Source organism: Nitrospira sp. (assembly GCA_030653545.1).
In the GTDB taxonomy this organism is placed as follows: Bacteria; Nitrospirota; Nitrospiria; order Nitrospirales; family Nitrospiraceae; genus Nitrospira_D.
Map to the genome: position 1 here is coordinate 1 of JAURZE010000005.1, position 54,381 is coordinate 54,381.

Here is a 54,381-nt window from a genome sequence, read left to right on the forward strand (position 1 = left end):
GAAAGGCACCGACCTGTCACGCTACTCGCAGACAGACTTGAACAAGATCGCGTTACGATTGAATCAACGGCCGCGGAAGACCTTGGGATTTCAGACGCCAGCGGCTATATTGGACGCAGGTGTTGCGCTCACCGGTTGAACCCACCCTGGGCGGTTTCAAGTTCCAAGTGCAACGGGTGAATGATGGCGCAATTGCGCATAGACTTCCAGGGGCGTGGCAAAGTCGAGACATTTCCTCGGGCGCGTGTTCAACCGATGGGCGATGGCGTTCAACTCGCGCTGGGTGTAGCCCGACAGGTCCGTGCCCTTGGGCAGGTACTGGCGCAGCAGCCCATTCGTGTTTTCATTCGTGCCGCGTTGCCACGGGCTGTACGGATCGGCAAAGAACACTTGGATCGCGAGCCGCTGGGCCAATTGCTCATGCTCGGCCATCTCTTTCCCCCGATCGTAGGTCAGGGTTTTCCGCAGCGGAGCCGGCACATGCCGGAGTTTTTTCGTGAAGCCCTCACGGGCACTCCGCGCATCCGTCCCCTCCATCCGGGCCAGGATGACCAGGCGTGTCGTCCGCTCCACCAGGGTTCCGACGGCCGAGCCATTCCGAGCCCCCTTGATCAGGTCGCCCTCCCAGTGGCCGGGCACCGTGCGGGTGGCCACGTCGGCCGGGCGCTCGGCAATCGGCGTCATGTTGGGGATTTGGCCCCGCCGATCCGTCCCCCGCGCCCGAGGCCGGCGCGCCTTGCGCGCCTGACGCAACGCCGCCAGCAGTGCGCTCCGCAGGGTGCCGCGGGGCAGCACATACAGCGCCGCATAGATCGTCTCGGCCGAGAGCTGTTTGCGCATGTCGTCAGGATACGCGCGTCGGAGGCGTCCGGCAATCTGTTCGGGCGAGCAGCCCTGAGTCAGATGCGTCCGCACATACTGCCACAGCCAGGGATCCAGCAGTTTGCGGGGTCGCCGTGGCTGACCGGCTCTGGCAGCCGCCTGGACCTGTGCCGTACAGGCGCGATAGGGGCGGCCTCGCGTCGTGTTGCGGGCCGACTCACGGCTCACGGTGCTGGGCGCGCGACCCAATACCGTGGCCATCATCCGCAACGAATGGCCGCGGGCCAGCCCCAGACTCAAGGTTTCACGTTCTTCGGCACTCATGTGTCTATAAGATCTCGTTCGCATGGCAACACCGTAGCCCTTCAGGGCCTGCAGTGTTGCACTTGGAGTTAGAACTCAAGCATTCTATTTCAGCATTTACCAGATTGAGGGGCCGACAAACGCCAGAGCTTTCAAGGTCCAAGATAGTGCGTGGATCAAGGATATGCAGAACGAGGGTGTAATGGGATTCGTTCTGCCCCAGTGCCAGCACTTTGTGATTGCGACGGACCACAAGATCATAGAAGTGCTTGCTACCGACGAACCCGAAATCAAGGCATGCTAGTCGCTCGCAAGTGTGGCTGAGCTGTTCCCTGGTCTGCCTGACCTATAAATGTGAGTCTCTTGGTGTCGATAAGGGAGATCTGTGAAATGAGACTAAAGCAATATATTGCGATGAGAATGAGCTTTGCGCTTGCGGTGTTGATAATGATCTGGCCTTGCCCGGCTTCTGCTGATCAATGGCCGGCTCCGGCTCCACAGCACGGCATAAGCGAGAATGGTCAATATCTCGTCCGGGTTGTTCCAGGTGAGAGTCTGGGCGATACATTGGGTTTTTCAGGGTCGAAGAAGGGGGCCTACGCACGCGGGGAGTTTTATGAGAGGCAGCCGGATAGATCTTATCAGTTGATCGCAGATGTGGCTTTGCTGAATCCTGTAGCTCCGGCAAACATCTTGATTAGCAACCTCGGCTATATGGTGACGTTCGACAATTGGCAGAATGCGGGCTATGGAAAAGTGGTTGCGATCTACAAGTCAAACGGCCAACTGGTTCGTGCGTATGAGCTGGAAGGGCTGTATTCCTCCGAGCAGATTGAGTCGATTCCGCGGAGCCTATCGTCTCGTGGCTGGTTATCTCCTAATTACGGGTTCTTAAAGTCGGGAAATCAGGAGGAAGTATACGCCTACGATTTCTCTGGCGGTTTATGGCTGATCGAGCTTACTACGGGGAGTCGTGAGTACTGTGAGCGTAGCAAGGTTATGTCCTGCCTACGTCAGCACACCAAATAAACTGCGGTGTCTTTTCCCGATGGCTCGTTCTGGCGGTGCTATGACTATTCCATTAGACTGCCTGGGATATGAAGAATGTCTTGTTCATATGCAGCCAGAATAAGCTTCGTAGTCCTACTGCTGAGCAGGTATTTGCTTCGTGGCCAGGGATAGCGGTGGCTTCGGCGGGCCTGAATAACGATGCAGTGAGTCCTGTGACGCCTGAGTTGCTTGAGTGGGCCGATATCATCTTTGTGATGGAAAAAGCGCATCGCAATAGGCTCTCGAATAAATTCCGAGCGTTTATCAAGTCCATAGGCATTATCTGTCTCGATATTCCGGATGAATTTGAGTACATGGATCCAGAGCTTGTAAAGATATTGCGGGAGCGTGTTCCTCGTCATTTGCCGAGCTACAAGTAAGAATCAAGGGGAAAGGGCATCCAATCCTAAGCTCTTATGGATGGCGCGGCTGGGGGGCGTTGCATCACCGTTGACTCTGCTCATTCAAAGAACTCGTGAGGGTTTGTCGTGATTCCACCTGATACGCAGGGATATGCGCTCAAGCGCGGCGAGGGTTGGTCGATCGACTTCTGTGGGACGAAGATGACGGTGAAGGTGCTTGGCGCGCAGGTGGGCGAGTCTTACTCGCGGAACGCGCGCTCTCAAAAGGGCCTCGTCCGACGCGCGCACTCGAAGAGCGCTCAGGCCGCACTAGTGAAGAGAGCGCGAGTTTGGAAGGGCTGGTAGAGTGTTATTTGACTTGTGCTACGGCGAGAAAAGACTCCCGACACCTTTTCTCGCTTTGACATGCGTCTGGGTGGCATTTGTATCTGCGGCGCTTCCTTCTGCCATCAGTTAGAATCGAACGCCCAACGAGAAGAGAGCGAAATTGTACCAGCCGAAGGCGTACCGGTCGTTATCGACTCCCCCTTCGAACACGCGATATCCGGCCGTCATGTACCAGGCATCAGTGAGATCGTAGCGAATCTTCACCGCTGCATCGATGGCCCGCCCCTGCGTGCCCACGAGCCCATCGAAATCCAGCAACGCCGTCCAGCGCGGACCAAAGTCATATTCCATGCTGGCGCTGAGCAGCGGGATGACCCCGACGTTACTGTCGGACGCCGTGACGCCTTGTTGACGTAACTCCACCCGGGTGTCCCGGACGAATGCCGTAGCGCCGATGCGCCAGCGCCAGCGATCCGATTCGTGGAGGAGATAGCGATAGGTCAGCCGGTAGGAATCGAACTTGTACTCGGAATCCACTGCGGCGCCCGGCGTGAAAGAGCCGCCGGCAAAGTTCACCGGCGTGCCGAATGCGCCCGTGCCGGAAAAAGCCAGCGGGGCGTAGACGAACCGGAGTGAATGCCGGTGAGTGATGTTCCACGTCAACTCGACCCGTCGATGCGCTTCGGGGCCGTTCCCCTGGATATCGGTCAGAGCAAAGCGGGTTCCTGCGCTGCTGTCGGGAATCTGAATCTGATTGCGCGATTGCCAGACGGCTCCCGTTTCAAACTCCAATGAGAATCGATGATCGGGGAGGGAGGCTCCTGCGACCGGCGATACGGCGCTCACGGTCATGGCCGCGACGGCTCCGATCAGGACTGTGATGTCCCGCAGGTGGCCATGCAGTTGACGCATTAAAGACCGACAAGCCATGATGCGGCATTATACCGAACAAGTCCCTTATCGTCATTGGCGGAGGGTTTGTCATGAGCATTATGGAAGGCGGAAATGCTGATACGCCGGCGATGTGACGTATTTGGCTGGGTGGTCTGCCTCGTGGCGCTGCTTGCCCTGGCCGGCTGCGCGACGCCCTCGCTTGATATGTCAGGTGGACGGATCGAGCCTGCCGGACCGGATGGGGGAGTGGTGATCGGCTCGGTCCTTGTGCAGGCGGAGCAGGAACCGCCCAACTCCTGGTTCAATCGGCTGTTCGGCCGCAAGGCTGCCGGATTTGTCTATGACTTTGAAATCGTCAAAATCGGCGGACATGATCCCGAAGGGGTACCGCCGTATGCAGATCGGTATGAATTGGATGCGAAGCCAGGGGAGGAGCGGATCTTTGTGGCACGCTTACCGATCGGCACCTATCTCTTCAAGACCTTTCGCCACGAAGGATTGTCGGCCATGGGCGGCGACCTGGGGCTGACCTTTTCAGTCGCTCCAGATGCCACCTGGTATATCGGCCGGCTGTTTCTGGAGGTGCCTCGGCGGGTGACAATGGGAGTTCCCTTCACCTATACAGTGCAAGATGCCCGTGACGCCACACTCGCTGCCGTCCACAAGCAGCATCCTGACGTTGGGCAACAGGCCGTGGACGCACCGATGCAGGCCAGATAAGACCGGGGGTAATTCCTTCTCCGCAACGGCAATGCGGGATGTACGAGTCCCAGGCGAGAGATGCTCAACGTTATGGCTCAGCGATACGACGAACTTTCTGACACGCATATCCAATTCATCGCCAAGCAGAAGATCTTCTTTGTCGGAACCGCGACGGCAGAGAGCCGGGTGAATGTGTCGCCCAAGGGGATGGATTCCTTGCGCGTGCTCAGTTCCCGGCGTGTGGTGTGGCTCAATGTGACCGGGAGCGGGAATGAAACGTCGGCCCATGTGCAGCAGGATCCGCGCATGACGCTGATGTTCTGCGCCTTCGACGGACCGCCGGTCATTCTGCGGCTCTACGGTGCCGCGACCGTTGTCCACCAGGGCGATGCGGCATGGCGCGAGCTGGCTTCGCTGTTCCCTCCGCTGCCCGGCGCACGGCAGATTTTCGACGTGACGCTCGATCTCGTGCAAACCTCCTGCGGGATGGCCGTGCCCTATCTCTCCTACACCGGCGACCGCGAGTTGCTGAACGAGTGGGCCGAGAAGAAAGGTGAGGAGGGGTTGCAGCAATATTGGAAGGAGAAGAATCAGCTCAGCCTCGACGGTCTTCCCACGAACATCCTCGAACAAAAAGGGAATAATTCGTGAACGAAAACCTGTGGGCAAGATATAGAGGCCGGACTGCTGCCTCTTCTCCGCCGTATCAAGTGTTGCAAAGTGTGCAGTTTGGGTCAGTCCCCATCCATGCGAAGGTGCAACATCGATACATAGCTCAGGGGAGAGGGTCGATCGTCGGTTGGTATGCGAACGGCTGGACCAGTGGTCAGATCACTGATCGGATCAGCGATACAAAGCTGGGTTATCCCAGTGAGCGGGCCGAGAAAGGAATCGCGATGAGAAAGACAGCACATTTTACGAGTGCCCATGATCCCAAGACTTTAACCGTTCGGGACGTGATGGAGGATGCGATCGTCACGGTCAGTCCGCAGGCGAAGGGCTACACGATCGCCAGGCTCATGGCCGACGGGGACGTTGGGAGCGTTCCTGTCGTGGAAGAAGATCTGACGCTCGTCGGGCTGGTGGGTGAATTCGATCTGTTGCGGGTGATGGATGAGGGCAAAGACCTCGGTGAACTGACCGCGACGGACATCATGACGCGCGACGTCGTCACCGTTACCGAGGAGATGCTGGTGACGGATGTGGTGCATCTGCTTCAATCGCGGCACTTGATTCGCGTGCCGGTTGTCAACGGCAACAGCCTCATCGGCATAGTTGCCCGCCGTGATATCGTCTTCGCATACGTGAGAGCCAAGGCGATCTACTGGCCATAGGAGAGGATTGGCCGGACGGGCTGTGGTCTTCGACCTTCTCAGCCGAATGCCGTGTGAACGGAATGCTCCGGTGCCGCGTGATGGTCGACAGGGGCAGGCGAACATTCGTGTGTGTCAGGGTTAAGCCGGCCACGCGGGTTCAGCGAAACTAGGTGGGGCTCGTCTCGTCCCTGCCGGCATCCTTGCGGTCACGATCGGATGTACTCCAAATGAGATAGGCTGGTGATCAACCGTTGTGACCGTTCATGGAGCGTCCGATGAAACTGATCGAGAAGAAGCGTAGCGATGGAGCCGCGGTGCCGAAGTTGAAGGCCACCCGCGCGAGGGAGCTGTTGAAGCAGCTTTCCGGGAATTGGAAGATCAACGGGAGAGGGCATTTGGAGCGGCTCTACACTTTCGAGGACTTTGCGCAGGCGCTGGCGTTTGTGAGGAAGGTCGGGGCGGTCGCCGAGGCGCAGGGCCATCATCCCGATGTCTATCTGGCCTGGGGGAAGTGCAAGGTTGAAATCTGGTCGCACAAGAGTAAGGGGCTGACCGAGAGCGATTTTCTCTTGGCCGCTAAAGCCGAACAGAAGTTCAAACCGTTTCGGGCGCCGGTATGACGGGGCCGAATGCAGGCCTGTAGTACCCCAAACAGGTCCGCGTGAGTTGCCTCCCTAGTGCGAGAGGCGTAGCCTTATAACATGACGCTCGAACTTAAGATTCCTCCGGTGGCGGTCGTTCTGATTACTGTCGCCGGTATGTGGTTTGCGGCGCGGGCCGTTCCGGGCATTGAAGTTTCCTTTCCCGGGCGCGAGGTCGTTTCAGGTCTGGTGGCAGCGTCGGGCGGGATCATTGCTCTGTGGGGTGTGGTCGCATTCAGCCGGGCCGGCACGACGGTCAATCCCATGAAGCCCGGATCTTCGTCGGCACTGGTTCAATCAGGCATCTATTCCGTCACCCGCAACCCGATGTATCTGGGGCTGCTCCTGGTGTTGCTCGCCTGGGCGATCTATTTGGCCCATGTGCTGACCCTCCTCTTTCTCCCGGCATTCGTGTGGTACATGAACCGGTATCAGATCGAACCGGAAGAACGGGCGCTGACCTCCTTGTTCGGGCTGGAGTTCACCGCCTATGCCGCCCGGGTGCGCCGATGGATTTAACACACGTCAACGCGGTTGCTGTGTGAAGTAAGTACACACGTCGAAGGACAAGGAATCCGGTCGGTAATTCCATAACTACAGGAGGTCCCATGCAACGCAAAGGCTCGGCTATCTGGCAAGGCGACTTGAAGTCCGGCAAAGGCACGGTGTCGACGGACAGCGGCGTGTTGTCGCAGACGCAATACTCCTTTTCGACGAGATTCGAGAGCGGCAAGGGCACCAACCCGGAAGAGCTGATCGCCGCCGCGCATGCGGGCTGCTTCACGATGGCGCTGTCCGGCCAATTGGGCGCTGCCGGTCTGGTCGCTGAGAAGCTGGAAACGACGGCCACGGTCACGTTCGAGAAGCTCGAAGCGGGATGGACCGTGACGGGCATCTTGCTGGACGTCAAAGGGAAAGTGCCCAAAGCGGATCAGGCTGCGTGGGAGAAGGCGACGCAGGCGGCCAAAGCCGGCTGCCCGATCTCGCGCCTGCTTAACACGACGATCACGATGCAAGCCAGACTGGAAGGGTAATGCAGTCGCCGGAACCAAGGGGACAGGCCCGCTGATATCGGACGGTCTGCTACCTTTGTCTCCACGGGCGATGCGCGAGGAGCCATGGCATCGTGGCGAAGAGCAGCAGGCTCAGATAGTAGGCGGTTCCTGAAGCCGGATCGCGATTCACCAGGACTTCCATCGGTGACAGGCCGCGCAGGGTAAGGCCGACCAGGAATTCCGCTGCCAGCATGCATCCGGTTGCGATCCCTCCAACGGCAAGTTGTTCCCGTGGCTCTGCGTGTTGAAGATACCGCCTGGTGATCCATCGGGCGGCCAGGACGATGACGGCGAGCATGAGGGGCATTTCCAGCAACTCTGCCGTCCGCTCGCCGAGAAGGGGAAGCGCGAACAGAACACGGACCGTCCCCAGCACAAAGCCTGCTCCGAAGACGATGAGAAAGTAAGCCAGCGCCGGTTTGAATCTGTGCATCGCAGTTTGAGCGTAGCCGAGCCTGCGATCGCTGTAAATGCCCTGAGATCCAAACACGGGGTGTCGCGTTCTCCCTCTCCCTCTCCCTCATCTCAGTTGGTGAGTCCTTGATGCTTGCGGCCAGCGTTGACAGTTGTTTCTGACGGCAGTAGCCTACCGCGCATGAGCGACGCTCAACAGACAGCTTCCGCGTCGGTGACGCCGGTTGAGCGTCGTCGTGTCGAGGCGCAGGGGTTTCTCGGATTGGAGGATCGGCAGATCAGTCAGATCAAGTACTGGCTGCGTCTGTCGCCTGCGATCTGCATGACCTGGACGGCCTGCGGGACCGCGCTGCAATCCGCCCCGGTGCTCTGGGCTCTGTCTCCCTTCGCCTTGCTGGGCGCGCTGCTGCCCGGCCATCCGTTCGACCTCTTGTACACATGGGGCGTGCGACGATTGACCGGCGGGCCGGCGCTTCCCCGCTATCCGCTGCCGCGGCGGTTTGCCTGCTTCCTGGCGACGCTGATGCTCGTCGGGGCGGCCTGGAGTTTTCAATCGGGGTGGGTGCTCGCCGGTCAACTGTTCGGCTGGGGGCTGGTGGGTGCGGCACTCGTGAACGTGACGACGGGATTCTGCATTCCCTCGTTCATCTACGGGCTCATCTTCGGAGCGCCCGGGTCCTGCCAGATCGAGTGAGCTGCCCGGCACTGTTGTAGGAAAGCCCTACAGGACAAGCTTCTCAAATTGTACGGTCTGCACGGCTGGAGGACCATTCCTATGATGCAAGATCCGACTCAGTCGTCCACCCTTTCCAATGCGGCGGTCGAGTCGCTGTGGCGGGGGATCGATGCTCATCGCGCCGTTCTTGGCGAAACTGCCAGAACGGCTTAATCCGATGAGAGGTTTCGCTTGCAGATCAAAGAGAAATCGTAGGCCCAGGTTGGGCTCACGGCACGCCTTTAGCGTACCTCGACTGTCAGATTGCTCAAGTGTTCCATGCCGAAGCACATGAGGGTGCAATACACCTTGTAGTGCTGCGCGCCCTTGTCGCCGGCAATGAATTTAGCGTGGACTCTCTATTCTTGAGGCTGAGGTCCTTTGTTTCCACAACGATCTCTTTGCCATTATGGAGGGCAAAGGCATGTACAAATCCATGCTGTTCATTGGCATCGCGCATGATATCGCGCAAGACTTCAGACGTTTTTTCGTCAAACAGAAATGTGAGACGCACGGCCTCACCCTTTTTCACCTGAAAGGGTGCGCTAATGAGCTGTCCGTTCGAATCATGAAAGCCCTCTTTGTTGATCTTGATCTTAAACTCAACGTCGGGGGTTATGGCCTCCACCTCAACCGTGGAGACAACGGAAATCAATACCGCCATACACAGCACTACGACTCGCTTCACGGGTAGATCCTCCCTGCTAGTTATATTGATGGCCCTGCCGAGCTATGTTTAGCCCTACATCGCGTATCGTGACGTCAGCTATGTTCTCGTATCCTGCACCGCAGTAGGGTGTGGTGGTAGGCCCTGCGGGACTCGTTCCCTCTTCCCGAGTGCGAATCATTTCAACGGCAACACATCCCTTACACTCTATGGGTGCATGGGAATCAGGGTAACCTTACGCACATTTTTCGTGGGCGCTACGGATTGGAAGAAGGGTGAGTTGATTAGCACTCTATCAGTTCGCGGTACTGAGTAGCAGTCTTGATAGATGTTTCCACGACAATGAGTGGAGCATGCTGAGTCTCCAGGTCGATGTTCTTGCGCGCGCTGTTCACGATCCAGACTTGGGGCCTTGCCCTTCTTGGTTGCGCGCCTCTCACATTACTGCTAGATTCGATTTGAAGTCTCACCTCTTGGCAGAGGCGCTCGTCAGAATCTCAACTGATTTGCGCCGCTTTCTATGTGGCCACTTCACCGACACTAGCCTGTGAGGCTCACCTTCACGGGGTGCATCACACCGCTCCCTTGTCTGCATCAGGCGAAGATACAATCTGGATTGCTCCGAGTGCCATCGGCGCAAATAGGCAAGATGGAGCGAATTCTTCATGCATTCATGAAGAAGCCACTATTCATCTCTACCGTGAAGGAGAACCCGCGTATGCGACGTGCTGATTACATGGTCAATGTCAAAGATTTCGCCACGCTCAAGGCCGAACATTTCATGCAAGACGTGGTGTCCTACTACCACGTTGAGACCAAGGGAGATCGGCTGGCTGCGGCGATCACCGAAGGTGGGTTTGGAAGCGTTCCCATTTTGGCCAAAGACGGCAAGGTGCTGGGTATTGTAAGTGAGTTCGACTTGCTGAAGGTCATCACGGAAGGCAAGGAACTGTCCTCGGTCACGGCTGGGGACATCATGACGAAGGGGGCGATTTCTGTGACCGGGGAAACGCCAGTCATGGAGGTCATGAATCTGCTGCAAAGCAAACATCTGATCCGGGTTGCCGTAATCGATGCCGAAGGGAAGCTGGTCGGCATCGTTTCTCGCAGAGACATCCTCTTGGGCTACGTCAAAGCGACCAAGCCAATTTGGACGTTTTGATTTGGGGGCATGAACGAATCTGGACATGGGGGCAGCAACTGTCTTGAGTTTCACGCATGCTGCCCCTCATGAGTCTGCCAAGGGGTCTGGTGCTTCAGCCTGGCTTGAGGATGTCTGCAATTTCTACATGCATGCAACTAGCCCGACTGTCTTGGCCTTGCCTGCCTCGCCGTTGATGGAACATCCGCATCGCGGAATTGGGCGAGGAACAAGAAAATGGGCCGGGAGTCCATACTTGATTGTCGCCTGTGCGTGATGCCAGCGATTGATGCATCGAGCCGCTTGGCGTTGACCGGTCCAGCTGCCGGCAGTCGCTTAGCCTGTGTGGGAATTCCGATCTGGTCCCGCTCTTTTCTTACAGCGCGCCGATGTATGTCCGCGATTTCCTCAGCGAGACCCCTCAATCCTTCCCACTCTCGAACGACCTGGAAGAGGTGGATCCCCACGGGGCTTTCCAGTAGACTTCCCTTGTAGTGAATGGCGAATGGTGTCGTGCTCTACGGCAACAGACATGTTGCGGTGCGACGCCATTGGCAACATCTCCGTATGTGAACGTCTGGCATAACAGGAGGCAGTAGATGAACGATCAAGATACGCAACGGGCTGTCGGGATTCTCAACAAGATTATGGAGCATGAGTTGGCGGGCGTCGTCCGCTATATGCACTACTCTCTGATGGTCTACGGCTATAACCGCATTCCGATCGTCTCCTGGCTGAAGGGGAACGCCGACGAGAGTCTGGCCCATGCCCATAAGGCCGGGGAACTGGTGACATTGCTGGGCGGCCACCCGTCGCTGAAAATCGGGACGCTCTTGGAAACCGAGAAGCATGATGTGGGGGATATCCTGCGGGAAAGCTTGGACCATGAAAAGGCGGCGGTTGCCGCCTATTACGAGTTGCTGAAAATCGCCGAAGGAAAGTCCGTCTTGTTGGAAGAATATGCGCGGGAGATGATCGTCGGCGAAGAGTTGCATCTTGACGAGGTGAATAAAATGTTGCGCAAGTCAGGTGATGTGCAGCCCTTTCGTTCCTAACGGTCAACGGAGCGGGAACGATGGCGATGGTGACGTCATCAATCTTGCGCAAGCTCGAAGGCGGTGATCGCCGGTCGATCGGACGGTCCGACGAAGTCGTCGCAGGAGTGCTCGTCGATCCGACGCAGTTCGGCGAACTGTTCAGAGGGCTGTTTGTGGAGGATCCGGTCGTGCGGGCGAGGGCGGCAGATGCCGTCGAAAAGATTACGGTCGTCCATCCGGAATTTCTGCACCCCTATAAATCGAACCTGATTGGTCCGCTTGTGGAGCGCGATCAGAAAGAGGTGCGCAGGCATGTGGCCCAGATGCTGCCGCGTGTTCGATGGAGCACACGCGAACAGCAACGGGTGTCTGACATCCTCCAGGGTTACTTGCGAGACTCCAGCAGTATTGTGAAGACTTGCGCGATGCAGGCTCTGGCCGATCTCACTCGGCAGGCGCCGGATCTTCGGCCTGCGCTTCTACGGCAGTTGCAGAAGCTGACGGTCAGTGGAACGCCGGCGATGAGGGCACGAGGCCGGAAGTTGCTCGGGGAGCTGAAGGGTAGTGCCCAGGCTACGTAAATTGTAAGGTCCGCATGGCGGGAGGACCGCTTGTATGACAACCGACCAGACTCAGTCATCCAAGCTTTCCAATGCGACAGTCGAGATGCTGTGGCGGGGAGATGTGATTGCGGCGATTAAGGTCGTGCGTGTAGAGCGGAATCTTGGTCTGAAAGAGGCCAAGGACTTGGTGGACGCCTACATCCGCTCCCAACCATCCTTGCGACAGAAGCTGGAGCAGGCTCAAGCAGAGATGTGGCAGAAGCTGAAACGCGGGCTGATCGTTGCGCTGATCTTTGCCGCCGCTGCGGCGTACTTCTTTTTTCAGAGCCGGTAAGCCCAGGCAGTTCCGTCATTCAGAAGTGTGCGCTCCTGACCTCCTTCCCCTTCAGTGCATCCCCTTCCGGCGATCCCGTAAGAGAGCATGAAGTGATTGTCACGCCACGTGACTCACATCAGGTCAGTTCTGCGCGGCTTCGGAGTCCGGGGGTTCCCAGATATCCAGATGCTTGCCTTCGATTTGAAATACCTGCTGCGCCCCGAAGATGTGCTCCACGTCCTCAGGAGAGGACATTTGCACGACCCCGACGAAACACCCTCGCGCATCCCGCAGGACTTGTACCGACTCTACCTTCCCGAACGGGACGAAGATCTGGCGGAGCTGTCCCTGGGTGTACGAGGGCGGAAACCCGCTGATGTAGATTTTTGACGCCATGCCAACACCTCCATGTGAACGGAAAGCATTGTCTTGGTAAGCAAAGAGCGGAAACAGAAGTCCAGGAGAGAGGCCGAAACGACGGCTTACCGGCTCTTGCGCAAGGCAATGTCCTCCTTGTCCCGAGTGTCTGTAATAACTCTACCAGCCAGGTTTCGGCTGCGCCACTAGGTGAATCCCTGGGTGCGTACTTTCAACTAAGATGCGAGCAAGGCTCTTTTAGGCGCCAGCTCGGTATCTGCCGCTTCAAACTATGGGGGGTGACGGGAAAATCTGGCGGACCGGTGCGGGGGCGATCGTTTGTCTCAGCCCGCCTTTTCGGAGAGCGCAATCGCTCCGTCCGTTTCGAGTGCAAACCGCCCCCGGCCACGCGGGATGAGCCGGATGTCCGGGCATTTCTGCTCCAGCCGTTTTCTCAAGAGGATCAACCGGCTTTCGAGATTGTCTTTCACCTCGGGCAGGCCGAGCCAGGGATCCATGCGGAGTTCCCGATTGGTGAACTCCGCTCGTCCCTCGTCCCGATGCTGGGTGAGCAGACGCCAGAGAATGCGGCCCGGGACGTTCCGGATGAGGTATTCGCCGTCGACGAAGACGCAGTCGTCGGCGTGGAAAAAGCAGAAGTGTCTCGTGCGCGCCGATGCGCCTGATGGGGGAGCCGGTTTGCTCTCCATGGGCGCGGCTGGCGCGGTGTCGTCCAGGTCACGGTTGAGTTGTTCGATGCCTGTCGCCAGTTGGGCGGCGATGATGGTCAAGAGGCTGTCTTCTCGCGGCATGAACGCTAGCGACTCCAGGCTCTCGACGACCAGAACTCCGATCAGCCGGCCCCGCGTGACCAGCGGGACGCCGATTTGACAGGCGGTGCGGGACAGCCCGGGCAGGGGGATCTCGCGGCACACGGCCGCAGTGTTCCCGGAGGCTTGCGCCCGTTCGCGCACCGCCCGCGCATAGCGCAGGCTGTGGTCGATGGCGGACAGGTGGAGTGCGCGCTTCGACCGGGCGACCATGCCGATCAAGCCCTCGCCGAATCCGACTTCAGAGCCTGCTCCGTTTTCAGGATACCCGCGGCTGGCGATGGCGGTGAGGGTGGCGGTGGATTCGTCGGCAAGCAGCAGGATGGTGTGGCGAAAGCCCAGGCGTTCATCCAGCAACTGGAGCGCGGTTTCGAGCAGCTCTCCCAGGGTCTCGCAGCGGTTGAGGCGTTCGCTGATGAGGCGTAGCCGTTCGAGGTCTTCCGCGACGAACAGCCGGGACGGCAACTCCGACGGCGGCGGGGTGGGCAGGCTGGTAAATCCCTCGACGCGTTCGAGGCTTACGATCGCGTAGACGTCGGCGGCGAGGAGGCGGAACACGTTCGTCATGCCCGAGTGGGAGGCGATGGCCTGCAACTGGAGCGACATCGATTCGAAGAGCGGGCCGGCCGTTTCGGAATGGTCGAACCGCAATTGCAGGCGGTAGGCCTGCAGCGTTCTCGGATCGAGCAGCATGGCGCAGGCGTAGGGATGCTCGCGCACGTTCCGGTGGGTCTTGTTGAAAAACTGATGGGAGAGCGCGACGTGTCCGCTGTCGACGTAATAGACCTGGCTGACGTAGGTGACGTTCGGTATGCCGTCTTTGGAGCAGGTGCTCAACGCCGCCGGAATCATGCCCTGGAGGCAGGGCCACAGGTCTTCGATCGCGAGGGCGTTCGATTTCACGTTGACACCTTGTCGCCGGTGCCCGGGCCCGGCGTCTGATGGAAGACGTCGGTCACCTCGATGTCGACGGCCAGCGCCGGCTCCGTGATCCAGGCTTCACCCAGTTCGGTCGGCACGCCGATGGCGGCGATCTCGCCGATGAATTCGCGTTTCCAATTTCGTTGATGGGTCTGGTCTTGCCGGGTGGACGGCCGGATGATACGGACTCGGCCTTTGATCTGACAGGCCACGTGATCGGTCGGCCTGGTGCAGCTGACGGCCACCAAGCCGTTCTCGCGCAGGTTCTGCAGGGTCTTCCCGGCGATGGCTTCCGTGAGGAAGATGGTGACGGACCGGCGATCCTTGCCGAGTCGAATGCCCCAGGCGCGCGTGCATTCCGGCATGAAGGACGCGTCGCGCGTCCCGACGATGACGGAGACTCCTGTCTGCAGAAGATCGACGATCGCGGAAGGGATCATGGCCGGTGCCCGATGCGCGGGTTTAGGAATAATTTAGGACAACGATAGCATATTCTTAGGACCTGCCGCGCGGCCCCCCGTGCTACGGTTTGCCCTGCCGCGGCGGTGATGGCCGCACCGAACCGGCGCTCTCGCAAATCATTCACATCGGCCGTATCGGATCGGAAGGAGGCTCCCATGGTCAGTCTTGTGTTTCAATCGATGACGGCGGCGGCTCTGCTGCTTGCGTCTTCTGTCGCATTCGCCGGTGGTTCCCCTGTTGTGTTTACCGCGCATGATTATGGGTTCACCGGCCCTGAGCGGATTCCCGCCGGGCTCACGACGATGCAGATCGTCAACCGCGGGCAGGATCTCCATCAGATTCAACTTCTCAAACTTCAGCAGGGAAAAACGGCGGAGGAGTTTCGCGCTGCGATGGCCGCTCAGCCCGGGCGGATGCCGGACTGGGTGACATTCGTCGGAGGACCGAACGCCATTGTGCCGGGAGCGGATGCCGTGGCGGTGATGCCTCTCGCGGAGGGCGACTATCTCCTGATCTGCCTGATTCCGAACGAAGAGGGGATCCCCCATCTGGCGCTCGGGATGCAGAAAGCACTGTCCGTCAGAGGCGCCCAACCGGTCGCGGTGGCAGCGCCGCGCGCCGATGTGACGATCACGCAGGAGGATTTCCGGTTCGGCCTGTCGCGCTCGATCCCGGCAGGGTTCCATACGCTGCGTGTGGTGAATCACGGGGCGCAGCCGCATGAAGTGGTGGTGGTGAAGCTGGCGCCGGGCGCCACGGCGAGCGAGTTTGCGGCGGCGGTCGAACCGCGGACCGCCACGCCTCCACCCGGAGCCCCCATCGGCGGAGTAGTCGGCATCGAACGCGGAGGAGACGCCTTTTTCACGGCCCAGTTCGAACCAGGTCGCTATGGGCTGGTCTGTTTTTTCCAGGACCGCGCCACGGGAACGCCGCATTTTGCGAAGGGTATGACGCTGGACTTCACCGTCCGGTAGCCGCTTGCGTGTTGTATTCAACGAGGGGAATGGCTGAAGCCGGACGGTTCGCTGGACTGTCCGGCTTATGGCTCCGTTCTTGCCCTATCGTCCCATCGGAATTTCGATCACGAGGCCTCCCATGGCCTCATTCAGCTTAAAGTCTTTCTTGGCGCTCTGGGGGTGGGTGTTGTGGCACCCCACGCAAGACTGACTCACGGCCCGGTCGGCATAGATGGCTTGAAAGTACGTCTCGCTCCCTTGCGTGACCGTGCCGGTCACGACCTGTTCCGGGTGCGTGCGTAGCGACTCCAGGCCGGCCTTCTCTGCGGCACTTCGTGGCACATTGAGCGGATTGATCGGCCAGAGACTAATGAGCCGGTAACGGACCGATGTGCCAGTCATTGCTGAAAGTGCGCTGGATTCCATAAGGAACTGGGCTGGCAGGGGGAGGGTATTCTTCGTGGACCGCCAGTTTTCGGCTGCCGCCACGACCCCACTCCTCTGCAGCCGTTCGACCACGTGGATGGTGTAGAACGTCCGATCCGCTTCGATCACCGCATGGAGGTAGTTTGCGACGATCTCCGGCGGGATGCCGGTCTGTTCGCCGGCCAGCGATGCGGCGGGAATCGGCAGGCACTGAAGTACAATGAGGAGTGCGACGGCACTGATACGTCTCATGGCGGTACCTCCGGATGAAGGCTGGGACCGGCCTGACACCCGTAGCATAGTCTTCTCGCCCGTAGGTTACAAACCGGCGACAGGGTGTATTCCAGAGCCGGTGTGCGACGAGGGGAAGTCGAGTCCATAATGGACAAGCTTGTCGGGAATCTTCGTTGCCCGGTGGCGCGCGATCATCTGTTGCTTTCCGGCCGCCATTGCAGCCCCAGGGTGATGATGTGCTGAAGCAGATTCGTGTACGGCATGCCTGATTGTTTGGCGGATTCGGCGAAATCTTCGTCCTGCGCGATTTGGGGATTCGGGTTCGCCTCCAGCACATAGATCCTTCCGTCTTTATCCAGCCGTAGATCAATCCGCGCATACCCGCTCAGTTCCAACGAACGGTAGACTCGTTTACTGAGGTGCCGTATGCGCTCGTTGGCGCCCTCGGGCGCGTCTTTGAGCTCGGCCGTTTGGATGCCGTATTTCTCCTGGTACTTTGGGTTCCATTTTACCCGCCCCGTGGCGATGCGGTGCACGTCGTCCGGCATCTTGGTAAATTGCATTTCCCAGACGGGAAAGGCACGCAGTCGTTGATTCCCCATGACGCCGACGTAGAGCTCCCGGCCGTCGATGAATTGTTCGACGAGGGCATCCGTGCCGATGCTCTCATGGATGAAGGCGATCCGCTCCCGCAACTTCTGCTCATCTTCTACGACCGAAGCCTGGGAGATCCCGACCGAGGATTCCTCCGTCAGCGATTTGACGATCAGGGGGAAGGTCAGATCCTTCGGCACGCGGAGCTTCTGTCCTTTCCGGAAGACGGCAAAATCGGGCATGGGGATGCGATGGTATGCCATGAGCTTTTTTGAGAGTCCCTTATCCTTGGCGAGCAGCAGGCCCCGCGGATTACAACCGGTATAGGGAATTTTCAGCAGTTCCAGATAGCTCACGACGTTTGGCTCGAAGATGGCGACATTGTGAAACGCTTCAAGCATGTTGAAGGCGATGTGAGGCTTAAAGGCATCGATGGCGTTGCGGATGATGCCCAGTTCTGTTTCCACCCCCAATGGCTCGACTTCATGGCCGATCTTCCGCAGCGTCGTCACCACGTCAAACTCCGTCTTCCATGCCGCTTTCTGCGTATCGATACCGGAGGTATTCTGGGGCGGCACCAACTGCTTGTCCATGAGCACGAGGACTCTGAGCGGTTTCATAGCGCCACCCGCCGCCCGCCGGTGTGGATATAGTTCATCGCTTGCACCGTCAAAAAGACTGTGAACTCATGTGTCGCCTGCTCTTCCGACACCGCCAGGCGAAGGTTGAGCGGGCGGCAATGTGCGATCAGGTCTTCGAAGACCTGATCGATCGTGTACTGGTACACACCTGTCCAGTCGGCGACGAGGCGGCGTACCGGCTTCCGAATCTTCATGAGGAAACGGATCGCCGTCATGTGGCCGGCGTGCTCCGGCGCACCGGAGAAGAACCGCTGCAGATCACGGTCGTTGAAATCCGGATGATCGACACCGTAATGCCGGCGCTTCTTCTTGTAATGCCGGCGCAGGGTGGTGCGCAGCCGCCTGAGCGGGTCGACTTCTTCGGTGGAGACGTTGAGCGGAGGCTGGCCAACCAGAGTCTGCGAGAGTCGATCAACGTATTGAAGTTTTTTGAGCGCCGGCCATCCGGCATAGCGGGTCTCCCATTGAGAGTTGGGCGTCAACCACACGGCGAACGTTTCGGCGAAGTCCTCATCGGGATGGCTCTGCGCGTACCACGAGTCGAGATGCAGCACGAAACTTTTGCTATACGGCTTGGGGGAATAGTCCTCGGGATACGGGACCGAGCTCTTCCCGAAGAGTTGCAGCCGCTGTCGCCGTCGCCGCAGCCTGAAGGCGTTCTCGATGGCATGGCCCGCCTCATGCCGCAGGATACGCATGCACGAGTCAGGATCGCCCCCTTCCACTTCCAGCATCTGGGTCAATTCGAGCTTGGCGAGCCGGGGATGGGCCAGATAGAACGGGATCGCGATGCCGGGCACATTATCCGGGCAGAACCATTCCTCAGACAGCCAAAAATGGGGATGAAAGTGAAGACCGCGGCCATCAAGTTCGCCATAGAGCTGCGCGATGAGATCTTCAAGATGGCTCCCCGCAATCCTGAGATCGAGGTCGCATAGCCGAAGATCCAGCAACTTCTCGTCCGGCCACGTTGTCCAATCGGTGAGATCGCTCCGTATCGCATCGAGGGATGCATCTTGTACCGGTTCGTTCTTGTCTTGAGTTGCCATCGTTCAGGTCAAGGTCCCATAGCTGAAGAAGCTGAGACATTGTACGTTTTGCAAGGCAGCCAGTCGATCCCCAATGGCGGGATGAGAACATGGGGCAGGAACCCTGTTGATCTGACCCGCCGCGGCAGCCATGTTCATTCCTTCCCCACCACAAGAGCGGATAGCGTAGGGCGTGTGGTGCAAGCGCTCAGAGGTTTCATTGTTCGGACTGTCAGCTCTAAACCGTTGGCCATAGGTACTTCGGAGGCTCGTCTCGTATGATAGTGCCATGAATGAGGAACCCGGTCCCCCTTGTTATCATCTGACTAACGGGGAATAATATAGAGCCAATTGCCCCGTTCGCTCCGTCCTGCCAAGGAGGCCGCTATGCGATTTCTTCTGGCCGTCGACGAGTCCGAGAATTCCCATCGCGTTGCCCGCTATGTTGGATCACTCCTGCGCCGTACTCCCGATGTCGCCCTTACACTCTTTCATGTGCTCAAGCCCATGCCCCGGGAGTTGCTGGAGCATGGCGGATCGGAGGATCCCGCCACCGAGGCGCAATTGGGGGTGCAGTTGCGCGGTGAGCAGGAGGCCTGGATCCGGAAGGAAGGGGACGCCGAGTGCCATATCCTGAAGCAGGCGTGCGAGACGCTGAACCAATCAGGATTCGACCCCGGCCGGGTGACGTTGAAGTATGGCCATGAAGACGATATCGCCAGAAACATTCTCGAAGAGGCGCGAATCGGACACCACGAAACCATTGTCGTGGGGCGGCATGGGATGTCCCGAAGCAAGCGGGTCTTCGGCGGCGTGACCGATCAACTCCTGCGCGACGCCAAGGGTTTTGCGATCTGGGTAGTGGAGTGACGAGGTCGGGCTCCTCTGTGTGAGTGACGAAACCGGCACGGGCGCGCTTCTCCCTCACGGAGTGTGTTCCCGCGTTGACAGGCTCCGCTACTCGCAGTAGCCTACCGCCTGTGAGAAAGTCCCGAGCGGGTTTTCTTTCGCTCTCTCGTTCTGCACCTGGCCTGGTCTGAGGGAGGATCTGTGGCAGGGAGCGTCTCAGTGCAATGCTGCATCGCAGGCGGCGGTCCGGCGGGCATGATGCTTGGACTGCTGCTTGCGCGCGCCGGTGTCGACGTGCTGGTGCTGGAGAAACACGGCGACTTTTTGCGCGACTTCCGCGGCGATACGATTCATCCCTCCACTCTCGAAATCATCCACGAGCTGGGGCTGCTGGAGCAACTGCTCACGCTGCCGCATCAAAAGGCGCCGGGAATCAACGCCCAGTTCGGCGATCTGGCCCTGACGGTTGCAGATTTCTCCACCTTGCCGACCCGCTGCGGATTTATTGCCTTCATGCCCCAATGGGATTTTCTGAACTTTCTGGCGGAGCAGGGCTCGCGCTATCCCACCTTTCGCGTACTGATGCAAGCGGAGGTGACGGATCTCATCAAGCTGGCAGGAACGATTGTGGGGGTTCGGGCAACGACGCCCGAGGGGCCGATGGAGGTGCGCGCCGATCTGGTGGTGGGCGCGGACGGACGACGCTCGGTCGTCAGGGATAGGGCCGGCTTGCCGGTGGAGGAGTTCGGGGCACCGATGGATGTGCTCTGGTTCGGGCTCCCTCGTCGCGCAAAGGATCCGGAGAGTCCGGTCGGTCGTTTCGATCGGGGCCGCATTTTCATCATGCTGAATCGCGGCGACTATAGGCAGTGCGGCTTTGTGATTCCCAAAGGGTCGCGCGCGCAACTGGAAACGCAGGGCCTGCCGGTGTTTCGCGAGACGGTCGGGAGGCTGGCGCCCTTTCTGGCGGATCGTGTGGACGAAATCAAAAGTTGGGAGCCGGTCAAGCTCCTGACGGTGCAGGTGGATCGGCTGCGGGACTGGTGTCGCCCCGGGCTGCTCTGCATCGGCGATGCGGCCCATGCAATGTCGCCGATCGGCGGGGTCGGGATCAATCTGGCGATACAGGATGCCGTGGCGACGGCGAATCTGTTGGCGGGGCTGTTACGGCGAGGGGCGGTGACGCCTGCGGATCTCCGGCTGGTGCAGGAACGGCGCGCCTGGCCGACGCAGATGACGCAACGGATGCAGCTCCTGCTTCAAAATAGAGTCATCAAGACCGTCCTTGCCGGCGACGGCTCGCTTGTGCCCCCTTGGCCGCTCCGGCTCATTGCCCGCTTTCCCCTTCTTCGGCGCATCCCCGCCCGCCTGATCGGCATGGGTTTCCGTCCGGAACATGTCCGGACCTCAGCAGTGCGCTAGGTCGGACTAAGTAGAGCCGGCGCATTGCGGATATTCTCCTTTTCGGATCGCTTCACCCGCGTTGACAGGCCCCCTTGAGGATCGTACATTCTTCGGCTGAGATTCCATTGGCCGGAGGCTCGATTGCACATGGCCATATTGGGAAAGTTGCTGGTCTCGGCGTTCGGCGGCTATCTCGGCGGATTTCTCATCGGCATGGCGGTGGTCACGGCCTTCTCTTCGAATCGCCATGACAAGTCGACGGAGGCAGCGATGACGGGGGCCTTCGTTTTCGGTCCGCTCGGGGCGGTGCTTGCGATGATCGCCGCATGGATCTGGTGGGGATCGTAGCTTCTGTGAGGACTGTTGTTCAGTCGCCTTGCTGATGCCACCGATAGGTTGTCCCGTCCCAGTAGAGCAGGGCGTTGGCAGATTCAAGCTTCTGTACGAGGAGGGCGTCGCCGCGTAGCGCAGGCGGTTTCTTTCCCGTGGCGCTCTGCTGAGCCGCCTGTTTAACGAAGACGCTCCAGGCATCCAACCACCCGAAGTCTGTCCCGCCGTTTCCGACGGCGCGCCCTGCTCCCAACACAATCGGGGTCTGTGCGCCGGCATGGAGGACCGCGATGCCCTGTTGTCCGCTCTTCTTGTGCACGATAAGTACGGCTACGTCGAGCCGTCCATCCCCGTTGAAGTCTCCGTGCAAAAAGAAAGGGTTGAGCCGTGTGGACAGGGCATAGGTGGAGGCGAAGGCCTTCTCCGTCAGGACCGGCGCGGTCCAGTCCGGAAGATTTTGCTGCTCCTGCCAGGTTGGTTCGCCGCCCGACACGAGGCTTTCGGTCATGAGGACGAGACCGACGACAAGCCCAAGTTCGCGAGCCATCTTCATCAGGTCACCGCACCTTATCCGTCGTATCCTCCTGTTCAAACCATCATGGATAGCGACGCACTTCCCTATTGAGCCGATGGGCGGCGAGTTGATTGGCCGCGTTCGCGCGGCTGTCCGGCGCGATACCGGTCGCGCGTCTCACGCGGCGCCAGGCATAGAGGTAAGCCAGATTGTTGTGTATGACGATGAGTTGAGCGATCTGAATCGGGTCAGTCGGTGCCATGGGGTGGCCATTGTGCGGCAAGGATCGGCTTGGGAGCAACAGTCCGGCTTCGCCTGCGATCAGCTCCGCTTCCCCAGTTGCGAGTATGTAGGCGGGAACGTATGATATGTCTATCCGTTCAACATCTATCTAGAGGGAGGGTTGGTGATGGCACTTTTTCTCGCACTCTATCTGCTCTTTGCTTCAGTCATTCCTGCCGCGGCGCTAGAGGGTTCCGCGTCGACCGCACCCACTGCGATCAAGGCGGATGTGATGTATTGGGAAGGCAATGAGCTCATCGTGAAAGAATTCTCCGGTCACGAGATGCGTCTCGTTGTGACCCCCGACACAAAAATTGAGGGCGTGGTGGCCGGACGACTCAAGACCGGCGACAAGATTGTGGCGCAGGTCGGCGAGGATCGACGGGCGCTCTCTATCGTTCTACAAGTCCCCGATGCCGCGAGTAGCGCTTCGCCAGCCGGTGCGCGCTAGCGCACACGTGTTTCTTAGGGGGTGTGAATCTTCGCGTCGTCTGCGTCTTTCGAGCGCGGTCTTCAGTCTGACCTGGCCGTGGCGGCACACGAGGTGGAGTGATGACCCGTCACTTGTTCACGGTTTTCCCCGTTTCATGCTTTTGTTGCGGTGAGGTTCTCCGCCTTGTATGGTGTAACTGGGAGCGTTTTTACGGCCTATCGCATGCAATAGATCGAACGCGCCCGCCCACCCGAGAGACTACGGCGATTCATTGCGATCTCCACTATTCGAAGCCCAGCGGCCTTGGTCTTCCTGACGGCGCTCGCCTGGTGAATCTCATTGTTCAGCTCGGCTCCCTTCTGAGGAGCAGAGTAGGGCTGCGAGTCGCGATGGTCGGACTGCTTGTCTTCCTCGTGACTCCCTGTGTGATTCAGGCAGAAGAAATTCATTTGGAGAGCATTGGGTTGCGCGGAGGGGCGAGCGGAAGCTCTCCCATCGGAAAGAAGGAGACGCAATTCTTCAATGAATTTGACCTCATGGCCAGCTGGTCGCTTCCCTGGGGATGGTACTCTGACTCCGGATGGGGCATCGGCACGAGGCTGATGGGGAGTGTCGGCGCATTGAGGGCCTCGGGTGATACGGCCTTTATCGCGACGATGGTGCCTGGCGTGGTATTGGGAAAAAAAGATGGCTGGCTGTCCTTAGAGGTCGGGGCAGGAGTCGCCCTTCTCTCCATGCACCAATTCGCTAACCAGGATATGGGAGGCGCCTTCCAGGTGGTGGGGGATATCGCGCTTCGAGCGAAGGTCTATCGGGGGATCGGCGTGGGCTATTGGTTTCATCATCTGTCCGATGCCTCGCTCTATGGAGACAATGGCCGTGGATATGATCTCCATATGATCGAGCTCAGCTATCGGTTTTGACGCAAGACGGCATCGGCGTCAGCAGTCTCCCCGCACCGCCTATTCTCTTCCTCCATTGCGGCCACGCGCTAAGGCTCGTATGATGACCGCATGACTGCTGATTCTGTCAGGCGCATTCAGTCGAAGCAGCCGGTGCCGTATGAGCTGACGGCGATTCATCTCGATACCCACGACACGAAGACCTTCCACTTTGCCCTTCCGAGCGATACCACGCTGGACATGTTGCCGGGTGACCATCTCTACGTCCACGCGACGATCGACGGGAAATCCGTCAAACGCCCCTACACGCCTTCGTCGATGCCCGGCGCCACGGGCTCCTTCGATCTGACTGTGAAGCGATACGAGACGGGGGTGATTTCGCGCTATCTCCATGATCGGCAAGTCGGGGAGACGGTGCTGATGAGCGGGCCGAATCCGGGAGGCCATTGGGTAGACGGGATGGCGAAGAAAGTCGGTTTCGTGGCCGGCGGCTCCGGCATCACGCCGATGATTGCGATCATTCGTTGGATTCTAGCCAGGAACCAGAACGTCGAATTGTTTCTGCTGTATGCGAACAAGACCGAGGCTGACATTATTTTCCGCGCAGAGTGGGATGCGTACGTCCGCGCTCACTCGAACTTCCATTGCCATCATGTCTTGAACGAGCCGCCTGTTGGCTGGAGTCAAGGAACCGGCCGCATCAGCGAGGTGACGCTACGCACGCATCTTCCGGCGTCCGGTGCCGACACGGTCATCTTTCTCTGTGGCCCCCCGCCGATGGTCGATGCGATCGAAACGACGCTCAAATCGATCGGTCACGCCGAGCAGGCGATCATCCTGCCGTAGCGAACGCACGCATCACTGGACATAGATCGGAGACGTGCGGCAGCACTTTCTGCGGTACGGTGTGTGTGCGCGCGCTGATTGCCGGCAGGTCTCTGTTCGGTACGACGTGCGAGACTGTCCTCACCGGCCGAGGAGCCCCTTCAACAGGTCTTTGCCTTGTTGTTGAAGGTCTTTAGGATTGGTCGTGCCTTCCAGCAGCCCTTTGACCGCTTCGTTCACTTTCTCTTTCACCTGCTCCTGGACTTTTCCGGTCAGCTCCTTGGTATCTAACGCGTAGGCGGGAGCTTGTATGCTGCCGGTGATCTGGAAGGGGAGTCTGAGCCGCCCTTCCTTCAGCGCGATTCTGGCAATGGGTGAGGACGATGCCAGTTTCTGGCTGAGAGCGGGAGACAGGTGCAAGTTCACAGCAAGGTTGAGCGCCTGGTCGAATCCGACGGTGCCGGCGCCTGTGGCTTGGAAGTCGTGGCTATCGATCAGCAGTTTCTGCACAGTGACGAGGCCCTGCTTGATCATGACATCGGTTTCAATCGCCGAGAATGCGGTCGTTTTGAGGCGATCCGGCGAGAGGCCTGCCACCTTCAAGAGCGTGACCGCCTCCTCCATCAGGTTAATCCCTTCGATCTTCCCGTTCTTGATCCGCAGATGTCCCGGTCCCTCCAACGCCTTGGTCAGGTCCGGCATGGTGAAGCCGCTTCCTGTGACGGCCAGATCCATGGCAGCCGTTCCGCTCATTGAGACCTTGCTGTCCGGACTGATGGCCGCCAGCGCGGGGCCGAGTTGGAGTCCGTCGATCCTGACCTTGCCGCGAAACGGCGGAGTCGGCGAGGCTGTCGACATTTCTCCGTCCGCCTTGAACTGGCCGTCGAACAGCTGGAAGGAGGCGTTGGAAAGACGCGCGTTCGGCCCCTTGAGATCGGCATTTATGAGCAGGTTTTTGAGTTCGACGGATTTCGCGAGCCCGGTATCGATCGGTAGATCTCCTGTCTGCACCGAGGGCGATGAGAGAATCACGTTCGCCTGGCCGCCCAGCAGGGTGCCTTTGACCGACAGAACAGATTTTCCCAGGATGACCCCAAGGCGCAGGTCGGAGATATCAGCGATCTCCAACGGAGGTGCCGACGGTTTGAACGGCACACGGGTCTTGGCCGTGACGGTGAGATCCTTGATCTCCACTGGCTTGGCTAGCGGGATGGCGATCGGCAAGTCAGCGGTATTGAGCGAAGGGGATGAGAGCGTCACATTGGCCTGACCGTTGAGAACCGTTCCTTTGAGGTGCAGGAGTGACTGGCCCAGCGCGACGGCGACCCGCAGGTCGGAGACATCGGCAATTTCCAATGGGGGTGCAGCGGGATTGAAGGGGACGCGTGTTTTGGCGGTGACGGACAGATCTTTGAGCTCCACCGGTTTGGTCAGCGGGACGGCGATCGGCAGGTCAGCGGTATTCACGGAAGGCGAAGAGAGGGTCATGGCGGCCTGGCCGTTGAGGACGGTACCCTTCGCCTGGATCAGCGATTGGCCCAGTGCGATGGCGACCCGCAGGTCGGAGACATCGGCGATTTCCAGCGGCGGTGCCGTCGGTTTGAATGGCACACGGGTCTTGGCCGTAACGGTGAGATCCTTCAACTCCACTGGCTTGGTCATCGGCACGGCGATCGGCAGATCAGCGGTGTTGAGTGAAGCGGATGACACCGTCACATTGGCCTGGCCGTTGAGGACGGTCCCTTTGAGGTGTACGGAGGAGCGTCCCATGATGAGCGCCAGGCTCAGATTCGAGATGTCTGCCAGCTCCAGGGGCGACACTCCTTGCTTGAACGGGTATGGCGCTTTGGCGGTCATCAGCAGATCCTTGATCAGCACCGGCTTCTGCAGCGGCAAGGCCACGGGAAGATCGGCCGTATTGATGGCGGGAGCAGACAGGGTCGCATCCAACCTGCCTCCGACGAGTGCCCCCTTCACAGCGAGCGCGACCTTGCCGAATCCCAAGGCGAAGTTGTACTGCTGCACTTCGAGTGTTTCGACCAGCGGGCCGAACTCACCGTCCAACGTGACCGGAAGATCATAGGGCAGCACTGTGGCCTTGAGGTGGACCGAAGGCGTGTGCCCGAGACGGACGGACTTCAGCAGCAGTTCAAGGTTCTGCACCTGGTATTCCGTGACCGGGGCCGTCGAAAGATCGCGATAGGTCAGCCTTCCGCCTTCGATCGAGACGCGATCCACGGCGAATAAGGCCAAGAGCTGCAACGGATCGCGTCCGGGAGGCGGAACCGTGCCAGGCTCTGCGGTAGACGGGGTCGTCGTCCTGGCTCCGATGGTCGACACATTCATCACGCCGTCTTTGTTGGTGATGACCGTGATAACCGGATCGCGGAGAGAAATCTCTTCGACTTCCACTTGCTGACTCAGGAGAGGCAGAAGTTTCACCCCGACGTCCAACGACGTCAGCGATGCAAAGGGCCCGGCACTGAAGGACGGATCGTCGAGGATGGTCACCCCGCCCACACGGGCGCCGAGGCGCGGCCAGATGGTCAGGCGGATATCTTGGAGCTGGACCTTGCGATTCAGCGCCTCTTCGATCAGCGGTTTGTACCGGTCTTGATACTGGTTTAGATCGATGAGAAACGGCAGCGCGAGGATCACGCCGACGAGGAGCACGAATCCGATAATCAGGCTGACGACAATTTTCACAAGAGCATCTCCGATCTCATTGCAGTATAGGAAGCAAGTGGCTGAGGGTCAATGCAGGAGAGTGGCTCAGGTTGTGCGAGTGGAATGGCGACAGCTGTGCCGCAACCTCTTTTGGCCGTGGGGCTTACTCACGCTTTTCGGTGCTCTGTCTCAGGCCGACTGTCTATTGTTCCTGATGGATTGTGACCGATATAGGATACGGGGCTTGGCAAGATCGTCAGGAGTAGATTATATGTGTGGCATTCTCGGTCTGGCAGGGCCTGTCCCGTCTGAATGAAGGGGATTCTTTCCCGAGTTTGTTCAGGAGCCCGGCATGAAGGATCGATCATGAACGACTCCGGGGATATCCACGGACTGGTCCCGGGATGTAACCGGCGGCAGTTTCTCTCGTGGGCTTTGGCGATGGCAGGAGTTTCCCTGTGTCGCCCTTCTCTCACCGGTGCGTGTAGCCATCCTCTCGCTCAGGCTCCTACTTGTGCTCCCGTAAATTGGCTTGATGGAGGACGGCCGGCCGTTGAAGGGTATTCCGACCGGCGGAGCTATCGGTCTGGAGATCAGGTCACCCTCTTCATGTCGGCCTCGCAACCCACCAGCGCCACTGTGGCGATCCATCGGCTTGGCGCAGAGGCGACGCTGGTCTGGTCGGCGTCTGCTTGGGTGCCGCCAAAGGCCATTCCTCCTGACGCATCTGAGCGCGGGTGTGGATGGGATGACGGAGAGAGTGGCCAGGTCTCTTTTGAAGTACCGGCGGGTTGGTCGTCAGGGTTTTACCGAATCACGATGAGTCCATCCTCCAGTGACGGGCGGGCGCGCGACGGAGAAGCCTTTTTCGTAGTGCGTGCACCGGACTCCGTCCCACAAGTTTCCACCCTCCTGCTGGTCTCAACCAATACATACGGCGCGTACAATAATTATGGCGCCTCAACCGCAGCCGGGATCGTCACGACCCGCGGCGGCTTCTATGATCAGGCACGTGAGGTTTCTTTCCACCGGCCCTTGCCGGCAGGATTCCTCTCTCCCTACGACTGTCGTCGGAGTCACGATCCGAGCCGTCAGAGCCCGTATGCCGGATGGGATAAGTGGGAATGGCCTTTTGTGCAGTGGGCCGAACGGAACAAGATCGTCCTCGACTATGCCACGAACGAAGATCTGGAGCGGGATCCCGGTCTGTTGTCCCGGTATCGTCTCGTTCTGAGCGTGGGGCATGATGAGTACTGGTCCATGGGAATGCGTGGGGCCCTCGATCGCTATATCCGGGCTGGGGGCAACGCGGCATTTTTCAGCGGGAACGTCTGCTACAGAAACGTCCGGTTGGATCTGGCGGGTTCGCGACTCATCTTGGAAGGCGACATGGACGGTGTCGCCTTATGGAGTCACCGCGACGGGCCGAATCAGCCGGAGAATCGGCTAACCGGTGTCAGTTTCTGTTACGGCGCGCTACGCCCCGATCCGATTCCTTATACGATTTATCATCCCAAGCATTGGATGTTCGAAGGCCTTTGGCCGGGAGGCTACCGCCCGGGACAGTTTCCTCTGGTGGGCTGCATCGGCTATGAGTGCGACGGCTGTGATATCGAGTGGGCCGGTGGGGTTCCTGCAGCGAGCCATCGGGACGGCACTCCTGCGAACTTTCAGATACTGGGGCTCGCTCCTGGTCGGATGCCGGACTATGAAGCCACCGTGCATTCGAATGCACTCTTTGGTCGTGGGGATGGGTTCACACCCTGGGGAAGAGACCTGCGCCAAGGAGCCGCTGTGTTGGGGCTATGGGCCGATGGCGGAACTGTTGTGACGGTTGGATGCACTGAATGGGCCCGTCATCTCGATGATCCGCTCGTGACCCAAATCACCAGGAACATCATCAGACGTCTTGCTTCGTAATCAGGCTCCGCGCAGCATGCCGCGCGACTTCCCTTGTGTTCGATCACGCGCGACTACTGACGGAGTGGTGCGTTACAGTTTGCCATCTGATGATCTGTTAAAGCGATCGGCGAGGAGAATGCCCGTGGTTTTCAGCTTCTGCTCACTGATGGTGGACCGGACGGCCGAGAGCCGGTTGGAAAAATCAGGATGCGTTTTGAAGAAGGCCCGGTCGTCGCCTTTGAGGGTCCGTAACCGGTCCAGAAACGTCTCGTAAGCAGTTGGATCGTACCCCACGCGCGATGCGAAGGTGACTCCCAATCGGTCGGACTCCAACTCTTTTCCCTGGTCCAGCCCCTCATCCAACAGCTTCTTGACCGCTCCATCGATCACATTCTTGAACGCGTCGGGATTCTTGTTCGCGTAAGCCAGGCCTGCTTCTGCCACGCCGGCGATCTGTTTGGACCGCTGAATGACGTCAAGGATATGTTTCTGGGTGACGTGACCGATCTCATGGCCCAACACCGCCGCAAGCTCGGCTTCGTTCTTGATCGTTTTCAACAACCCGCGGGTGACGAAGATGTAGCCGGCGGGGGCGGCGAAGGCGTTGATCGAGTCGTGGTTGAGGACGGCAAACCGATAGTCGATGTCAGCCCGATCACAGGTCAACGCGACGCTGCGGCCGACCAGGTTCACATATCGGGTCAGGTCCGGCTGATCGTAGATCCCGCCATAGCGGGCCACGACCTGCAAGGCGATCGCTTGCCCGATGGTTTGCTCCTCTTCGTATCCGATGGGTAGTAGCCCGCCGATGAGCGTTCCGCCGCCGTGAATTGTTTTTGCCAGCCGTTCGTTTCCCGAGCTTCGCGCGGCGCCTTCGGCGGCCTTCTGCATTTCCGCGCAGCCGGTCAGACCGGCGGTCGCGTACAGCACCAGACCGGCAACCAGGAGCCCGTGTGATGACCTATTCTGCATATTCGCCGAGCCTCCCGGCTTTGAGGAATGCCTGGATATCATCCTCAGCAATCTTGTTGGCGGTCATTCGATCCACGGCGTCGCGATGCTGCTGGGTAATCCCCGCCCGATTGGCATAACCCTCCGAGGCTTTATCAAGCCCGCGGGCGCCGGCCGAAGCGGTGACGCCCGAGGCCTCGGTTCGTCTGAACCCTTTCCCCAGGGCGGCCAGCTCGTTGTCCCCTCCCGCCGGTTTCGACTCGGACACATGATTGGCATAGATCCACCCTTGGACCCCCTTGGCGGTTCGTACTTGCAGCCAGCGCTCCTCGCGTTTCACCACTTCCAGGCTCTCGCCGAGCTTGAGGCTGGCGACGACCGGGTCCAGGGACGTCTTTCCTGAGCGCAACTGCGCGCTCTTGGCCGCGACGTATAGGGTTTCGCCGAAGGCGGCGTCGGTCATGGCGATGACCATGAAGACCATGGCGGCAAGGAAGGCATGTCGGTGATTCACGGGAGCCTCGCTCACTTTGAGGTGAGTTCATACACGCCATCCCACTGTTCGGGAGGCGGAGCTATAAGGTACTCTTTGGCTCTTTCCAAGTAAACCCGTGCCGGGCCGTCCTTCGGGTCGAGTGCCAGAGCCGCCTCAAAGTGCGTGGCCGCGGCTTTGAAATCCCGTTGCTTGTAGGCCTCGAGCCCCGCTCGATAGGCCTCAATGACACGGCGCCGTTCGTCAGGCAGCTCTCCCTTGCGGGCGAGCAACTCGAAGACCATCACGGGTTCCCGTTTGCCTTTGACCCGCATGCGGTCGACTTCCCGCGCTTCGATGTCCCCGGCAGCGAGTTCGTAGGTACGGGGACCCAACAGGATCAGCGTGTCATAAAACTTGTTCGCGCCCTCCAGGCGGGACGCCAGATTCACGGCATCGCCCATCACCGTGTATTCCATCCGGGCCTGCGATCCCATATTGCCGACCACGAGCCAGCCGGAATTGATTCCGATGCGCGCGCTGATCTCCGGCTGTCCATCGGCTTTCCACCGCTCGCGCAGCCTCGCGAGCTCCCGTTGCGAATCCAGGGCGGCAAAGCAGGCAAGGGTGGCATGGTTGGGCTCTCCGCGCGGCGCCCCGAAGATCGCCATGATGCCGTCTCCCAGGTACTTATTCACATTGCCCCGGTGGCGGAGAATGATCTCCGTCATGGCCGAGAGATACTGGTTCAGGAGCTCGACGAGCCTCTCCGGATCCATCTGTTCCGAGATGGAGGTGAATCCGGCGATATCAGAAAAGAGCACCGACAGTTCTTTTTTCTCGCCGCCGAGCCGGATGGCTTCCGGATTCCGCATGATCTCATCGACCACCTCAGCCGCCATGTATTTGTCGAAAACCGTCCGCAGTTGCCGGCGCTGTCTTCCTTCCGTCAGGTACTCCACGGTCGCGGCGGTTGCAAACGAGGCGGCCAGCGCGCCTTCGGGTATGGCGAGATCGAGCCAGAGTCCGTGCGAGGTAAAGGCGTGGACGGCGAGTCCGTAGTAAGCGGTGGCCAGGCCGGCGATGGTGGCGGCCTTGATCCATTGGGATTGCATCAACATGAAGGCCCACGCGGTCGCCAGCGCGAGGACGAGTGTGGAGGCCGCGAAGACCACCCACGAGGCCGGCTGGAGATGGCGATGTCTCAGCATATTATCGAGCGCCGACATGTGGATGAGGACGCCCGGTGCGAAGGGGGACAGCGGGGTCACACGCAGATCGTACGTCCCGGCGGCGGTGGTGGCAATGAACACGATTTTGTCGCGAAACAGCGCCGGGTCGAGCAGGGGCGGCTTCCCGCCCTGCCTGTCGATATAGGAGCGGAGGACGGCTCCGATGGGATAGACGGGGTAGACGTGATTCTCCAGCGATCCGTGCCAGTCGATGACCATGTCCTGTTCCGCAGTCAGGGGAATCGTCACCGGTCCGAGGCGAAGTTCCCGAGGATGCAGGGAGGCTCGATCCGCTTGCAGGAGGTCCCGCGCGACGGTCGTGCTGATGTGCAGGAATGCCTGATGGTGCGCGTATGCCAGTGGAGGGAGGCGGCGGGTGGTTCCGTCGATGTCCGGAGTCAGATTGATATATCCGAGACCGTGAGCGGCCTGCGCGAACAGCGGCAAGGGCAATTTGGCCCCGGCGTAGGTCGGGACTGTTCCGGCCGGCAGCGCATTCTGATCGTCGAGCGGGATCGTCGCTTTTTTCATGATCTCGAGCGGGTACTCTTGCACACCGTCAGGGGAAGCGGTCGAGCCGCCGGAGGGCTGTTGCTCGTTCTGCATCAGGAACGGCAGATAAACGTTTCCGGCGGCCCGCATCTCTTCGGCGAATACCGCATCAAACTCTTCCCCTGATCGATCCGGTTCGAGAAACAGGAGATCGAAGACTACGGCTTTGGCGCCGGCCTCTTTTAGGTAGTGGACGACGTACCCGTGCCGGTCACGGGACCAGGGCCACTGGCCGTAGGCTTCCAGGCTGGCCTCATCCACCGCGACCAGTACGATGTCGCTCCCGGCCTTGGTGGCATCTGCGTATCGATGGAATCGATGGTCGAGTGTCTTGAGTTCGGTGACGGTGAGCCATCCGGACCAGTGCAGGGCCAAGGCGAGGAGCCCTATCGCGCCTCCCACTACCGCTCCGGAGATGACCTTGTTGTATCGCGTGGCGGCTTGCATGTTACGGCTCCACCGTCGATGACCGGAGCCGGTCGGGGATCAGTTCCCGGACCGACGGAAGAATTGGAGAATCTTCGCGGTGAGCGATTGTCCATCCTCTGCGACAGACCTCAGCTTTGACGCGCGATCGGCGGTTTCGCGCGTGGCCGCCAGCGCCGACTGCCGGGTCGCGAGGATTGTGCCGAATTGTTCTGCCAGGCCGGGGGTCTTGGATATCACCTGGCTCATGGCGCTTTTACCGATGACTGTGACGGTCAGTTGGGATTTTGCCTGGACCGTGGCGGAGCGTGGGGCTCCGGTGAGCAGGGACATTTCGCCGAAGAACTGCCCTTTCTTGAGCGCGGCGACCGGCGTGGTCCGATCGCCCGTCTTGATCACGACGTCGGCTTCGCCCTTCATGACCACGAAGAGCTCCTCTCCCGGTTCGCCCTCCCGCACGACCTGCTCACCGGGCAGGTAGACGCGTCTCTGCGCATGTTCGGCCAGCGAGTGCAGCCCCTCTGCGTCGAGTATGGCTAAGAAATCGATCGCACGAAATTGCTCCTTCATGCCGGCCAGCTCGATGGCCCGCAGCGCCGTCAGGTCGGGGGGCTGGGTGGTATGCACGACACGTTGGGGATAAGGGATCTCGATACCATTCCGCTGGAAGGCATACCAGACGTAGGCCATCACCTCGCCCTCAAGGCGTTCTCGGCCTCCGTAGTCATGGAAAAAGAACTTGAGCTTGTAGGAGATGCCGGACTCTTTGAATTCCTCGACGAAGCTGATCGGCGCCGGAGAGGCGACGACGCCTGGGACCGCCAACGCAGATTGCACGAGGATTTCTTTCACCTGCATCGGGGGATGGGCATAGTTCGCTTCGACGTGAATGGCTCGGGCGCACAGGCTTTCCGGCCGGCTATGGTTGGTGATGGCGGATTGGGAGACTGCATCGTTGGGGAGCATGATGTAATCGTAGGCGCGCGTTCTGATCGTGATGTAATCGAAGGCGATGTCGGTAACGACGCCCTCTTTGTCCATCAAGGTGACCCAGTCGCCGACGTGGATCATGCGGCCGAGTTGGATGCCCGAGGCCAGGCGCGCGATGACGTCTTTGAGCGCAAACCCCACCACGGCGGTGGCGATGGTCGGGAGCGCGATCAAGGTCAGCGGATCCATTTCGAGCACCGCCCGTAGCAGGACGAGGCCTGCGAGTGTGACCCCGACGAGCAGGAAGATCAGGCGGAGCATCCGGGGGATGTATTTCCCCCGCTTCTCGACGAGGTAATCTTCGATGAACAGCAGATCCAGGGTTTTCAGGATGACGAAGGACATCGCCAGGTAGGCGATGAAGGCCAGCCAGGGCTGCGCCCACTGGGGCACATGTGAGATCAAGCCCTGTGTCGTGAGCTCCAGCAGGAGCACGAGCAGGATCGTGGAGAGACATCCCGCGTAGAATTCAAGCCCGGCAGGTTTTTTACGGACAGCGCTGAGGTACGCGAGCAGTCCGATGGTGATCAGGCCGAGAATCGACGCTACGCCCATAATTGTCTGCCAGCTTCCATAGGAAGTGATCGCCGGATTCTAAGGCCGCGCCGCTGACACAGCCACGGGCGCGCCAGGCAGAAGATAGACCGGATGATCTTGGGATGCAAGATGGCGGGATGAGGCACGGTTATGTATTCAGACGGGGCAGGGCGGCCTCGTGGGAATGCGGCGGGTTCGTCGCCAGCTCTAGCCCGTCACACAGTTTCTTGCAGTCTGCCTAGTGGGGGCAACTGCACAAGGCCGGTGTTAAGATCTCGTTCTGTCTCAGGGAACGGGCTTGTGTGAATGCAATTTCGTTTGTATGATCTCAACATGAATCTTCGTCTCCGCATCGCATCGTTGTTGTTCGCGTTGCTGGCTATTCCCGTCGGGGGCCATGCAGCGGATGGCCTTCAAGTAGCCGACTCTCCCGCCTTGCAGTCGCTGAATCAGCAGTTTTCTCGGGGAGGCGTGGCGTCCGAGGTGCCGTTCTACGCGCCGGACTCGTTACCGCTGTCCTCTCCGTCATCGTCGATCTTTCGGGATATTCCGTCGATCAGCGGTCGCTATTCGGTCGGGGGCCGCACCATCATGCCGTATCTCGGGGCGGGATTCGGTGGCGGGTATACGTCGGAGTTAAATCGTTCGTTGACCGGTCCTGCTCCCGTGCAACCCGACGTCGGGTTACGCAGTCCGTTAGGGCAGGGGCTTTCGCTGAATGAGTTTCAGATGGGCCTCCGCATTCCTTTCTAATAGAGGTTGGCTCCGATTGTGCACGTTTGCTCAACGCCCGACTTCTTCTCCCTCCATTGAGCGTGCCGGTCTGAAGGGGGTATCGTTCGGTACAACGCGTAGAGATCTCCGTGAATTGAGTCAAAGATGCGTGCAACGTGATTTGTTGATCAAACGGCTTCTTACGGGCAAAGCGGGGCGTGACTGTCAACCTGACGAGGCGTGAGGAGGAACGACGATGGCATTAGGATGGCGGGTCGGGATCTCAACGGCGGTCTGCGTAAGCGGACTGCTTTATGGCGGGATCGTCCAGGGAGAACCTGAGTCCAAGGTTCCGCGCGCCGATTCGGCGCGCGGCAAGACCCTTTTTATCAGAAATTGCGCCGGTTGCCACGGGGCTGCGGGTGGGGGAGATGGCTATCGGCTCCTGGGGCCGGATCCGGCGAATCTCACGTCACCGTCGACCAGCAGAAAATCCGATGCCGACCTGCTGAAGACGATCCACCATGGCAAACCGAATATGCCGGCCTGGAAGGGAAATCTTTCGGAGAGCCAGAGCCGGGATGTGCTGGCCTACATACGCACCCTCGGGAAGTGACGCGGGGTGATGGGCCTCGCGTCACACCGGGGTAAGCAGGGACTACGCTACTTCGGGAGCTTGGGCATCTGGAACTTGATCGGCTCTCCCGTGAGTGCCTTGAGAAAGGCCACGAGGTCGGTCTTTTCCTCAGGCGTCAGGTTGAGCGGTTTCATAAGGGTGCTCAGGTTCTGGTTAGCCCCGCCCCCCTCGTTCAGGAAATCTACGACTTCTTCGAGCGCCTTGAAGGCGCCGTCGTGCATGTACGGCGCTGTCTCTACGATGCTGCGCAGCGTCGGGGTTTTGAAGGCGCCTTTGTCCTTCTCCGCCCGCGTCACGTTGTACCGTCCCAGATCCTCTTTTGCCGGTCCCACTTGCGGGACGCCCAGGTTGTGGAACTGGTTGTCTGTGAAGTTCGAACCATTGTGGCAGAGGATGCAGCGCGCCTTGCCTTTGAATAAAGCCATTCCCTTGACGGCAGCCTCATCCATGGCCTTCGGGTCTCCCAGCACATATTTGTCGAAGGCGGAGTTCGTCGAAATGACCGTCCGCTCATAGGCGGCGATGGCGTTGGCCAGATCCTGGAGATTCACATCCGATCCGAACACGGCGCGGAATTGCTGCTGATAGCCTTTGACTTTGCCGAGCTTGCGGACCACGTCCTCGTGGGTCTCGCCCATCTCAATCGGATTGTGTATCGGACCGATGGCCTGCTCTTCCAGCGAGCGGGCTCGACCGTCCCAGAACTGGAGGTGGTTGAAAGCGGTGTTGTAGACCGTCGGCGACTGGCGCCCGCCCACACCGCCGCCGATCCCGATGGAGGTCTGCCGCGGGTCGGCGAATCCGGTTCCTGGATTGTGGCAGAACGCACAGGAGATCGCGCCGCTCTTGGAGAGGCGGCCGTCGAAGTAGAGCTGCTTGCCCAATTCGATCTTGGCGGCGTAAGTCAGATTTGTAGACGGCGTCGGCGTCGAGGTCGGCAGCGGCCCGATGTCCGGCACGGTCACGCCGTCGATGGTGACGGTTCCGTGAGGGGCATGGCCGGATGGAGAGGCCTGGGCCGTTTGGACAAACGGCGAGAGCGCCGTCGCACTGATCAACCCGAGTACTCCGATGAATCCTGCTGACGCCAGTCTCATCCGCATCATAATGCGCCTCCTGGAATATGCCGGTTGCGCGGAGGATAGCACAGGCACAAGATATTCGGGAGGCCTCTGGAGCAGAGCGCTGCTCATGGGGACGATGCGGCAGGCCTGTATTTCTCAAGACGATTCATCACGGCAACCCCAATATGCCGGCCTGGAAAGGCAATATTTCGGATGAGCCAAGCCGGGTTGTGCTCGACTATAGGCGGAGGTTCCCCAAATAGCGGTTTGGGGAACCCGGTTGATGACGGCTGAGTGTGGCCGACTGCGAGGTGCATAGTCATCTTCGCAGCGTGAGGGCGACTGCGAAGGAGACGGCCGCACAGAGGCTCAAGTAGAAGGCGGGGGCCAAGCTATTTCCGCTCCATTCGATAAAGAGTGTGGCCATCAGCGGCGTAGTGCCGCCGAACAAAGCCGCGCCGATGTTGTAGGCGAGCGAGAGGCCTGTATAGCGCAGTGGCGTGGGGAACAATTCAGTGACAGCGGCAAAGAAGGGCCCCATATAACAGGCCACCAACAGGGTCAGCAACGTTTGCGCCGTGATCATGCGGATCAGGTCGTCGCTGGTGAGCCAGAGAAAGCACGGGTACGACAAAAGCGCGATTCCCGCCGCTCCGGCGATCAGCAGCGGTGGTTGTCCGATTCGATCCGACCAGGCGCCCATTACCGGAATCAACAGGGCCAGCAGTGCCATGCAGCCTGTGTTGAGAATGAGGAGTGTCGCGGGAGTAACGGTCGTGACCGTCGCCAAATAGGTTGCCAGATAGACATACAGCAGGTAGAACGCCACGCCGTGCAGCCATACGAGGCCGATGACTTTCGCCAGGGCCCGTCGCTGCGTGGCGAATACGTCCCGAACGGGGGAAGACGCGAGTTGTCCTTCCCGGCGGATTATTTCGAAAGCCGGCGACTCTGCCACTCGGGTTCGCAGGTACCATCCCGCCACGGCAATGAAGCCCCCCATCACGAAAGGAATCCGCCAACCCCATTGACGGAGCGCCTCTTCCGGGAGGCTCGTGGCGATCAACGCCCCCACGCCGGATCCCACCAGCGCACCGATCTGGGCGCTGAAACCTGCCCAGCTCCCGACATAGCCTCGTTGCGAACCGGCCGCATGTTCGACGAGAAAGGTAGCGGAGCCGGTGAATTCTCCCCCGACCGACAATCCCTGAAGAAACCGGCAGAGGGTCAAGGTGATCGGCGCGAGCACGCCGATCGTTTCGTAAGTCGGGAGGAGTCCCACCAGGCAGGTCGGGGCGGCCATGAGCAGGACCGACCAGGCCAGCGCGTGGCGTCGCCCCACCGTGTCGCCCCAATAACCGAACAGCAGCGCGCCGAGCGGGCGTGCCAGAAAGCCAACAGCGAAGACGCCGAAAGCGGCGATCAACGAGGTGGAGGCAGAATCGGAGGGAAAGAACAGAGCGGCGAAGACGGGAGCGAAGTAACCATAGAGGGCGAAGTCGTACCATTCAAGCACATTACCGATGGCCCCGGCCAAGAGTGTTCTCTTCCTCACTGGCGCGACACGTTTCGGCATTATCGTGTTCGGCAAATCGGCAGCCACTTTCCGGCCGGCTTCAGTCGCTCTGATCCTGTGCGGCACTGTCGGCCCTAAACTTGGTTCCTAGCCGCGCTGACCGGTGCTGAATGTGCGCGGATCGAGCGTTTGTCCGGTGGCGGTGCCTTCGACGCCGGCGAGATAGGTTTGCGCGACAGTGGCGGCGGGGAGGCCGATCGAGGGATCCATTTTTCTGGCGATCAACGTTTCGGTCACCCAGGGCGGACTCACGACGTTGATGCGGATGCCGCGCGGAAGCTCCAGGGCGGCGGCGCGGGCGAAGCCTTCGAGTCCCGCATTGACCATGCTGATCGATGCACTGCCCTTCATGGGCTCGCGGCTCAGGACGCCGCTGGTGAGGGTGAAAGAGCCGTTGTCGTGGATATACTGCCGGCCGATGCGGACGAGGTTGACCTGCCCCATCAGTTTGTTGGACAGCCCGAGCTGAAAATCCGCATCTTTCAGATCGTCCAGGCTTCCGAACGCAGCCCGGCCTGCGGCGCACAGAAGGGCATCGAAGGCCTCGACCGTGCGAAACATCTGGATAATGGACTCTATCGATGCGAGGTCCACGCGAATCGCGCCACTCTTATGCCCGACACTGACCACCTCATGTTGTGCGGACAACGCAGCGACCACTGCAGACCCGATCGTTCCCGTTGCCCCGACGACGATGATGCGCATGTATCTTCCTTCTGGAGAAAAGCCAGTCAGTCCATGTTCTCGATGATTCAGTGAAGAGATTAGCGTCGGGTTTGTTCGGACGCAAGAGGGCCTATGATCCGTCACGTAGTAACTCCGCGATGGACGCCGGCTTGTCAGATTCTTTATTCTAAGGGAGGCGATCGTGTGATCCACGCGAGCTGTGCAGGATTCCGGGATACGAGCAACTGTCATGATGCGACACCGTTCCACCCGTATCGGGGTACTTGTGGTGCTGGCCATGGTCGTCTCCGCGCTGGCGGCCTGCAGTCAGTTCGAGCCGCGCGATAAGCGGTTCTACTACCGTGCGCTGTGGAACTTCGCGCTGCGCGAAGATCTGGTCGAGCTCGACAGCGAGTTCAACGGCGTCGATTTCGGTCACTCCAATCTCTATGAGAACCTCTTGCTGACCGGCGGGAAGGATGTGCCGGCCATCGAGGAGCGGGCGCGCAAGGAGACGCTCGCCTTCATTGCGACGAAGCCCCGGCTGAATCCGAACGAAGAGGCCATCGCGCCGACCTACATGAAGCTGGCCTGGCGCGCGCAGAATACGTTCGATGAAGCGCACGCCCTGCATCGCGCCACCTACGACATCATGGCCTCCGACGAACCTGACAAAGCGCGCGCGCTCCGTGACGTGCAGGCCTATTATCAAGAAAGCGCCTATGCCATTACGGCCCAGCGGCTGGACCATCATCGGCTGGATCAGTTTCCCTATTCCAAGACCTTCCGCAACCGGTTTCCGTTGTTCAATGCGACGATCTGGTCGTATCACTACCTGCAAGTCGCTGTGTATGATCCCTTGCAGGCGGCGCGCGATTTAGCAGCCAAGGCCCAGGCCGTGCGGCCCATTCTCGCCACCTATCGCCGCTATCTCGACCGGCCGCCGGTGGAGTGGACTTTCATGCCGCTGACGGCGGAGCTGAGTCCTTCGTTCGCGGCGCGCTATCCGGAGATCGCCAACATCTTCGACAATCTCCACATGCTGCATGACAACATCAGCGACATCCTCGCGAGCGAGGTGCTGCCGACATGGGAGGCGAAGCGGGCGGAGATCTATCGTCTGGTTGACACCTACTATCTGGCAAGCGCCGATGCGACGAATCCGATGATCATGCAAGACCGGGAGCATCACCATTGAGACGGTCCGCCTGGCCTATAGTCAGCGCGATGCTCGTGCTCGTGCTGTTGCCTCTGCGCAGCTTTGCCCTGGACCACGATAATCTCGATCCGAACCGGCCGATCGGGATGGAAGACGCCTACGCGATTCCGAAAGGCGAGATCGGGATGGAAGGCGGCGTGCGCTTCAACGACCGTCGGGAAGGCCGCACCCGGGTGACCTTCCAGCCGCAGATTATCTACGGCGCGTTCTACAATACGCAGATCGAAATTCAGGGGGATCTCATGTCCGATCCCAATACCCTCGTCGGCGCGGCGAAGTCGGGCGACCTGCATGTAGGGGTGCTCTACAACTTCAACACCGAAACGATCAGCCTGCCGGCGTTTGCGGTCCGTGTCGCGATGGAGTTGCCCACCGGGGTGAATTCGAAGGGCGTAGACACGCAGATGACCGGCATTCTCACCCGTTCGTTCGGGCGGCTGCGCGCGCACCTCAATGCGGGCTACACCATCCTTGGCTCGCCGCAGGGGCAGGAGCGGCCCGGAACGTATCGGGCGGTCGCCGCGGTGAGTTATCCCTTAGGCTATCCGACAAGCTTCAGCGACACGTTGATTGCCAGTGTGTACACGCGGGAATCGGATCTCCGCGGCCAGCGCAACCACACCGGGATTGAGATCGGCCTGCGCCATCAACTCACGTCCCGGATGGTCCTGGACGGAGGGCTCGGCACCGAATTCGTCGGGCCGGCGGATCGGGCCGCCCTCTTGGGCACGATCGGATTGTCGGTGGGGTTCTGAGCAGGTTCTAGTCGAATGTGCCGCCAGGGACAGTGTCTACTCACGCAGCGGCCTGCTAGAATGCCCCGCCATGCCCGACACAACGATAACCAGTCAGCCGCGTAAGGCGGCGGCCCTCTTCATCCTCTTCACTGTGCTGCTCGACATGCTGTCCTTCGGGATCGTGATCCCGGTGTTGCCGAAGCTCGTCGAAGAGTTTCTGTCGGGCGATACGGCCCGCGCGGCGGAGATCTTCGGCTACATGGGGACGGCCTGGGCGCTGATGCAGTTTATCTGCTCGCCTATTCAAGGCGCCTTGTCCGACCGGTTCGGCCGGCGGCCGGTCGTCCTGCTGTCGAACTTCGGATTAGGACTCGACTACATCCTCATGGCGCTGGCGCCGAATCTGGCATGGCTGTTCGCGGGGCGCGTGATCGCCGGGATCGCGTCGTCGAGCTTCAGTACCGCCGGGGCCTACATTGCGGATGTGACGCCGCCGGAGCAGCGGGCGGCGGCGTTCGGCAAGATCGGGATGGTCTTCGGTCTCGGGTTCATTCTGGGACCGGCGTTGGGCGGATGGCTGGGGGGGATTGATCCGCGATTGCCGTTCTGGGGCGCCGCGCTCCTCAGTCTCTTGAATGCCTGTTACGGATTCTTTGTCTTGCCGGAATCGTTGCCGCGTGAAAAGCGGGCGGCCTTTGCCTGGAAGCGGGCGAATCCGATCGGTTCGCTGGTGTTGCTGCGGTCGCATCATGAATTGTTCGGGCTCGCAACCGTCGCGTTCCTCGGTTATCTCGCCCACGCGGTGCTGCCAAGCGTCGCCGTGCTCTACATGGGCTATCGCTATGGATGGGACACGGCCAGCGTCGGTCTGATGCTTGCCGGTGTGGGAGTGGCCGCCATGATCGTGCAGGGGGTGCTGATCCGGCCGCTCACGGCGCGATTCGGCGAACGCACGACGTTGCTCGCGGGATTACTCTGCGGCGCGGTCGGCTTTGCGATCTACGGAGTCGCGTCGGAGGGGTGGATCTTCTGCCTGGGCATTCCGATCATGGCGTTCTGGGGACTGGCCGGCCCGGCGACCCAGGCCTTGATGTCGCGCCGCGTGAGCGGCTCGGAGCAAGGCCGGCTCCAAGGGGCGACGGCGAGTATCAACGGAGTGACCGGGCTGATCGGACCGACGCTCTTCACGCAGATCTTTGCGCACTTCATCGGGGCGCAGGCCGGGTGGCAGGTGCCCGGCGCGCCGTTTCTCCTCGCGTCCTGCCTGCTTCTGACCGGGGCCGGCCTCGCCTGGCGAGTGACTCGATCGGGTCCGTAAGCGCGTCGTGGTCCGCGTCAGCCTAGATTCAACTCGCTCGCCGCGCGTCACGCCCGTTCCGTCTTTTTCCGTCACCCCGTTCGTCTCGCACCCTGATCGTTCTTCCGCCTGCAGAAGAAGGCTGCTTGCCTCGTTTATTCGGCAAGGCGTATGATCGATCATCCCACCGCGTTTATCTATAAGGAGGTGCTATGACCGTCCTTACCAATTCCAAAAAACCGCGAGTGTCCTTTGACCGCAGTATAGAACGTATGCGGGAACAGCTGGCCGAACTTGCCCCGTTTCTAGGCAAAGGGAAGCCTACCCGCAGCCTGGACGAATTCGATTTCGAAACGGAACAGTTGATCGGCGACTTGCTGGGGCAGACGTCCGATCTGTTGCATGCGTATGAATATGCCGAACTGGGCGAGGCGGCCGGCCTGGTGAATATGACGGATGAGGCGCCGGAAGGCACCGGCATGGACAGTCAGCGGCAGAGTCTCTTGCAACGCAGCCGGGTGTTGGAGAGTTGCATCTCTGAATTGGAAGCGCGCCGGTCTGCCGAACCGAAGAAGCCCAAAGTGGGGCGGACCCTCATCGGTCCGCAAGTGGCCGAACACATGTCCCCTGAAATACGGAGCCTGTCTCAGGACGCCACCCTCCAGGAGGCGGGGCAGCTTATGCAGAAATGGAAAACGGGCTCGTTACTCCTGACGGATAAGCAATCCTATGTCGGATTCATCACGGATTCCATACTCGCGCGCGAGGTGGTGGCCAACGGTCTGAATCACGCCGCCACGGCCGTCAAAACCTGCATGCGAACGCCGGTTGTGGCGATCGCCGGCGACCGTCCGATTATCGAGGCGGTGCGCATGATGAAAGAGCAGGCCACCCGGCACCTGGCCGTGACGCAAGACGGCCAGATCATCGGCGTGATCTCGGTATCCAACATTTTGCGCTATTACTCCGGCGTCGTCTGAGTCTGTGGCCTGAGTGCCCTCATCCCAGCATGGAGGTGGAGCATGGGACCTACCAAAGCGATCGTCAAAGCGCACGCGCTTTATGAGGCGTTAAGCGGACACATCATCAAGGACGGTTTTGCGAACCGCGCCGACCTTGAGGACTATGTGAACCATCACTATCTTGTGTTGCCGGTTCTCGACAATGCGGGCCAGCCGTGGCAGCTGGACGGGAAACCCGTCTACTGTCTTCGCGGCAGCCAGTACGAGACGCTTGGCGGACAGAAAATCCAGCTGGCCCGCTGCCCGGATTGCGGCGGCATGGGGATCAGAACGGACGAATTCACGGTCGAGTCGGATTGCATCCACTGCACGGCCTGCGGGCACGAGTTCGATGCAAGACTCGAAATGATGGAGACGTAACGGCGGCGGTTCGCTTCGCAGCCACGATCCCGTGGCGGTGACGGGTTGTCATCTTTTAGGAGCCATGAGGTCACCGGATGGGACGATTAACGGGCAAAGTTGCGATTGTCACAGGGAGCAGCAGCGGCATCGGTAAGGCCACTGCCCTGCGCTATGGCGCAGAAGGGGCGAGGGTTGTCGTGACAGCGCGGCGGCTGGCACTGTGCGAGCAGACGGTAGACCAGATCAAGGCCAAAGGCGGGGAGGCCTGGGCAATTCAAACCGACGTGGCCGATGAGCAGCAGGTCGAACGGCTGATCGCGGAGACGATGAAGCGCTATGGACGGCTGGATCTACTGGTGAATAATGCCGGCATCATTGCCGGTGGACGGCGACTGGCCGAGACGAGCACGAAGGATTTCGATGCGGTCATGAATGTGAATCTGCGCGGGACGTTTTTCTGCTGCCGGGCCGGATTCAACCAGATGAAGCAACAGGGCGGGGGCACCATCATCAATATGTCGAGCGTCGCGGGTGTGCAGGCCTGGGCCGGTACCGGCATCTATAGCGCCTCGAAGCACGGCATCATGGCGTTGACCAAGTCGCTGGCCGACGAAGGCCGCGCGCACAATATCAAGGTGGCCGCTATCTGTCCGGGCGGTGTGGCGGACGAGCTTGTCGATGCGTCAGCAGAGGAGATCCTGCGCAGCGAAAAGATCGATCCGTTCGACATCGCCGAAGCGGCGGTCTATCTGGCGACGTTGAGTAAGCACACCGTCGTACACCAGATCGTGATCGATCGGCTCGGCGCGGATTGGTAAGGGGGCGATCGAGGCAGGGGCGAGGGGGGCGCCAACGTACTACGGAAACCGTCGTGGTCTTTGTGCTAGCATAAAATGTCTTCTCCTGATCGCCGGTCTGGCCGGACCCGGCGCGTGAGAGTCCTGCAGGCCGTCGTATGTTCATCGCTGGGTAACCATCATGCCGTTAATTCCCGAACCGCTGCACCATCGTCTCATCCAGCTGCGCCGTGTGCTTCATGAATATCCTGAACTCAGCGGGCAGGAGGCCAACACGGCGGCAGTGATTTGTAAATTTCTCGATGGACTCGCCATCAAGTATCGAGCGCACGTCGGTGGCCACGGGGTGATTGCTGAGATTCCCGGACGCGCCGGAGTGCCCTGTGTTGTGTTGCGCGCCGACATGGATGCGCTGCCGATTCAGGAAGACACCGGCCTGGAATTCGCGTCGGTCCATGACGGCATCATGCACGCCTGCGGGCATGACGGGCACACGGCGATGCTGCTCGGCGCTGCCGCGCTGCTCTCGGAGGAGAATGAGCTGCCCGCTCCGGTGCGGTTGATTTTTCAGCCCGCCGAGGAAAAAGGCACCGGCGCGTTGGCCATGATTCACGCCGGCGCGTTGGAGGGGGCGGGCATGATATTCGGCGGGCATCTCGACCGTCACTATCATCCGGGAGGCATTGCCGTGGCCGAGGGCGCCGTCAACGCGTCGTCGGATAATTTCACGATCGAGATCATCGGACAGGGTGCGCACGGCGCGCGTCCCCACGAGAGCATCGACGCGGTCGTGGTCGGGAGCCTCATGATCATGGCGCTGCAGACGATCGTGTCGCGTGAAGTCGACCCCGCGCGGCCGTCGGTCGTCTCCGTGGGGCAGTTCCATGCGGGGACCGCGCCGAACGTGATCGCGGGCCAGGCCAAGTTGGAGGGGACGGTCCGTGCTCAGGATCCTATGGTGAGGCAACAACTCCTCGCCTCCATCCGCCGCATCGCCGAATCCATTGCCCAGCTGCATGGAGCGAAAATTCAGGTCGCCGTGACAGAAGGCACGCCGCCGCTGATCAACACGCCGGACATGGCCAGCCTCGCGCGCCGCGCGGCGGTCACTGCCGTGGGGGAGGCCAACGTATTGCCGCTCAAGACGGCCAACATGGGGGCCGAGGATTTCAGTTACTACATGGAAAAGATTCCGGGCGCCTATGTCCGATTCGGGGGGCAAGTGCCCGGCAAGGAAGGGTATCCCGCGCATTCCAGCAAGTTCGATTTCGATGAAGCAGCTTTGGCCGTCGGTGCGGCCTATTATCAGGCCATTGCCAGGCTCGCGGGCCAGCGGTTGCGCGATCAGACCACCGGTTTCTGACCCAGCTTACGGGACGGCCATGATTCGGATCAGAGAAGCCTGCGAAGAAGATGTCGGCCAGATCCGCGAGATTTTTCTCGCGGTCTACGGCACCGACTACCCGCATCGCGAACTCTACGATGAATTGTGGCTGAAGCGCTCGGTCTTCACGGACGATGCGCTGATTCTCGTCGCCGAAGATACGGAGGCCAATCGGGTGATCGGTACGGCTTCCGTGCTGTTTGATTTCGGAGCCCATTCCGATCTCGTGGGCGAGTTCGGCCGGCTCGCGGTCCATCCGGACTATCGCCGGTTGCAGGTCGGTAAGCTGCTGATGGAGAAGCGCCTGGAGGTGATTCAGAACCGCCTCCACGTCGGCCTCGTCGTCGCCCGTACCGTCCACCCCTATGCCCAGCAGATCAGCCTCGCGCACGGGTTCACCCCCACCGGGTTTCTGCCGCTGAAGCATTTCTTTCGCCACCGCGAGAGCTTTGCTTTGCTGGTCCGGTATTTCGGCGATGCACTCGCCTTGCGCCGCAACAATCCGCGGATCATTCCCGAGGTCTATGCCCTGGCGAATCTCGTGATGAGCCACCCGCCGCTGACCCCGGATTTCATCGTCGACGAAGACTCCGCTCCGTATCCGGCCGGGGGCGACTACACCATTGAGCAACTGCAGTCCGAAGGCTATCCGGCCTTACTGCGTATTGAGCGGGGGCGGGTGCGCAACCGGGAAATCTTCGGCCCCATGCGGCTGGATTACGGGTTTTTCAAACTCCATTCGCGGCAAACCAGTTACTTTCTGGCCCGCTCCGGCGGCCACATCGCCGGAGCCGTCGGTTATATGATGGATCCGGTCGAACACACCGTCCACGTATTCGAGCTCATTGCTCTGGCCGACGATGTCGTGCGTTTTCTACTCGTTGAACTGGAGCGGAAGTGCCGGGAGGAGATGGGGATCGAGTACATCGAGATCGACGTCAGTGCCTATGCCCCCCGGATGCAGCGCACGCTTCTGGAGCTAAACTTTATGCCAGTTGCCTATGTGCCGGCCATGGTGTTCTATCAGGTGGAGCGGCTCGATATCGTAAAGATGGTGCGGCTGAACAAGCTGCAAGATCTGGGGCCGCTCGCACTGACGGAACAGGTCCGGGTCGTCGCCGATGTGGTGATGCGCGGGTTCTCCACCTGCGTCATCGCCCCGCGCATGGCACAGGCCATCAAGGAGATTCCATTGTTCCACGGCATGAACAGTGAGCAGGCAATCCGGCTGGCGGGAATCTGTACGGTGCGGGAATGGCAGCCAAGGGATTGTCTTTTTGTCGAGCGCGATCCAACAGACCGGCTGTATCTGGTGCTGCAGGGGCGAGTCGTCATCAGCGGCGGCAGCCCGCCGGTGACAATCGGAACCGTCCGCACCGGGGAGACCTGCGGGGAAGTGTCACTGCTCTCGGCCCGGCCGCACTCCGCGACGGCTACGGCGGAGGGCCCTGTCGAAGCGGCCGAACTGCTCCAGCGCGATCTGGCCGATCTCATCCGCCGGCGTCCTGACATCGGGGTCATTATCTACCGCAACCTGGCCGTCGGCCTCGGCGAGAAACTCCTGCGCTCCGGCCATTCCATGCGGGGCCATGAACCTGCCCATTCGGAAGTGCTTCATTTTACCTGAGACGGTATTTCAGGTCGCACACTCATCGTGTGTTCACCGAGTCTGCCGGAGCGCTCGATTCCCCGCTGCCAGATGCGCGAATTGCTGCTTCAATCCATTGATGCGCGCCAGGTAGGTGTTCACATCGTGGTCGCCGCAGCGCTGGTGGGGAAGGAGCCGGAAACCGCGCCTCGCGTAATCCTGGCCCGCTCCTGCTCCGCAGAGGTGGATGATGGCGGCGAGATCCTGCTTTTTCTGGAGCGTCGCCGATGCCGCCCGCCGGTGGCCCATCGCGGCGGCGACATTGCGGTCGAGCAGTGCGGCCGTCATCTCGATCGCATGGCTCGGCACGACGCGGGAATAGAGGCGGTTGAACCAGCAGGAGCTGAAATTGTTCCAGGGGCCGTCTTCGACGACCTCGTGATCGTGAACGCAGTAGCGCTTTGCCAGCTGAAACGTTCCGTCGGTGAGCTGGTACATACCCACCGCGCTTGACGCCGGCTGATACCACTCCAAGGGATTCCACGAAGCCCGCCATCGCCAGTAGGTCCGCGCCACGGGGTTGCCCGCTCCTTCGCTCTGGGCCAGTGCGGCGAGCAGTTCCGGCGCGATGACGGCGGTCGAATGTTCACGGAAGAGCGCGCCGTATTCCTGCCAGGTTTTCGCCGGGCTCTTGTCGAATGCGTTGTCGAGGGGGAACAGGACTTCGGTGGGTTTGTGGAATGCATGGTACATCCAGTTCACCGCCAGCCAGAGCACGAGAATCAGCGCAACGCTGACGACGATTCGCACCGCCGGCGTCGTTTTTCCCAGTGCCCGAAAGAATGTGCGACACTCCTGCCAGCGGGACCGCATGAAGCGGCGGGATCCGGCAAAGCTGCGTCGATGGCGCGAGCGTCCCGCTCTGCGGCGAGGGGAACGGGCGTTGCGGCGATGGGATCGGGGCGGCATGCCTGTACTATAACTCAAAAATGGAGGCATGCCTGCATGTTGAGCGCAGGGAAGGATTGATATCGGCCTCATAACAGTCGACAAATGCGTTTCTGGGGAAGGAGATGACGGTCTTCCCATCTTCAGATGGTTCAGTCAAAAGCGGGTTGCGTTGAGGGTGCCTCTAGCGTGGCGGGCTGGCCGTTCGTTTCCGCACAGCTTCTCACGGGCTGGATCTATGAGGGACCGAAGTTGGTCTCATCTGTTTCTTCGGCGGCTTGAAGGTTCTCGTCGGATAGCGCGACATAATGGCGGGCCCACGTCAGATACATATATCCGCTGTCGCGCATCACGCCGGCACCCTTAAGCAGTTTGTCGATCAACTCGGCATCTCTGCCACCCGATTCAAGTGTTGCCGCATGCCGCTGCAGCGCCGGGGAGAATGCCGTCATCAATGCCGACATCTCACCGATGAGCTGTTGGAGATGCGCTTGTTCACTGTTCATGGAGGCATTTCCCTCCCTGAGGGAGGGCACAGTATCAGTGACGCTTCCTACCTTGGTCACCGGCCGGTGGGCGGGCGTCTCGGACGGAAGCGGATAGAGTTGCTCGAGTCGCTGGATCAACGGCAGCGCTTCCGGAGTACTGGTCCAGGTCGGTTCACTGGGTGAGTGGTCCCAGCTCAACGTTTGAATACCCGCGTTCGTCAGCACGGTGCGGATTGTCTCGACCATCGCATCCAGCGTCGTTTCACTCCAGGGACGGAGATCGATGACGCGCTTCTCCCGCTCATCGGGTGGAGGGCTTTCATGGATGAGCATCCAGCATCGGTCGAAGAGTGCCGTACGCACGTCATCGGGGACATTGAGTGAAGTCAGCCGGGAGGTGCACAGCGCCGTGACGAGCAGGACGAACTGAAGGTCCGGCATCCCGGGGCGATCGATATCAAGCGTCTGCATGATGGCCTTTCCAGACGGCCGCAGAATCCTTTTCGGCGGTTCCAGGCTCCGGTCATGAATCGCGGTGCTTACGTTTCTGCATGGATCTCGAAAAATGCGTCGACGCTCTCCAGTAACCGCGCTTTGATTTCTTCCGGCGTGCCGTTGATCACATGCAGGGTGATGTTGCCGGTCGATCCGTCGGGCAGGACGATCGGCATGTGCGGATGCGCCTCTTCTGCACCGGTCCCTGGATCCAGCCGCATGCCGTAGGTCAGTGTAAAAGGAGTCTGTGTATTCCTGATGCGTGCTGTGGAGTCCGTCATGGTGTACCTCGGTCGAATTATCGGCAAGGCGTGCCGGGTGAAGGGTGGAAGACCCGGGCGGTGCATCGTGCCCGGCTCCCGAATCTTCCACCTATCCTGTCACGCCTGTACGACAGCAGCAACCGGCTTCGGCAGAAATTCCTTGTAGCCGTACCGCTCGGCCAGATAGGCCTTGGCCTCGTCGCTGACATACTCGGTGAATTTGTAGCGATCGTCCTCGACGTTCTTGGCATCTTCCATAACCTTGTCGGTCGGGATCGCATACTCGATATTGCAGGACGTATAGGCTTGAATATAGGTCGGTCCGACTTCCCGCGCGATCAGGACGGCCTTCTTGATGCAACTTTCCACCCGCCGAGGATTGTTCGGCACCACGGTGGCGATATAGGCGCAGCCGGCGATTTTGGCCATGCTGACCATATCCATCTTTTCGAACTTCTTGCCGAGCGGCGCCATCTTGAGGACCGCGCCTCTGGTCGTCATTCCGCTCTCCTGCCCGCCGGTATTGCCGTAGACCTCGTTGTCCAGCATGATCGTCGTGAACCGTTCTTTTCTGAACCAGGAATGGAGCACTTGCTGGAATCCGATATCGGCGGTTCCTCCGTCCCCCGCGATCACCACGACATCCTTGGGTTTGTCGCCGAAGCGGATCCTCAACCCGCGCGACAACCCGCTGGCGACGCCGTTCTGGTCGCCGTAGTTGCCGTACACGAAGGGAATCGCCGCCTGAGAAATGGCTAACCGGCCGCATCCGGCCGTTCCAACCGTAATGGTGTCTTCGGGATTGGGAAACGCGATGATCGCCAAGCGGATAAACAAGGTCATCGCGCAGCCGGCGCACATGGGGTGTTCTTCGAGGATTTCCTTGAAGCTGCCCATCTGCGAGACGGTTGTTTTCTTTCCGAAGGGCCCGTGCTCCACCATATCCTTATATTCTTTCGGCATGAACGCATCGAACCCCGGGGTGAATTTCACATAATCGAGACTCATCTGGCACCTCCGCTCTGTGTGTAGGCCGCAGCTGCGGCGATCCTTGTTATGCCTGGGATGACGCCAACTGCTTCGCGGCGTCTTTCTTTTCTTTTGCCTTCGCAGCGAGTTCCGCGATGAGTTCCTTGGCCGGCTCGCTCATGTATTCCTTGTAGGCGAAGCGCTCGCTCGGCTTCTCCGCGTCGCGCATTTCTTGTAGTCCCTCCTGGCTGTCCTTGCCGATTTCGAGAATGCAGGGCGTATACAGCTGCACGTAGGTGGGGCCGATCTCGCGCGCCACGAGCACGGCGTTCCGGATCACTTTCTCTACCAGGGAGGGTTTGCTCACCGTACAGTTCACGACGTAGTGGCACCCGGCCTCCCGGGCAATTTCAGGGAGCCGCACCTTGTCGAAACTCTTGCCCATCGGAGCCATTTTGGCCACGAAGCCTTTTTGCATGAGCCCGCTTTCCTGACCGCCGGTATTGGCATACAACTCATTGTCGAAACAGATCGTGGTGAATTTCTCCTGGCGGAACCACGCCTGCAAGGTCATGTCGAGTCCGATGTCCACGGTAGCGCCGTCGCCGGCCAGCACGACCACATCCTTGATTCGTCCTGGAAAACGGACGGTCAACGCCCGCTTCAGGCCTGATGCCACGGCATTTTGATTGCCGAACAGCGAATGAATGTTGTGGAGCGCGACATGAGGAAAGACAAGACTGGTGCAGCCGGTCGATCCGACCATGACGGTATCTTCGGGATTGGGGAGCGAGGCTAAAATGTAACGAAACGCCATGGACTCAGGACAACCGGCGCAGAGCGAGTGCTGCTCAATGAGTTCCTTGGCCGTGCCGATATCCTTCCACCCCCGGTCTTCCTTGCCGTAGGTGGCCTTGGTGACAAGGTCCTGATATTCGGGCGGCATGATGTCGTAGAGGTCGGGTGAAATGGTGATGCGTTCTTTGCTCATGTATATCTCCTCTCAGCCTTGCTGAATTTCAATGTTTGACGTTGAGGCACACTGCCTCTATGCGCTGAATGAACTGCCGCATCCGCACGTCGTTTTCGCTTGCGGATTCTTGATCGCAAAACCTGAGCCCTGCACGCTATCCGTATAATCGACTTCGCAACCGTTCAGCAGCGGGGCGCTTTGGGAATCCATGATGACTTTCACATCGCCCATTTCCACGACGGTGTCGTCCTCGCTCATCTTGGACTCGAACGCCATCCCGTACTGATAGCCGTGGCAACCTCCGCCTTTCACGTAGACGCGCAGGCCGATCGTATCCTGCTCTTCCCGCATCAGTTCACGAATCTTTTCTTCAGCCGTTGAGGTCACTGTAATCATGGCGGTATCTCCTCTACTGATGTGTGAAGCCTGCGCAATGCCTCTTACGAAGCGCGCGTAGAAGTCCCGTTCAACGCCGGACGCCGAAGAGCGCTTCCGGTTACGGAGAAACTCGACAAAAGGGAGTGAAAGAACCGCTGGCGTAGGAAGCGGCGGAGACCGGAGAATCAGTCGCGCAGAGCAGAGTGCGGGAGCGCGAGGGATGGGACAGTCAGCGGGGCTTGAGACGTCACTAAATTCACTCTGGGCGCAAATGAAGTCGTAGTCAAGCGCTATTAAGGGTAAGGTCACGCCGGTGATTCAGCGATTGTCCTGAGGTATTGGCCGGGGAATCCGGTGGGGCCGTTGTGTGAGCGTTCTGGTTTGCCGGGGGAAGGCAGGTTTTCGGTGAAGGCGGCCTGCCGATCAGCTACGACCGGGTTGGCCTGCGAGCTGTTGGAGTGTGCCGTCCAGTCGTTCTCGATGAGGAGAGGCGAGCGACGGGAACTCAATTCCAATTCCATGGGCCCCGGCCCAGCGGATGGTGGCGCGCTGGATTAGTACGGGAACTGGTTCGTCACTGAGGTAGAGGAGTAGATCCACTCGTGTGCCGGCAACGACCTGTACGGAACTTTCGAGCCGGCACCCTTTGCGTGAGAGATCCACCGAGTTTGTAATCGTATGGGGATGGTTCTGATAGACCAGCGTGCCGGAGAATGGCGCATGGTAGCGGGGGTGTTGTCGTAGCACCATAGGTTACCTCGTACTCGGTCGTGGTTCGATGCGGTGGATCTTTTGACCGGGTTGGTGCAGGTGCGATGCCTGAGCTGAATCGTGCGAGGTCGCGTATTTCCCGTCTTTTGCGCTGAAAGGCTCTGTAGAGGACGAGATTCGCCGTTCTTTGCTGTGCGTCAGTGAAGGGGCGGGGCCACACTGAGATGGCCTACGGCGATCAGGAGACTGGTAGTGTCGTTCGTTGGCGATCACAGGGCCTGAGATGATGGATGAGAAGTTTTTCCGAGCTTTTGCCGCGGAGTGGATCGATGCCTGGAACGCTCACGATTTGGATCGGGTGTTGGTACATTATGCGGACGACTTAGAGATGCGGTCTCCGCTCATCGTCACGATTGCCGGTGAGCCGAGCGGGTGTCTCAAAGGGAAAGCGGCGGTGCGGGCTTACTGGAGGAAGGGACTGCAGCTCCTCCCGGACTTGCATTTTCAGTTGGTCTCAATTCTGGCCGGGGTGCAGGGGCTCACGCTGATGTATCGTGGCCATCGTGGTCTGGTGGCCGAGGTGTTTCGATTCAGCCCGGATCGAACAGTGGTCGAGGTGAGTGCGCACTATCTTTTGCCAGACTGGCTTGCGGAGGCTGGAAGAGGGGCTGAGTTCACAATGAAAGCGGGCTGATCCTTCCGGACCAGCCCGCTGTAAGGTTGACGGATATGTGGGAAGCGGCGGGGCGCTATTGGATGGAATTGGCGAAGCCGCCCTGCGTCAGCTCCGCGCGAATCTTATCTCCCACTCTTTTGTCCCCGCTGATCTTCTTGGTGTCTTTGCCGACAAAGACGCGGATTTCGTTGGAGTTGGCTCCTCCCCCGATCGCATTGTAGGCAGGACCTTCGACCACGTAGATGTTGCCTTCAATTTTTCTGACCTTCCCGTCGATGGTCGTAAATGCCGGACCTGGTTTAGTATCCAGCTCCTGGGTCTTCGGGTTGGATGAGGGAGCGTACTCGGCTTCCGCCCATGCCAGGCCGGCGCTCACGGATCCTGTGATTCCGATAGCCAGAGCCAGTGCCATTGTTGATTTCATGCCAATCGTTTTCATCTGATCTCCTCCTTGGTGTCTGCCAGGGGCACGTGAAAGACTCGTTTGTTTTTCGGTCGTTCCCGGCCTTCGATGAGTTTTTCAGCAAGCATTATGCCGAGGCCTACGGCAGGAGATTTCAGATGTTTTGGAGGGGATTTTACGACAACCCGGCGCTTGAACGGCTAGGTATCTCCACGCAGACTGACAAAACATTGTCTCTCCGTGCAATTGTGGGCGGACACCCATGCTCCCCATCAACGGTAATCGTGGGAATGTTTTTCGGAGCGAGATGCCGAATGCAGAATTGAAGGTCGGCATATGGGCTAGGGGACTTCTGCACGGACCTAGGCGATGGACGGCCGGGGCAACTCTCGTTGCATTGCGGCAGCGGCGTCCTGATAATGAGTGAATGATGCTGAGCCCATATCTGACCATATGCGACGAGAGGTATTGAATGTCTTCTGTGTCTCTGGCCCTACTCATTTTTGGCGTGTGCTATCTCGTCATCATCACCGAGCGGATTCACAAGACGATCGTCGCGCTGTTCGGAGCAGCGGTCATGATTGGGCTGGGGGTGATGTCGCAAGACGAGGCGTTCTACTCTCATGAGTTTGGCGTCGATTACAATGTCGTGTTTCTGCTGATCGGGATGATGGTGATCGTCAACATTGTCCGAGAAACCGGTCTCTTCGAGGTCTTGGCGATTTGGGCCGCGCAGCGGGCGGATGCAAGGCCGTTTCGTCTCCTGGTGTTGTTGTCGCTTTTGACTGCCGGGCTTTCGGCGATGCTCGATAACGTGACGACTGTCTTGCTCATGGCGCCGGTCACGCTGTCCATTACCAAGCGGCTGGCGCTCAATCCTATTGCCTTCCTGGTGACCGAGGCGCTGGCGTCCAATATCGGCGGGACGGCAACGCTTGTCGGCGATCCGCCGAATATCATGATTGCGAGCAAGGCCGAATTCGGGTATCTCG

Annotated in this window: 62 protein-coding genes (1 of these 62 only partly in view); 34 read left to right on the top strand and 28 right to left on the bottom strand. The window is 59.8% G+C overall.

What is annotated here, in order from left to right; all coding sequences use genetic code 11:
* The coding region (locus Q7U39_00360; GenBank protein ID MDO9116380.1) for an IS30 family transposase at positions 1-139 on the top strand (139 nt) is incomplete at its 5' end.
* 17 nt (positions 140-156) lie between these two features.
* On the opposite strand, the gene Q7U39_00365 is transcribed toward Q7U39_00360, so the two are convergent.
* Complete coding sequence (locus Q7U39_00365; GenBank protein ID MDO9116381.1) at positions 157-1,170, bottom strand: IS30 family transposase; 1,014 nt, start codon at positions 1,168-1,170, stop codon at positions 157-159.
* 345 nt (positions 1,171-1,515) lie between these two features.
* On the opposite strand from Q7U39_00365, the gene Q7U39_00370 reads away from it, so the two are divergent.
* Together Q7U39_00370 and Q7U39_00375 are read left to right on the top strand one after the other, a co-directional pair.
* Positions 1,516-2,154, top strand: coding sequence for a hypothetical protein (locus Q7U39_00370; GenBank protein ID MDO9116382.1), 639 nt, complete (start codon positions 1,516-1,518; stop codon positions 2,152-2,154).
* 68 nt (positions 2,155-2,222) lie between these two features.
* Positions 2,223-2,555: a low molecular weight protein tyrosine phosphatase family protein gene (locus Q7U39_00375; GenBank protein MDO9116383.1), complete on the top strand. Its 333-nt coding sequence runs from the start codon at positions 2,223-2,225 to the stop codon at positions 2,553-2,555.
* A gap of 435 nt (positions 2,556-2,990) precedes the next feature.
* Here Q7U39_00375 and Q7U39_00380 read toward each other — a convergent pair whose 3' ends face one another.
* Positions 2,991-3,794, bottom strand: coding sequence for a hypothetical protein (locus tag Q7U39_00380; protein ID MDO9116384.1), 804 nt, complete (start codon positions 3,792-3,794; stop codon positions 2,991-2,993).
* Positions 3,795-3,869: 75 nt separating this feature from the next.
* On the opposite strand from Q7U39_00380, the gene Q7U39_00385 reads away from it, so the two are divergent.
* From Q7U39_00385 to Q7U39_00410, 6 genes are all read left to right on the top strand, one after another.
* On the top strand, positions 3,870-4,478 hold the full coding sequence (locus tag Q7U39_00385) for a hypothetical protein (protein MDO9116385.1): 609 nt from the start codon (positions 3,870-3,872) through the stop codon (positions 4,476-4,478).
* A gap of 60 nt (positions 4,479-4,538) precedes the next feature.
* Positions 4,539-5,111: a pyridoxamine 5'-phosphate oxidase family protein gene (locus tag Q7U39_00390; protein ID MDO9116386.1), complete on the top strand. Its 573-nt coding sequence runs from the start codon at positions 4,539-4,541 to the stop codon at positions 5,109-5,111.
* Between the two features lie 245 nt (positions 5,112-5,356).
* Positions 5,357-5,794: a CBS domain-containing protein gene (locus Q7U39_00395; protein ID MDO9116387.1), complete on the top strand. Its 438-nt coding sequence runs from the start codon at positions 5,357-5,359 to the stop codon at positions 5,792-5,794.
* Positions 5,795-6,051: 257 nt separating this feature from the next.
* Entirely contained in the window at positions 6,052-6,396 is a 345-nt protein-coding gene (locus Q7U39_00400) for a 4a-hydroxytetrahydrobiopterin dehydratase (GenBank protein MDO9116388.1), read from the top strand.
* Positions 6,397-6,477: 81 nt separating this feature from the next.
* Positions 6,478-6,936, top strand: coding sequence for an isoprenylcysteine carboxylmethyltransferase family protein (locus Q7U39_00405; GenBank protein MDO9116389.1), 459 nt, complete (start codon positions 6,478-6,480; stop codon positions 6,934-6,936).
* A gap of 89 nt (positions 6,937-7,025) precedes the next feature.
* Positions 7,026-7,451 (top strand): OsmC family protein, encoded by a 426-nt coding sequence (locus Q7U39_00410; GenBank protein ID MDO9116390.1) that lies wholly within the window; start codon positions 7,026-7,028, stop codon positions 7,449-7,451.
* A gap of 49 nt (positions 7,452-7,500) precedes the next feature.
* Here the strand turns inward: Q7U39_00410 and Q7U39_00415 are convergent, their stop codons facing one another.
* Complete coding sequence (locus Q7U39_00415; GenBank protein ID MDO9116391.1) at positions 7,501-7,962, bottom strand: hypothetical protein; 462 nt, start codon at positions 7,960-7,962, stop codon at positions 7,501-7,503.
* Positions 7,963-8,067: 105 nt separating this feature from the next.
* Here Q7U39_00415 and Q7U39_00420 point away from each other — a divergent pair, with 105 nt between their 5' ends.
* Entirely contained in the window at positions 8,068-8,580 is a 513-nt protein-coding gene (locus Q7U39_00420) for a DUF4395 family protein (GenBank protein MDO9116392.1), read from the top strand.
* A gap of 289 nt (positions 8,581-8,869) precedes the next feature.
* Here the strand turns inward: Q7U39_00420 and Q7U39_00425 are convergent, their stop codons facing one another.
* Entirely contained in the window at positions 8,870-9,289 is a 420-nt protein-coding gene (locus Q7U39_00425) for a hypothetical protein (GenBank protein ID MDO9116393.1), read from the bottom strand.
* Positions 9,290-9,986: 697 nt separating this feature from the next.
* Between Q7U39_00425 and Q7U39_00430 the strand changes: the two genes are divergently transcribed.
* From Q7U39_00430 to Q7U39_00445, 4 genes are all read left to right on the top strand, one after another.
* Positions 9,987-10,430: a CBS domain-containing protein gene (locus Q7U39_00430; protein ID MDO9116394.1), complete on the top strand. Its 444-nt coding sequence runs from the start codon at positions 9,987-9,989 to the stop codon at positions 10,428-10,430.
* Positions 10,431-11,008: 578 nt separating this feature from the next.
* Positions 11,009-11,464, top strand: coding sequence for a ferritin-like domain-containing protein (locus Q7U39_00435; GenBank protein ID MDO9116395.1), 456 nt, complete (start codon positions 11,009-11,011; stop codon positions 11,462-11,464).
* Between the two features lie 20 nt (positions 11,465-11,484).
* Positions 11,485-12,027 (top strand): hypothetical protein, encoded by a 543-nt coding sequence (locus Q7U39_00440; protein ID MDO9116396.1) that lies wholly within the window; start codon positions 11,485-11,487, stop codon positions 12,025-12,027.
* A gap of 34 nt (positions 12,028-12,061) precedes the next feature.
* Positions 12,062-12,343 (top strand): ribosomal protein L7/L12, encoded by a 282-nt coding sequence (locus Q7U39_00445; protein ID MDO9116397.1) that lies wholly within the window; start codon positions 12,062-12,064, stop codon positions 12,341-12,343.
* A 123-nt stretch (positions 12,344-12,466) separates the two neighbouring features.
* Here Q7U39_00445 and Q7U39_00450 read toward each other — a convergent pair whose 3' ends face one another.
* The 3 genes from Q7U39_00450 to Q7U39_00460 all read right to left on the bottom strand — a co-directional run bounded on the left by Q7U39_00450 (position 12,467) and on the right by Q7U39_00460 (position 14,873).
* The gene (locus tag Q7U39_00450; protein ID MDO9116398.1) at positions 12,467-12,721 is read right to left on the bottom strand and encodes an RNA-binding protein; all 255 of its coding nucleotides are present in this window, start codon (positions 12,719-12,721) and stop codon (positions 12,467-12,469) included.
* A 305-nt stretch (positions 12,722-13,026) separates the two neighbouring features.
* On the bottom strand, positions 13,027-14,415 hold the full coding sequence (locus Q7U39_00455) for a GAF domain-containing protein (GenBank protein MDO9116399.1): 1,389 nt from the start codon (positions 14,413-14,415) through the stop codon (positions 13,027-13,029).
* Positions 14,412-14,873: a hypothetical protein gene (locus tag Q7U39_00460; protein MDO9116400.1), complete on the bottom strand. Its 462-nt coding sequence runs from the start codon at positions 14,871-14,873 to the stop codon at positions 14,412-14,414. Before Q7U39_00460 ends, Q7U39_00455 begins: the two co-directional genes overlap by 4 nt.
* A gap of 177 nt (positions 14,874-15,050) precedes the next feature.
* Here Q7U39_00460 and Q7U39_00465 point away from each other — a divergent pair, with 177 nt between their 5' ends.
* Positions 15,051-15,869: a hypothetical protein gene (locus tag Q7U39_00465; GenBank protein MDO9116401.1), complete on the top strand. Its 819-nt coding sequence runs from the start codon at positions 15,051-15,053 to the stop codon at positions 15,867-15,869.
* Positions 15,870-15,953: 84 nt separating this feature from the next.
* On the opposite strand, the gene Q7U39_00470 is transcribed toward Q7U39_00465, so the two are convergent.
* From Q7U39_00470 to Q7U39_00480, 3 genes are all read right to left on the bottom strand, one after another.
* Positions 15,954-16,529: a DUF3365 domain-containing protein gene (locus Q7U39_00470; GenBank protein MDO9116402.1), complete on the bottom strand. Its 576-nt coding sequence runs from the start codon at positions 16,527-16,529 to the stop codon at positions 15,954-15,956.
* 173 nt (positions 16,530-16,702) lie between these two features.
* Positions 16,703-17,725 carry an ATP-grasp domain-containing protein gene (locus Q7U39_00475; GenBank protein ID MDO9116403.1) on the bottom strand — a complete coding sequence of 341 codons (1,023 nt, stop codon included), beginning with the start codon at positions 17,723-17,725 and terminating at the stop codon, positions 16,703-16,705.
* Positions 17,722-18,795, bottom strand: coding sequence for a putative zinc-binding metallopeptidase (locus Q7U39_00480; protein ID MDO9116404.1), 1,074 nt, complete (start codon positions 18,793-18,795; stop codon positions 17,722-17,724). The genes Q7U39_00475 and Q7U39_00480 overlap by 4 nt, the downstream gene beginning before the upstream one ends.
* 366 nt (positions 18,796-19,161) lie before the next feature.
* On the opposite strand from Q7U39_00480, the gene Q7U39_00485 reads away from it, so the two are divergent.
* The 3 genes from Q7U39_00485 to Q7U39_00495 all read left to right on the top strand — a co-directional run bounded on the left by Q7U39_00485 (position 19,162) and on the right by Q7U39_00495 (position 21,375).
* A complete protein-coding gene (locus Q7U39_00485) occupies positions 19,162-19,644 on the top strand; it encodes a universal stress protein (protein ID MDO9116405.1) in 483 nt (160 codons plus the stop codon).
* Positions 19,645-19,824: 180 nt separating this feature from the next.
* Positions 19,825-21,045, top strand: a complete 1,221-nt coding sequence (locus tag Q7U39_00490; GenBank protein MDO9116406.1) for an FAD-dependent oxidoreductase — start codon at positions 19,825-19,827, stop codon at positions 21,043-21,045.
* 129 nt (positions 21,046-21,174) lie between these two features.
* On the top strand, positions 21,175-21,375 hold the full coding sequence (locus tag Q7U39_00495) for a hypothetical protein (GenBank protein ID MDO9116407.1): 201 nt from the start codon (positions 21,175-21,177) through the stop codon (positions 21,373-21,375).
* Positions 21,376-21,394: 19 nt separating this feature from the next.
* On the opposite strand, the gene Q7U39_00500 is transcribed toward Q7U39_00495, so the two are convergent.
* Together Q7U39_00500 and Q7U39_00505 are read right to left on the bottom strand one after the other, a co-directional pair.
* Positions 21,395-21,910, bottom strand: a complete 516-nt coding sequence (locus Q7U39_00500; GenBank protein MDO9116408.1) for a hypothetical protein — start codon at positions 21,908-21,910, stop codon at positions 21,395-21,397.
* Between the two features lie 43 nt (positions 21,911-21,953).
* On the bottom strand, positions 21,954-22,133 hold the full coding sequence (locus Q7U39_00505; protein MDO9116409.1) for a hypothetical protein: 180 nt from the start codon (positions 22,131-22,133) through the stop codon (positions 21,954-21,956).
* Between the two features lie 147 nt (positions 22,134-22,280).
* Between Q7U39_00505 and Q7U39_00510 the strand changes: the two genes are divergently transcribed.
* The 3 genes from Q7U39_00510 to Q7U39_00520 all read left to right on the top strand — a co-directional run bounded on the left by Q7U39_00510 (position 22,281) and on the right by Q7U39_00520 (position 24,334).
* A complete protein-coding gene (locus Q7U39_00510) occupies positions 22,281-22,604 on the top strand; it encodes a hypothetical protein (GenBank protein MDO9116410.1) in 324 nt (107 codons plus the stop codon).
* Between the two features lie 371 nt (positions 22,605-22,975).
* Positions 22,976-23,509, top strand: coding sequence for an acyloxyacyl hydrolase (locus Q7U39_00515; GenBank protein MDO9116411.1), 534 nt, complete (start codon positions 22,976-22,978; stop codon positions 23,507-23,509).
* A 90-nt stretch (positions 23,510-23,599) separates the two neighbouring features.
* Positions 23,600-24,334, top strand: coding sequence for an NADH-cytochrome b5 reductase (locus Q7U39_00520; GenBank protein ID MDO9116412.1), 735 nt, complete (start codon positions 23,600-23,602; stop codon positions 24,332-24,334).
* A gap of 120 nt (positions 24,335-24,454) precedes the next feature.
* Here the strand turns inward: Q7U39_00520 and Q7U39_00525 are convergent, their stop codons facing one another.
* Positions 24,455-27,019 carry an AsmA family protein gene (locus tag Q7U39_00525; GenBank protein ID MDO9116413.1) on the bottom strand — a complete coding sequence of 855 codons (2,565 nt, stop codon included), beginning with the start codon at positions 27,017-27,019 and terminating at the stop codon, positions 24,455-24,457.
* Positions 27,020-27,589: 570 nt separating this feature from the next.
* Here Q7U39_00525 and Q7U39_00530 point away from each other — a divergent pair.
* The gene (locus tag Q7U39_00530; GenBank protein ID MDO9116414.1) at positions 27,590-28,900 is read left to right on the top strand and encodes a hypothetical protein; all 1,311 of its coding nucleotides are present in this window, start codon (positions 27,590-27,592) and stop codon (positions 28,898-28,900) included.
* A 72-nt stretch (positions 28,901-28,972) separates the two neighbouring features.
* Here Q7U39_00530 and Q7U39_00535 read toward each other — a convergent pair whose 3' ends face one another.
* From Q7U39_00535 to Q7U39_00550, 4 genes are read right to left on the bottom strand one after another with little or no spacing between them, the layout of a single operon-like run.
* Complete coding sequence (locus Q7U39_00535; GenBank protein MDO9116415.1) at positions 28,973-29,854, bottom strand: M48 family metalloprotease; 882 nt, start codon at positions 29,852-29,854, stop codon at positions 28,973-28,975.
* The gene (locus Q7U39_00540; protein MDO9116416.1) at positions 29,844-30,347 is read right to left on the bottom strand and encodes an SH3 domain-containing protein; all 504 of its coding nucleotides are present in this window, start codon (positions 30,345-30,347) and stop codon (positions 29,844-29,846) included. Before Q7U39_00540 ends, Q7U39_00535 begins: the two co-directional genes overlap by 11 nt.
* Before the next feature lie 11 nt (positions 30,348-30,358).
* A complete protein-coding gene (locus tag Q7U39_00545) occupies positions 30,359-32,536 on the bottom strand; it encodes a CHASE2 domain-containing protein (GenBank protein ID MDO9116417.1) in 2,178 nt (725 codons plus the stop codon).
* 39 nt (positions 32,537-32,575) lie between these two features.
* Positions 32,576-34,060 carry a mechanosensitive ion channel family protein gene (locus Q7U39_00550; GenBank protein ID MDO9116418.1) on the bottom strand — a complete coding sequence of 495 codons (1,485 nt, stop codon included), beginning with the start codon at positions 34,058-34,060 and terminating at the stop codon, positions 32,576-32,578.
* A 315-nt stretch (positions 34,061-34,375) separates the two neighbouring features.
* On the opposite strand from Q7U39_00550, the gene Q7U39_00555 reads away from it, so the two are divergent.
* A complete protein-coding gene (locus Q7U39_00555; GenBank protein ID MDO9116419.1) occupies positions 34,376-34,795 on the top strand; it encodes a hypothetical protein in 420 nt (139 codons plus the stop codon).
* Positions 34,796-35,012: 217 nt separating this feature from the next.
* Positions 35,013-35,372, top strand: coding sequence for a cytochrome c (locus Q7U39_00560; GenBank protein ID MDO9116420.1), 360 nt, complete (start codon positions 35,013-35,015; stop codon positions 35,370-35,372).
* 47 nt (positions 35,373-35,419) lie between these two features.
* On the opposite strand, the gene Q7U39_00565 is transcribed toward Q7U39_00560, so the two are convergent.
* The 3 genes from Q7U39_00565 to Q7U39_00575 form a co-directional block, all read right to left on the bottom strand.
* On the bottom strand, positions 35,420-36,499 hold the full coding sequence (locus Q7U39_00565; protein ID MDO9116421.1) for a cytochrome c peroxidase: 1,080 nt from the start codon (positions 36,497-36,499) through the stop codon (positions 35,420-35,422).
* 277 nt (positions 36,500-36,776) lie between these two features.
* Positions 36,777-38,012, bottom strand: a complete 1,236-nt coding sequence (locus Q7U39_00570) for an MFS transporter (GenBank protein MDO9116422.1) — start codon at positions 38,010-38,012, stop codon at positions 36,777-36,779.
* 108 nt (positions 38,013-38,120) lie between these two features.
* Positions 38,121-38,738, bottom strand: a complete 618-nt coding sequence (locus tag Q7U39_00575) for a short chain dehydrogenase (GenBank protein MDO9116423.1) — start codon at positions 38,736-38,738, stop codon at positions 38,121-38,123.
* Between the two features lie 211 nt (positions 38,739-38,949).
* Between Q7U39_00575 and Q7U39_00580 the strand changes: the two genes are divergently transcribed.
* The 8 genes from Q7U39_00580 to Q7U39_00615 all read left to right on the top strand — a co-directional run bounded on the left by Q7U39_00580 (position 38,950) and on the right by Q7U39_00615 (position 47,124).
* The gene (locus Q7U39_00580) at positions 38,950-39,897 is read left to right on the top strand and encodes a hypothetical protein (protein MDO9116424.1); all 948 of its coding nucleotides are present in this window, start codon (positions 38,950-38,952) and stop codon (positions 39,895-39,897) included.
* Positions 39,898-39,926: 29 nt separating this feature from the next.
* Positions 39,927-40,673 (top strand): transporter, encoded by a 747-nt coding sequence (locus tag Q7U39_00585; GenBank protein MDO9116425.1) that lies wholly within the window; start codon positions 39,927-39,929, stop codon positions 40,671-40,673.
* A gap of 70 nt (positions 40,674-40,743) precedes the next feature.
* Positions 40,744-41,973: a TCR/Tet family MFS transporter gene (locus tag Q7U39_00590; protein ID MDO9116426.1), complete on the top strand. Its 1,230-nt coding sequence runs from the start codon at positions 40,744-40,746 to the stop codon at positions 41,971-41,973.
* A gap of 191 nt (positions 41,974-42,164) precedes the next feature.
* Positions 42,165-42,932 (top strand): CBS domain-containing protein, encoded by a 768-nt coding sequence (locus tag Q7U39_00595; protein MDO9116427.1) that lies wholly within the window; start codon positions 42,165-42,167, stop codon positions 42,930-42,932.
* Positions 42,933-42,974: 42 nt separating this feature from the next.
* The gene (locus Q7U39_00600) at positions 42,975-43,334 is read left to right on the top strand and encodes a hypothetical protein (protein ID MDO9116428.1); all 360 of its coding nucleotides are present in this window, start codon (positions 42,975-42,977) and stop codon (positions 43,332-43,334) included.
* A 77-nt stretch (positions 43,335-43,411) separates the two neighbouring features.
* On the top strand, positions 43,412-44,134 hold the full coding sequence (locus Q7U39_00605) for an SDR family oxidoreductase (protein ID MDO9116429.1): 723 nt from the start codon (positions 43,412-43,414) through the stop codon (positions 44,132-44,134).
* Positions 44,135-44,294: 160 nt separating this feature from the next.
* Positions 44,295-45,476, top strand: coding sequence for a M20 family metallopeptidase (locus tag Q7U39_00610; protein MDO9116430.1), 1,182 nt, complete (start codon positions 44,295-44,297; stop codon positions 45,474-45,476).
* Positions 45,477-45,495: 19 nt separating this feature from the next.
* Complete coding sequence (locus Q7U39_00615; protein ID MDO9116431.1) at positions 45,496-47,124, top strand: GNAT family N-acetyltransferase; 1,629 nt, start codon at positions 45,496-45,498, stop codon at positions 47,122-47,124.
* Between the two features lie 33 nt (positions 47,125-47,157).
* Here the strand turns inward: Q7U39_00615 and Q7U39_00620 are convergent, their stop codons facing one another.
* From Q7U39_00620 to Q7U39_00650, 7 genes are all read right to left on the bottom strand, one after another.
* Positions 47,158-48,054, bottom strand: coding sequence for a lytic transglycosylase domain-containing protein (locus Q7U39_00620; protein MDO9116432.1), 897 nt, complete (start codon positions 48,052-48,054; stop codon positions 47,158-47,160).
* Positions 48,055-48,269: 215 nt separating this feature from the next.
* Entirely contained in the window at positions 48,270-48,992 is a 723-nt protein-coding gene (locus Q7U39_00625; protein MDO9116433.1) for a hypothetical protein, read from the bottom strand.
* Positions 48,993-49,060: 68 nt separating this feature from the next.
* Positions 49,061-49,297 (bottom strand): hypothetical protein, encoded by a 237-nt coding sequence (locus Q7U39_00630; protein MDO9116434.1) that lies wholly within the window; start codon positions 49,295-49,297, stop codon positions 49,061-49,063.
* Between the two features lie 99 nt (positions 49,298-49,396).
* The gene (locus Q7U39_00635) at positions 49,397-50,287 is read right to left on the bottom strand and encodes a thiamine pyrophosphate-dependent enzyme (protein ID MDO9116435.1); all 891 of its coding nucleotides are present in this window, start codon (positions 50,285-50,287) and stop codon (positions 49,397-49,399) included.
* 46 nt (positions 50,288-50,333) lie between these two features.
* Positions 50,334-51,239, bottom strand: a complete 906-nt coding sequence (locus Q7U39_00640; GenBank protein MDO9116436.1) for a thiamine pyrophosphate-dependent enzyme — start codon at positions 51,237-51,239, stop codon at positions 50,334-50,336.
* A gap of 57 nt (positions 51,240-51,296) precedes the next feature.
* On the bottom strand, positions 51,297-51,617 hold the full coding sequence (erpA, locus tag Q7U39_00645; protein ID MDO9116437.1) for an iron-sulfur cluster insertion protein ErpA: 321 nt from the start codon (positions 51,615-51,617) through the stop codon (positions 51,297-51,299).
* Positions 51,618-52,022: 405 nt separating this feature from the next.
* The gene (locus Q7U39_00650; protein ID MDO9116438.1) at positions 52,023-52,349 is read right to left on the bottom strand and encodes a PilZ domain-containing protein; all 327 of its coding nucleotides are present in this window, start codon (positions 52,347-52,349) and stop codon (positions 52,023-52,025) included.
* 244 nt (positions 52,350-52,593) lie between these two features.
* Between Q7U39_00650 and Q7U39_00655 the strand changes: the two genes are divergently transcribed.
* Entirely contained in the window at positions 52,594-53,004 is a 411-nt protein-coding gene (locus Q7U39_00655; GenBank protein MDO9116439.1) for a nuclear transport factor 2 family protein, read from the top strand.
* Positions 53,005-53,059: 55 nt separating this feature from the next.
* On the opposite strand, the gene Q7U39_00660 is transcribed toward Q7U39_00655, so the two are convergent.
* Positions 53,060-53,425 carry a hypothetical protein gene (locus Q7U39_00660; protein MDO9116440.1) on the bottom strand — a complete coding sequence of 122 codons (366 nt, stop codon included), beginning with the start codon at positions 53,423-53,425 and terminating at the stop codon, positions 53,060-53,062.
* Between the two features lie 436 nt (positions 53,426-53,861).
* Between Q7U39_00660 and Q7U39_00665 the strand changes: the two genes are divergently transcribed.
* Positions 53,862-54,381: the 5' end (the start) of an ArsB/NhaD family transporter gene (locus Q7U39_00665; protein ID MDO9116441.1), read on the top strand. Its footprint extends 821 nt past the window's final position; 520 of the gene's 1,341 nt are visible here — the first part of the coding sequence; the start codon lies at positions 53,862-53,864; its stop codon lies off the right edge, out of view.

What these genes read in the sequence shown, in the direction of transcription:
- Q7U39_00365 (MDO9116381.1), bottom strand. Translation starts at nt 1,170, where the DNA reads ATGCGAACGAGATCTTATAGACACATGAGTGCCGAAGAACGTGAAACC.
- Q7U39_00370 (MDO9116382.1), top strand. Translation starts at nt 1,516, where the DNA reads ATGAGACTAAAGCAATATATTGCGATGAGAATGAGCTTTGCGCTTGCG.
- Q7U39_00375 (MDO9116383.1), top strand. Translation starts at nt 2,223, where the DNA reads ATGAAGAATGTCTTGTTCATATGCAGCCAGAATAAGCTTCGTAGTCCT.
- Q7U39_00380 (MDO9116384.1), bottom strand. Translation starts at nt 3,794, where the DNA reads ATGGCTTGTCGGTCTTTAATGCGTCAACTGCATGGCCACCTGCGGGAC.
- Q7U39_00385 (MDO9116385.1), top strand. Translation starts at nt 3,870, where the DNA reads ATGCTGATACGCCGGCGATGTGACGTATTTGGCTGGGTGGTCTGCCTC.
- Q7U39_00390 (MDO9116386.1), top strand. Translation starts at nt 4,539, where the DNA reads ATGCTCAACGTTATGGCTCAGCGATACGACGAACTTTCTGACACGCAT.
- Q7U39_00395 (MDO9116387.1), top strand. Translation starts at nt 5,357, where the DNA reads ATGAGAAAGACAGCACATTTTACGAGTGCCCATGATCCCAAGACTTTA.
- Q7U39_00400 (MDO9116388.1), top strand. Translation starts at nt 6,052, where the DNA reads ATGAAACTGATCGAGAAGAAGCGTAGCGATGGAGCCGCGGTGCCGAAG.
- Q7U39_00405 (MDO9116389.1), top strand. Translation starts at nt 6,478, where the DNA reads ATGACGCTCGAACTTAAGATTCCTCCGGTGGCGGTCGTTCTGATTACT.
- Q7U39_00410 (MDO9116390.1), top strand. Translation starts at nt 7,026, where the DNA reads ATGCAACGCAAAGGCTCGGCTATCTGGCAAGGCGACTTGAAGTCCGGC.
- Q7U39_00420 (MDO9116392.1), top strand. Translation starts at nt 8,068, where the DNA reads ATGAGCGACGCTCAACAGACAGCTTCCGCGTCGGTGACGCCGGTTGAG.
- Q7U39_00430 (MDO9116394.1), top strand. Translation starts at nt 9,987, where the DNA reads ATGCGACGTGCTGATTACATGGTCAATGTCAAAGATTTCGCCACGCTC.
- Q7U39_00435 (MDO9116395.1), top strand. Translation starts at nt 11,009, where the DNA reads ATGAACGATCAAGATACGCAACGGGCTGTCGGGATTCTCAACAAGATT.
- Q7U39_00440 (MDO9116396.1), top strand. Translation starts at nt 11,485, where the DNA reads ATGGCGATGGTGACGTCATCAATCTTGCGCAAGCTCGAAGGCGGTGAT.
- Q7U39_00445 (MDO9116397.1), top strand. Translation starts at nt 12,062, where the DNA reads ATGACAACCGACCAGACTCAGTCATCCAAGCTTTCCAATGCGACAGTC.
- Q7U39_00450 (MDO9116398.1), bottom strand. Translation starts at nt 12,721, where the DNA reads ATGGCGTCAAAAATCTACATCAGCGGGTTTCCGCCCTCGTACACCCAG.
- Q7U39_00460 (MDO9116400.1), bottom strand. Translation starts at nt 14,873, where the DNA reads ATGATCCCTTCCGCGATCGTCGATCTTCTGCAGACAGGAGTCTCCGTC.
- Q7U39_00465 (MDO9116401.1), top strand. Translation starts at nt 15,051, where the DNA reads ATGGTCAGTCTTGTGTTTCAATCGATGACGGCGGCGGCTCTGCTGCTT.
- Q7U39_00470 (MDO9116402.1), bottom strand. Translation starts at nt 16,529, where the DNA reads ATGAGACGTATCAGTGCCGTCGCACTCCTCATTGTACTTCAGTGCCTG.
- Q7U39_00475 (MDO9116403.1), bottom strand. Translation starts at nt 17,725, where the DNA reads ATGAAACCGCTCAGAGTCCTCGTGCTCATGGACAAGCAGTTGGTGCCG.
- Q7U39_00480 (MDO9116404.1), bottom strand. Translation starts at nt 18,795, where the DNA reads ATGGCAACTCAAGACAAGAACGAACCGGTACAAGATGCATCCCTCGAT.
- Q7U39_00485 (MDO9116405.1), top strand. Translation starts at nt 19,162, where the DNA reads ATGCGATTTCTTCTGGCCGTCGACGAGTCCGAGAATTCCCATCGCGTT.
- Q7U39_00495 (MDO9116407.1), top strand. Translation starts at nt 21,175, where the DNA reads ATGGCCATATTGGGAAAGTTGCTGGTCTCGGCGTTCGGCGGCTATCTC.
- Q7U39_00500 (MDO9116408.1), bottom strand. Translation starts at nt 21,910, where the DNA reads ATGAAGATGGCTCGCGAACTTGGGCTTGTCGTCGGTCTCGTCCTCATG.
- Q7U39_00505 (MDO9116409.1), bottom strand. Translation starts at nt 22,133, where the DNA reads ATGGCACCGACTGACCCGATTCAGATCGCTCAACTCATCGTCATACAC.
- Q7U39_00510 (MDO9116410.1), top strand. Translation starts at nt 22,281, where the DNA reads ATGGCACTTTTTCTCGCACTCTATCTGCTCTTTGCTTCAGTCATTCCT.
- Q7U39_00515 (MDO9116411.1), top strand. Translation starts at nt 22,976, where the DNA reads ATGGTCGGACTGCTTGTCTTCCTCGTGACTCCCTGTGTGATTCAGGCA.
- Q7U39_00520 (MDO9116412.1), top strand. Translation starts at nt 23,600, where the DNA reads ATGACTGCTGATTCTGTCAGGCGCATTCAGTCGAAGCAGCCGGTGCCG.
- Q7U39_00530 (MDO9116414.1), top strand. Translation starts at nt 27,590, where the DNA reads ATGTCGGCCTCGCAACCCACCAGCGCCACTGTGGCGATCCATCGGCTT.
- Q7U39_00535 (MDO9116415.1), bottom strand. Translation starts at nt 29,854, where the DNA reads ATGCAGAATAGGTCATCACACGGGCTCCTGGTTGCCGGTCTGGTGCTG.
- Q7U39_00545 (MDO9116417.1), bottom strand. Translation starts at nt 32,536, where the DNA reads ATGCAAGCCGCCACGCGATACAACAAGGTCATCTCCGGAGCGGTAGTG.
- Q7U39_00550 (MDO9116418.1), bottom strand. Translation starts at nt 34,060, where the DNA reads ATGGGCGTAGCGTCGATTCTCGGCCTGATCACCATCGGACTGCTCGCG.
- Q7U39_00555 (MDO9116419.1), top strand. Translation starts at nt 34,376, where the DNA reads ATGAATCTTCGTCTCCGCATCGCATCGTTGTTGTTCGCGTTGCTGGCT.
- Q7U39_00560 (MDO9116420.1), top strand. Translation starts at nt 35,013, where the DNA reads ATGGCATTAGGATGGCGGGTCGGGATCTCAACGGCGGTCTGCGTAAGC.
- Q7U39_00565 (MDO9116421.1), bottom strand. Translation starts at nt 36,499, where the DNA reads ATGATGCGGATGAGACTGGCGTCAGCAGGATTCATCGGAGTACTCGGG.
- Q7U39_00575 (MDO9116423.1), bottom strand. Translation starts at nt 38,738, where the DNA reads ATGCGCATCATCGTCGTCGGGGCAACGGGAACGATCGGGTCTGCAGTG.
- Q7U39_00580 (MDO9116424.1), top strand. Translation starts at nt 38,950, where the DNA reads ATGATGCGACACCGTTCCACCCGTATCGGGGTACTTGTGGTGCTGGCC.
- Q7U39_00585 (MDO9116425.1), top strand. Translation starts at nt 39,927, where the DNA reads ATGCTCGTGCTCGTGCTGTTGCCTCTGCGCAGCTTTGCCCTGGACCAC.
- Q7U39_00590 (MDO9116426.1), top strand. Translation starts at nt 40,744, where the DNA reads ATGCCCGACACAACGATAACCAGTCAGCCGCGTAAGGCGGCGGCCCTC.
- Q7U39_00595 (MDO9116427.1), top strand. Translation starts at nt 42,165, where the DNA reads ATGACCGTCCTTACCAATTCCAAAAAACCGCGAGTGTCCTTTGACCGC.
- Q7U39_00600 (MDO9116428.1), top strand. Translation starts at nt 42,975, where the DNA reads ATGGGACCTACCAAAGCGATCGTCAAAGCGCACGCGCTTTATGAGGCG.
- Q7U39_00605 (MDO9116429.1), top strand. Translation starts at nt 43,412, where the DNA reads ATGGGACGATTAACGGGCAAAGTTGCGATTGTCACAGGGAGCAGCAGC.
- Q7U39_00610 (MDO9116430.1), top strand. Translation starts at nt 44,295, where the DNA reads ATGCCGTTAATTCCCGAACCGCTGCACCATCGTCTCATCCAGCTGCGC.
- Q7U39_00615 (MDO9116431.1), top strand. Translation starts at nt 45,496, where the DNA reads ATGATTCGGATCAGAGAAGCCTGCGAAGAAGATGTCGGCCAGATCCGC.
- Q7U39_00620 (MDO9116432.1), bottom strand. Translation starts at nt 48,054, where the DNA reads ATGCCGCCCCGATCCCATCGCCGCAACGCCCGTTCCCCTCGCCGCAGA.
- Q7U39_00625 (MDO9116433.1), bottom strand. Translation starts at nt 48,992, where the DNA reads ATGCAGACGCTTGATATCGATCGCCCCGGGATGCCGGACCTTCAGTTC.
- Q7U39_00630 (MDO9116434.1), bottom strand. Translation starts at nt 49,297, where the DNA reads ATGACGGACTCCACAGCACGCATCAGGAATACACAGACTCCTTTTACA.
- Q7U39_00635 (MDO9116435.1), bottom strand. Translation starts at nt 50,287, where the DNA reads ATGAGTCTCGATTATGTGAAATTCACCCCGGGGTTCGATGCGTTCATG.
- Q7U39_00640 (MDO9116436.1), bottom strand. Translation starts at nt 51,239, where the DNA reads ATGAGCAAAGAACGCATCACCATTTCACCCGACCTCTACGACATCATG.
- erpA (MDO9116437.1), bottom strand. Translation starts at nt 51,617, where the DNA reads ATGATTACAGTGACCTCAACGGCTGAAGAAAAGATTCGTGAACTGATG.
- Q7U39_00650 (MDO9116438.1), bottom strand. Translation starts at nt 52,349, where the DNA reads ATGGTGCTACGACAACACCCCCGCTACCATGCGCCATTCTCCGGCACG.
- Q7U39_00655 (MDO9116439.1), top strand. Translation starts at nt 52,594, where the DNA reads ATGATGGATGAGAAGTTTTTCCGAGCTTTTGCCGCGGAGTGGATCGAT.
- Q7U39_00660 (MDO9116440.1), bottom strand. Translation starts at nt 53,425, where the DNA reads ATGAAAACGATTGGCATGAAATCAACAATGGCACTGGCTCTGGCTATC.